Here is a 47,271-nt window from a genome sequence, read left to right as displayed (position 1 = left end):
GCAGCGGGGGCCGCCCCGTCACCGCCGCGGCCCCCGCTGCCGCCGAACAACCCGCCCGGCCCGCCGTCGCCGCCATCGCCGCCCGGGGGGAGCGCAACGCCGCCGTCGCCCCCGTCACCGAACAATCCGGCCGACCCGCCGCGGCCGCCGTTGTACCCGTTGCCGCCGTTACCGAAGAGTCCGGCGTTACCGCCCACGCACGGTCCGGCCGGGCAGGTCTCGGGGGTCCACGAGTAGCCGTCGCCCCAGATCAGTCCGCCGTTGGGCCTGTCGGCGCTGCCGTTCCCGAAAAACCCGCGCAGCGGGTCGACGGGGCCGGCGGGAGTCTGCGCGGGCCGGATCGCCGGCCTGGTCGCGGGCTTGGGCGCGGGCTTGGGCGAGTCGCGTCGCTGGCTGTGCCGGGGCGCCGACGATTCACCGGTCCGGTCGGCGCGCCCAATCCGGTCAGCACCGGCCCCGGGGGAATCAGCATCGGCGACGGCCGACGAACCGGCCCAGCACAGACCGGCAAGCACCGCCGCCGCGCCCCACCGGAAACCTGACATCACCCGCTCCACACCGCTTTCTCAGCGAAGCTTACACCTGATCGATCTAGAAGGGCGGGGGATCGTCGCCGGGGTCCGGCGGGGGTCCGGCGTAGCTGTCGCATCGGTCGCGGGCACGGTGATTGCGGGCACGTTCGGTGGCGATGCGGTGGGCCCGGTTCTGCGCCCGGGTGGTGCGCCGCAGGGGCATCATCGCGGTGCGGTGCCCGCAGGGCGCTTCGCCGGCGCCCGGTCGCGGACTAACCGGTTCTCGGGCCGGCGGCGTGGAGATGGGCAGGGCGGGAAACAGCGTCGCACTGCCCGGGGTGGTGATGTAGATCTGGTCGCCGGGCAGCGTCCAGATGACGGTGCCATCGGGCAGCTGCTGATCCTGCCAGCCCCAAAAAGTCTTCAGCAAGTGGTGAAAACGACACAGGAACTTGATGTTTGACGCATGTGTGCACCCGCCCCGGGCGTGCGGCACGGTGTGGTCGAGATCGCACTCGGTGGCCGGGTGGTCACACCCGGGAGCGCGGCAGGTCATGTCCCGGGCGCGCACGAAGTCGGCCAGCGCGCGGGAGGGCCGGTAGCGCGGTTCGGCGACGGCCGGGTCGGCCAGGGTCCGTAGCCGGACGGTGGCCGCCAGGTCGCGAAGCTGTTCGGCGCTGATCCAGGCCCCCGAGCCCAGCAGGTAGGCGGGCCGGTCGCCGCGTCCCTCGACGGTCGCCTGCTCGGCGACGACCTGCACCACCACCGGCGAGGCGACCTTGGCCGTCGCGGGGCAGGTGGAGTTGCCGCACTGGCAGCACAGCCGATCGGCACCGCCGGCCAGAGCGCCGAGAGCATCGGCGCGGCGCTGGGCCCTGGTGCGCGGATCGTCGGCGCACACCGTGGCCGCCAGCGCGTCCAGCCGCTTGTCGAGCACTTCGGCATCGGTGGCGAACAACCGCGCCGCGACGTCGGCCGATCCGTCCTGTGCGGCCCAGATGGTCACGTCGCGGTCGCGCGCCCGCTCGCGCTCGCGGCGGACGGCGTCGGGGTCGACGTGGGCGATGATGCGGTCGATCTCACGGGCCAGCCGGCCCTGCATCATCGACGGCCAGCACGCCGCGCGGGCGGCCAACTGCCGGTCGACCGCCGCGCGCGCACCCTCGTCGGTGATCAGCGTGGTGCGGTAGACGATGGTGCGATAGGTCGCCAGGTCGATGTCGCCGGCCTCGAACACCGCCGCCACGGCGGGCAGCCCGAGCATCGCCAGGCCGTAGTTCATCGCGCTGCCCGCCCGCCCCAGGCTGATCCCCAGCGCCGCGGCGATCTCCGCGCCCACCGCCGCCCAGGTGTCCACCGCCCACTCGGCCCGCTCGCCGCGCTCAGCCCGGCGCATCTCGAACAACTCCGCAACCTTGCGCAGCCTCAGCGCCGCGGCCCGGTTCTCCGCGCGCTGCGCGTCGACGATGCCGGCGATCACCGACCGGGAGGCCGCTGTGCGCGGGGGCTCCCAATAGTCGTGAACCGGTCCACCGAACATGTGTTCGATTTTAGGACGGGGGTCCGACAACAATCGGAAATCAGGTGCCGGTCCAGTTCGGGGCGCGCTTCTCGGCGAACGCCACCGCGCCCTCGCGGGCGTCCTTGGAGGCGAACACCGGCCCGATGATCGCGGCCTGCTCGCGCCACTGGTCTGCGGGACTCCAGCCGCGCGACTCGACGATGACCCGCTTGGTGGCGGCCACCGCCAGCGGCCCGTTGACGGTGATCCGCTCGGCCAGCGCGATCGCCGCGGCCAGCGCCTGCCCGGGCTCGCAGAGCGCATTGACCAGGCCCAGCTGGTGCGCCCGCTCGGCAGAGAGCGTGTCGCCGGTCAGCGCCAGCTCCATGGCGATCTGGAACGGGATGCGCTGCGGCAGCCGCAGCAGCCCGCCACCGGCGGCGACCAGCCCGCGCTTGACCTCCGGGATACCGAAGGCGGCGTTGGTGGCGGCGACGATCAGGTCGGTCGCCAGCGCCAGTTCGGTCCCGCCGGCCAGCGCGTAGCCCTCGACGGCGGCGATAACCGGCTTGACCGGCGGCCGTTCGGTGAAGCCCAGACCGCGACCCTTGACCGCGACGTTCTCCCCGCGGGCGAACGCCTTGAGGTCCATGCCGGCGCAGAACGAACCGCCCGCGCCGGTGACGATGCCGACCGACAGTCCGGGATCGTCGTCGAGCCGGTCGGTGGCGGCGGCCAGCCCGTGGCTGACCGCGGCGTTGACCGCGTTCTTGGCCTCGGGCCGGTTGATGGTGATGACCAGGATGCGGTCACGCTGCTCGGTCAGGACGGCGGTTTCATCGCTCACCCGGGGATCGTAACGACGGCGGCGACGGAAGTGTCCGCATAGTGACCGCATAATGTCCGCATGGCCGCGGATATCCATCCGGAATTGCGCCGGATCGCGCGTTTCGTGCCGCGCCGGATGGTCTATCCCTGGTCGGTGCCGCTGCTGCGGCGGCTGCCGGATCTGCCCCGACCGTCGAATGACGGTGTGGAGGTGCTCACCCTTGCCGGCGGAGCCGGGACGCGGCTGTACCGGCCGGCCGGCGCGTCGAGTCCGGCCCCTGCCCTGGTGTGGATCCACGGCGGCGGCTATGTGATCGGCAGCGCCGCGCAGGACGACCGGCTCTGCCGTGACTGGGCACACCGGCTGGGCATGGTGGTGGCGTCCGTGGAGTACCGCCTGGCCCCGGAGGACCCCTACCCGACTCCTCTGGAGGACTGCTATCAGGTGCTGACCTGGCTGGCCGGGTTGCCCGGGGTGGACCGCGACCGGATCGCGATCGGCGGGGCCAGCGCGGGCGGCGGGCTGGCCGCAGCACTGGCGCTGCTGGCCCGCGACCGCGGCGAGATCCGGCCGGTGCTGCAGCTGCTGTCCTACCCGATGCTCGACGACCGGACCCTCGATCCCGCTCTCGATGATCCCGGTTTCCGGCTGTGGGACACCGCCAGCAACCGGTTCGGGTGGGGGTCCTATCTCGGCGACGCCGATCCGGACAGCGCGGTACCGGCCCGCCGCGAGGACCTCGCCGATCTGCCGCCGGCCTGGATCGGGGTGGGAACGCTGGATCTCTTCCACGGCGAGGACCTCACCTACGCGGCCCGCCTCGCCGCCGCGGGCGTGCCGTGCGAGTTCCACGAGGTTCCCGGGGCGTTCCACGGATTCGACCGCATCGCACCCAAAGCCGCTGTCTCCCAAGTGTATTTTGACGACTCCTGCGCGAATCTGCGGAAGGCCTGCGCGTGACGGCACTGACGCAGCAGCAGGGCGATCTGCGCGACGTGGTCGGCGAGGTGATGGCGGCCCGCTCCGGCGAGGCCGAGGTGCGCCGGCAGATGGCCGGGGACGCCGGATACGACCCGGACCTGTGGGCCGAACTGGCCGGGATGGGACTGCTCGGCCTGATCATCCCGGAGGAGTACGGCGGGTCGGGCGCGGGCGCGACCGAACTCAGCGTGGTGGCCGAGCAGATGGGCCGGGCGCTGCTGTGCGCGCCGTACCTGTCCACCGCGGTGCTGACGCCGTACCTGCTCGCCGCACTCGACGACGCGGCCGAGAGCCGGGCGGTGCTGCCCCGCATCGCCTCCGGCGAACTGATCGCCACCGTGGCGTTCGCCGAGGCCGGCTCGACGCGTCCGCCGGCCGAGCCCGCCACCGTCGCGAGTCACGACGCCGGCGGCTGGCGGCTGACCGGCGAGAAGACCTACGTGCTGGACGCCGCCATCGCCGACCTGGTGTACGTGGCGGCCCAATCCGGTTCGGGCACCGCGGTTTTCGCCGTGGAGCGCGTGGCACCCGGGCTGACGGTCACCCCGCTGGAGACCCTCGACCAGACCCGCCGGCAAGGGCGGCTGACCCTGGCCGACACCCCGGCCCGGCTGATCGGGGCGGCGGACGGCGGTGCGGATGCCCTGGCGGTGGCGCTGGACCGGGCGGCGGTGGCGTTGGTCGCCGAGCAGGCCGGCGGTGCGCTGCACGCCACCCAGATGGCCGTCGACTATGCGCGCACCCGCCACCAGTTCGGCCGCGCAATCGGCAGCTTCCAGGCGGTCAAGCACATGTGCGTGGACATGCTGCTGGAGGCGCAGTCCGCACTGTCGGCCGCGCGTCACGTCGCCGCCGCGTTCGACGCCGCGGAGCCCGATCGGCTGGCCGATCTGGCGCTGGCCCAGTCCTACTGCTCGGACGCGTTCGTCTTCGTGGCCGCCACCACCATCCAGGCGCACGGCGGCATCGGCTTCACCTGGGAGCACCCCGCGCACCTGTATCTGCGGCGCGCCCGCACCAACGCCCAGATCTTCGGCAGCCCGGCCTGGCACCGGGAGCGCTACATTCGATTGCAGGAGGAACGCTGATGACCGATCCCGACGAGGACGTGCGCGCCGAGGTCCGCGGTTGGCTGGCTGAGAACTGGGATCCGGTCACCGACCGCGCCGAGTGGGGCCGCCGCGTCGTCGATGCCGGCTGGGCGGTGCCCAGTTGGGAGCCGCAGTGGTGGGGCCGCGGACTCACCGATGCCCAATCCCGCATCGTGGCAGCCGAATTCGCCGCCGTCGGCGCGCCCGGAAGCGGGCACGATCGCGCCGACATGATGGCCTGCACCCTGCACGATCTGGGCACCGACGAGCAGAAGCACCGGTTGATCCCGCCGTCGATCCGCGGCGAGACGCGGTGGTGCCTGCTCTACAGCGAACCCGGTGCCGGGTCGGACCTGGCCGGGCTGCGCACTCGCGCCGAGCGCGACGGGGACGACTGGGTGGTCACCGGCCAGAAGGTGTGGACCTCGTTCGCCACCGCCGCCGACTACGGCCTGCTGGTCGCGCGCACCGACTGGGACGTGCCCAAGCACCGGGGGATCAGCTTCTTCATCTTCCCGATGCGCCAGCCGGGCGTGGAGGTCCGCCCGATCCACCAGATCACCGGCGAGTCGGAGTTCAACGAGGTGTTCATCACCGACGCCCGGGTGCCGCACGCCAACCTGGTCGGCGAACCCGGCGGCGGCTGGGCGGTGCTGCAGTTGGCGCTGGCCTACGAGCGGCGACTGATGGGTGATCTGGCCCGGACCTCACGGGTCGCCCGCGACCTCAAGCCCGACGCCGACAGTCTGATCGGGATGGCGCGTTCGGCAGGGGCGCTCTCCGATGCGCACATCCGTCAGCAGATCGCCCGGATGGACGGCTACGCGGCGGTCAACCGGTGGAACACCCAGCGCGCCAAGGCAACCGGCGACCGGGTCGAGGCGGCCACCCTAATGGCGCTGGGCAAGATCGCGATGTCGCGGATCCTGCACGGCACCGCGCAGGTGCAGACCGAGATCACCGGCGCCGAGTCGATGCTCACCGGATCGGACAATCCGGTCGGCGACGCGGTGAACTTCCGGACGCTCAACGCCTACTTCACCTCGATCGGCGGCGGCACCGACCAGATTCAGCGCAACATCGTCGGCGAACGGGTACTGGGGCTGCCCAAGGAGCCCGAGCCCTACCGCGACACTCCCTTCCGGGATCTGCCGCACTGAGAACCGTGCCTCACCCGAAGTGCACGACGTCGCCGCCCCAGACCGCGCGGATCTCGGCGTCGGCGTCGTAGACGATGCGATCGGCGCGGTCGATGACCAGACACGCCCGGTCCGCTTCCTGATACGGCGTCCACTCCGGCTCGCCGGGCGGGCCGTTCGGCTTGGAGTTGGCGGCGAAGTTGACCCAGCGGGTCCGGATCCGGCGGGACACCCCCTTGGCCGCCTTCGCCCCGCCCAGTTTGAGCGTGACGTCGCGGGGTGCGCCCAAAGTGCCCCAGACATAGGGCAATTCGGTGGCGTGAGCGGCGCGCACCAGCAGCAGCTTCATGATCGGGGTGGAGAAGTCGAAGCGGTACAGGTAGACCGGAGCGACCCTGCTGTGCCCCTCGGCCAGCCACACCGTGGGCATCCGGAATCCCACGTCGCTGGCGATGTTCAGGCCGCGGGCGCGCCCCGGGTAGCTCGCCCCGAGTTGCTGCTCGGTGGGCAACTGCAGGTCAGGCTGCTCGGCGGCGATCTCGGTGAACATCGAGGTGATCGCGCGCGGGGTGATCGGCATCAGCGGGGAGCGCATCAGGCGGAACAGCGCGGCCTCGTTGCGGTTGGTTCCGATGATCAGCGGGACCGGGTGCGTGCGGCCGTCGCGGGCCGCGCACACCGGATAGTCCGGCAGCAGGTCGCCGTCGACGATCGGCACGAAGGCCAGGGTTCCGGGATTGCGCACCGGCACCTCGTCGAACACCTTCTTGGTCGCCGAGATCAGCGCAGGGACGTCCACCTCGCGCAACCGTTTCGCGTCGGCGTGGTCAATGCCGAGGTGGTCGAGCACCTCATGGGTGACGCGCTCGGCGCGGTCGGGGTCGTAGACGGAGGTCGCCGGTGAGCTCTGCGCGATCGCGTTGGCGAACAGCCCGGCGGCCTGCGGGACGGCCAGCAGGGTGGTGACGATTCCCGCGCCGGCGGACTCGCCGAACAGCGTCACCCGGTCGGGGTCACCGCCGAACGCGGCGATGTTCGCGGCGACCCAGCGCAGCGCGGCGAGCACGTCCCGCAGGCCGACGTTGGTGTCGAACTGGCCGCCCGGGCCGGTGGGGGTCAGGAACCCGAAGACGCCCAGCCGGTAGTTGAGCGTGACCACGACGACGTCGCCGGTGCTCGACAGCCGTCGTCCGTGGTAGAGCGCCTGGCTGCCGGACCCGAGCACGTAGGCGCCGCCGTGCAGCCAGACCAGCACCGGCTTGGCGTCGCCGGCCCGGGTGCCCGAGGGCGCCCAGACGTTGAGCCGCAGACAGTCCTCGTCCTGCGGGCCGCCGAGGTCCAGCGGGAAGTTCGGGATGGGTGGCTGCGGGCACACGTTGCCGTAGCGCCTCGCCTCGAATACCTCGGTCCAGCGCGGGGGCGGCTGGGGGGCGCGGAAGCGCAGTTCGCCGACCGGGGCCGCCGCGTACGGGATGCCCTTCCAGCTGGCCGTCTGTCCGTCGTCGACACCCCGCACCGGGCCGTGGGTCGTGTCGACCACGGGCGTATCGGTTTTCACCTGTCGATCCCTTCCGTGAATCTCCCAGATTACCGGGGTGTGTAGTGCTCGATGAGGCCCTGCTTGTAGAGCTTGCCGGTGTCGGTGCGGGGTAGCTGTTCGGTGAAGTGGATCTTCCGCGGGCATTTGAAGTGCGCCAGCCGTTCGCGCAGCCAGTCCAGCAGCTCCTCGGCGAAATGCTCGCTGGCCTCGCCGTGGTCGACCAGTTGGACCACGCCCGTCACCGACTGCCCCATCTCGGCGTCGGGGATGCCGAACACCGCCGCGTCGAGCACCCGGGGATGGGCGACCAGTGCGTTCTCCGCCTCCTGCGGATAGATGTTGACCCCGCCGGAGATGATCATGTGGTGGCGCCGGTCGGTCAGGAAGAGGTAGCCCTCCTCGTCGAGGTGGCCGACGTCGCCGACGGTGACCCAGCCCTCCCGGTGGCGTGAGGCCGCGGTCTTCTCCGGGTCGTTGAGGTACTCGAAGGCCCGGCCGCCCTCGAAGTAGACCTCGCCGGGTTCGCCGGACGGAAGTTCAGCACCGTCCTCGCCGACGATGTGCAGCGCGCCCGAGATCACCCGGCCGACCGATCCGGGGCGCTCCAGCCACTCCGCGGCGGTGATCAACGTGAAGCCGACCGCCTCGGAGGAGGCGTAGTACTCGTCGACGATCGGACCCCACCAGTCGATCATCTGGCTCTTGATCTCCACCGGACAGGGCGCGGCCGCGTGGATCACCCGCCGCAGGCTGGAGACGTCGTAGCCATCGCGGATCTCCGGCGGAAGCCGAAGCATCCGGGTGAACATCGCTGGCACGAACTGGCCATGGGTGACGCCGTGCTCTTCGATCGCCGCCAGTGCCCCGGCCGCGTCGAACTTCTCCATCACCACCACCGGGATGCCGGCGGCCTGCATCGTCATCGACCAGACCGACGGCGCGGTGTGGTAGAGCGGAGCGGGGCTGAGGTAGACCGCTTCCGGATCGGCCCACACCGACACCAGATTGGTCAGCACGCCCGGTGCCGTGGCGGGCGACTCGTGGCTGAGCTCGCGCTTGATGCCCTTGGGCCGCCCGGTGGTGCCCGAGGAGTACTGCAGCAGGTCACCCTCGATCTCGTCGTCGATCGGCGTAACCGGTTGGTCGGCAGCGCATTCCGGGTACCTGCGCCATCCGTCCAGATCGTCGTCGGCCATCAGGAGCACATCGGGCAGGCCCTGAGGCAGATGGTCGCCGAGACGCTCGCACAGCGGGCGCAGGGCCGCCGAGGCGATCACCGCCTTGGCGGCGCTGTTGTCGATGATGTAGGCCGCCTCCGCGGCGGTGAGGTGGGTGTTGATGGGCACGTAGTACAGCCCGGAGCGCCGCGCCGCCCACATCGCGGCGTGGAAGTGTTCGTTGTTCTCCATCAGGATGGCCACCACGTCGCCCTCGCGCAGGCCGGCTGCGCGCAGCAGGTGGGCCAACTGGTTGGCGCGGGACTCCAGGGCGGCGAAGGTGACGACCGTGCCGGACGGGGAAAGCACGACGGCGGGTTTGTCCGGGGTCGCCTCGGCGTGTTCGCGAATCTGCATGGTCAGTCGCCGCGCCGATACCAGGCGACCATGAAGGTGACCATCGCCGCTGTCAGCGCGATGAGCACCCAGACGATGATCGCCTCGTCGATCCAGGAGCCCGCGGGCGGACTGCCCGGCAGCACGCTGCGGATCGGCACCACCGCGAACAGCATCGCCGCGAACCAGGTCCCGAACGCGGGCTGGAAGACCTTCTTGCCGCGCAGGGTTTCGATCGCCACGAACAGCGCCAGCGCCGGGAGCGCCACCAGCACCAGGCAGAAGCCGGCGATCAGCAGCAGTGGGCCGCGCGAGCGGTCGAAGGTGATCGTCGCGTTCTGGTCGGCCTGCCCCGGGCTGGTCGGCGGTCCGAGCCGGTCGCTGCGGATGTCCCATCCGTTGAGCGAACCGGCGACTTCCACCCGGGCCGGCACGAAGCGGCGCGTGTCGCCGGATCCGACGAACACCTCGGCGCTGATCGTGCCGGTGGCGAAGGAGTCGAACGGCCAGCGGTCGGCGTCGCCGAAGGCGAACAGCGTGGTGTCCTCCCGCGCCGGTGTGCGGCCCTGCGGGTAGTTGAGTTCGCCGAAGTCGGTGGACGGGTAGAGGCGCACCGTCATGTCGGTGTTGAGCACCCCGAACTGCGGATCCATCAGGCTCTGCTCGGGGATCACCAGCACCCGCGCATCGACCGCGTTGTCGGTCGGGCGGATTCCGGTGACCTCGAGCAGGACGATCGTTTCGGTGGCGTTCCGCAGATCCCTGGGCTCGAGCACCTGGGCCTTGCTGTCCAGCCAGAAGTAGCCGATCAGCGACAGCAGGTAGACGGCGGCGATCACAATGCCGGTGCCCACGCCGGCCCAGCGCCGGGCCGGCCGCCGGGGCTTCGGTGCGGGCGGCGCCGCCGGAGCGGGGCCGGTCAACGTGTCTGGGTCAGTCGGCATCAGCAAGGCGCTGCTTGAGCGCGTCGAACTCGTCGCGGACACCGGTCGGCAGCCTGTCGCCGACGAACTCGAACCACTGCTCGATCAGCGGCAGCTCGGCGCGCCACTCCGACGGGTCGACCCGCAGTGCCTCGGCGACGTCTGCGCCGTCCACCGTCAGCCCGCCGAGGTCCAGGTCGGCCACGTCGGGGACGATCCCGATCGGGGTGTCCGTGCCGGTGGCCCGGCCCTCCACCCGCTCCACGATCCACTTGAGCACCCGGCTGTTCTCGCCGAAGCCCGGCCACAGGAAGCGGCCGTCGTCGCCGCGGCGGAACCAGTTCACGAAGAAGATCTTCGGCAGCTTGGACTCGTCGGAGTTCTTGCCCAGGTCGATCCAGTGCTGGAAGTAGTCGCCGACGTTGTAGCCGAGGAAGGGCAGCATCGCCATCGGGTCGCGGCGGATCGCGCCGACGGTCCCCTCGGCGGCGGCGGTCTGCTCGCTGCCCAGGGTTGCCCCGATGAACACCCCGTGCAGCCAGTCGCGGGCCTGGGTCACCAGCGGGACGGTGGTCTTGCGGCGACCCCCGAAGAGGATCGCGGTCAGCGGCACCCCCTGCGGGTCGTCCCACTCCGGCGCCAGCGTCGGGCACTGCGACATCGGGGTGCAGTAGCGCGAATTCGGATGTGCCGCAGGCTCTCCGGAGTCAGGCGACCAGTCGTTGCCCTTCCAGTCCACGAGGTGCTGCGGGTCGCCCTCCAGGCCCTCCCACCAGACCCCGCCGTCGTCGGTCAGCGCGACGTTGGTGAAGACGGTGTTGCCGGCGGCGACGGTTTTCATCGCGTTGGGGTTGGACTTCCAGTTGGTGCCCGGTGCGACGCCGAAGAAGCCGTACTCGGGGTTGACCGCATAGAGCCGACCGTCCTCGCCGAACCGCATCCAGGCGATGTCGTCGCCCAGGGTCTCGGCGCGCCAGCCCGGTACGGTCGGCTGCAGCATCGCCAGGTTGGTCTTGCCGCACGCCGACGGGAATGCCGCCGCGATGTAGTACGCCTTGTTCTCCGGCGAGATCAGTTTGAGGATCAGCATGTGCTCGGCCAGCCAGCCCTCGTCGCGGGCCATCGCCGAGGCGATCCGCAGCGAGTAGCACTTCTTGCCGAGCAGGGCGTTGCCGCCGTAGCCCGACCCGTAGCTCCAGATCTCCCGGGTCTCCGGGAAGTGGGTGATGTATTTGGTGTCGCTGCACGGCCACGACACGTCGGGCTGGCCGGGCTCCAGCGGGGCGCCGACCGAGTGCAGTGCCTTGACGAAGAACCCGTCCTCGCCCAGCTTGGCCAGCGCCGCCGTACCCATCCGCGTCATGGTGCGCATCGAGACCACCACGTACTCCGAGTCGGTGATCTCCACGCCCAGCTTGGGTTCGGCGGCGCTCAGCGGCCCCATGCAGAACGGCACCACGTACATCGTCCGGCCGCGCATGCAGCCGCGGTAGAGGTCGGTCATGGTGGCCCGCATCTCGGCGGGGTCCATCCAGTTGTTGGTCGGGCCGGCGTCGCTTTCGCGCTGCGAGCAGATGAACGTGCGGGACTCCACCCGCGCGACGTCCGAGGGAGTCGAGCGGGCCAGGTAGGAGCTGGGCTCCTCGGTGTCGCTGAGCGGAATGAACGTGCCTGCCGCGACGAGGCGCTCACACAGCCGCCGGTACTCCTGCTCCGAACCGTCGGCGAACACGACCCGGTCGGGTCCGGTGAGCTCGGCGACTTCGCGCACCCAGGCCAACAGCTCCGCGTGGGCGGTCGGAGCCGAATCCAGACCGGGGATTGTCGCTGACGTCATCGGTGTCTCCCGCTTGCTCTTCTGACACATGCTTCAGGTGTTCAGGTTAACGTGGGCCGCGCAGGCGCCGGAAACCGGCGGTGTCTGCGGTGTCCGTGGTCTCGGCGGCCAGCAGCCGCCCCGCCACCTCCTGCTGCGTTGCCGTACGCAGGGCGGCGGTCACCTCGACAACCCACCGGTCCAGGGCGGCGCGTTCGGCGAGCAGCCGCCGGGTGCGCACCACCCAGCAGGCCAGGGCGAGGCCGGCGGCCGAGCAGGCCAGCACGGCGGCCGGCGCCCAGCGCGGCGCCAGGTCGGCCACGACCCGGCCCGCGGTCAGCGCGACGCCCAACCCGAAGCCGCCGCCCAGCAGCGTCGTCAGGCGGTTCTCCAGCTCGGGCCGGGTGGGCGGCGGCGGGTACTCCTCGGGTGGGCCGGCCCCGGCCGGGCAGCCGAGCCACCGGTCGGCTTCCCGGTCCAGATCCGCGCGCACCGCCGCCACCCGCTGCCGCACGTGGTCGACGAACTCCTCCCGGCGGCGGGCGGGCAGTTCGGCGGCCCGGCTCTGCAACTCGGCGCGCAGCGCGGCGCACCGCGCCCGGATCTGCCCGGCCAGTTCCAGGCGGGCGCGGCGCAGCTGGGGGAGCCGGGTCGGCGGTGTCCGTCGCGGCCCGGTCACGGCTCGCACGGCCCGGACCAACGCGTCGGTCCGCTCCGGCCCGACGTCGGGCCGGGCCGCGACGCCGACCCAGATCGCGTCGGCGTAGTGAGGCGCGCGGCGGATCAGCGCAGCCCGGTTGGCCTCGAGCACCGCCCGCCAGCCGCGGTGGACGTCGATCTTCGACACGGCGGCGACGATCCCGGTCCCGTCACCGGTTGGCGCCGCCGCGTCGAGGACCTCGGCATGCGAACCGGTCATCGGCGCCGCCGCCGACATGACGAACACCACCGCGTCGGCCGGCCCGCCCGGGCCTGCTCGACGGCCCTCGATCACGCGGTGGCCGGGCAGCCGGGCGCGCAGCACCCCGACGACCGCGCTGACCCCCGCCAGCGGCGGCCCGGTGACCAGAATCCATTGCCCGCCAGCAGGATTCATCGCCGGCTCACCGCAGCCGCTCGGGTCGGCCACCGGCCCGCGTCCACAGCCGCAGCAGCCCGCGGACGAGGTCGCGCGCGCAGTCGCGGTGCAGCGCCGGGCCGGGCGCACCGGCGACGCGCTGCCAGTGCACCGCCTCGCGAAGCAGATCGGCGCGATCCCGGCCGATCTCGACGCGCAGGCCCGCGGCCCGCAGCGCGGCCGCGGCGGCATCCATCCGGGCCAGCACCACGTCGTCGGCGGCCGGGGACTGCGCCGCCGCGGCGACCGCGCGCTCGATCTCGGTCCGCACGGCCTGCACCCCGCTGACCCGGAGCAGTTCGGCGCGGAGCCCGGCGCGGTCGGCGCCGCGGCGCACCGCCGCCAGGGCGACGGCGACTCCGAACAGGTCGAGCTCCGCGCGCAACCGGCTGCCGACCCCGGCGGGCGGGCGCACCGCGCCGTCGGCCAGTGCCCGCAGCGCGGTGAACATCTCCTCGTCCAGGCCCTCGGGGTCCGACCCGGCGACCGCCAGCAGGGCGGCCAGCGGCCGGGTCGGCACGCCGGTGCGGCGCTCCAACTGCCGGCAGTGGGCGGCGGCGGCGGCGAGCGGACCGGAACCACCGAACCCGCACAGGTCGGCCTTGGTCATCACGGCCATCACCGCCCCGCCGGCCGCAGACAGGGCGGCCCGGTCCTCGCGGGTGAGGGTCTCCACGAAGACCCGGACCTGGAGGTCGGGCCGTCCGGCCTGCCCGACCTCCACCCCGATGCCGCGCAGCGCCCGGCACACCGTGTCGAGACCCGCACCCGCACGCCCGGACACCGCGACCCGCACCGGCGCGATGATGGCAGCCGGTGTCGGCCGGCGCGAGTCACCTGGGTGTTTAGCGGGCCTTTCGGGGGCCTTTCCGGGAAGGCAACTGTTGGGTATCAATCCGTCCCGCGGTGGCGGCAGACCGCGGTCTGTGCGCCACCATGTATCAATGCACGCGCAGCGCCAGGGTGGCTCGAGCACGCCCCCAGCACCGGCGCAGCGGCTCCGGCGGGTGACCGGTTTCCGGTCGCGGCGCTCAGCGCTGACCCCGTCCCAGCAGCAGACCTGGGACCGCCTCTGGCCGCTGATCGGCACCGAGGCGCGCCGGCCGGACACCCGTCCGGCCGGACGGCTGGACACCGCGGCGTGGTTCGGCCGGCGGGCCCCGCTGGTCTGCGAGATCGGCTGCGGGACCGGCATCTCGACACTGGCGATGGCGCAGGCCGAACCGGACATCGACGTGATCGCCGTCGAGGTCTACCGGCGCGGGCTGGCGCAGCTGCTGTGCGCGGCCGACCGGGCCGGAGTCTCCAACCTGCGCCTGATCCGCGGCGACGGGGTGGACGTGCTGGAGCACATGCTGGGCAGCGCGGCGCTGACCGGGGTGCGCATCTTCTTCCCCGACCCGTGGCCGAAGGCCCGCCACCACAAGCGCCGGCTGCTGCAACCCGACACCGTCGCGCTGATCGCCGACCGGCTGCGCCCCGGCGGGGTGCTGCACGCGGCGACCGACCATCCCGACTACGCGGCGCAGATCGCCGAGGCCGGCGACGGCGAACCGCGGCTGCGCCGGGTGCGGGCCGGCGAGGAGCTGCCGATCTCCGTCGACCGGCCGGCCACCAAGTACGAAACCAAGGCGCGCGACGCCGGCAGCGCGGTGACCGAACTTCTGTGGATCCGATCCGACGGGTGAGAAAACGATGACTGTTATCGACGAGAAAATCGACGCGACCCCGCAGCCGCCGGAGGCTCCCCCGGCCCCGGCTCCCAAGCGGGTCCTGCTGGTGTGGGACGCACCGAACCTGGACATGGGCCTGGGGGCGATTCTGGGCGGGCGCCCGACGGCCGCGCACCGGCCGCGCTTCGACGCCCTGGGCCGCTGGTTGCTCGGGCGTACCGCCGAACTCGCCGCCGGGCTGGCGGAGGTGTCGCTGGAACCCGAGGCCACCGTGTTCACCAACATCGCCGCCGGCAACGGTGACATCGTGCGGCCCTGGGTGGAGGCGCTGCGCAATGTCGGCTTCGCGGTCTTCGCCAAACCCAAGATCCACGAGGACAGCGACGTCGATGCCGACATGCTCGACCACATCGCCCGGCGCCACGACGAGGGCCTGGCCCTGCTGCTGGTGGCCTCGGCGGACGGCCAGGCGTTCCGGCTGCCGCTGGAGGCCATCGCCGGCACCGGCACCAGGGTGTGTGTGCTGGGATTTCGCGAACACGCCAGCTGGGCGTTAGCGTCGGATACCTTGGAATTCGTCGATTTGGAGGATATTCCCGGTGTTTTCCGCGAGCCTCTGCCGCGAATCGGCCTGGATTCGCTGCCCGCGCAGGGTGCGTGGCTGCAGCCGTTCCGGCCGCTGTCATCCTTGTTGACCTCGCGACTGTGAGCCACTGACGGTCTAGTTAGGAGTCCGCTTGTTCGCCTGGTGGGGTCGAACCGTGTACCGGCACCGGTACATCGTGATCGCGATCATGGTCGCGCTGTGCATCGCGGGCGGCATCTTCGGCATGAGCCTGGGAAGTCACGTCACCCAGAGCGGCTTCTACGACGAGGGCAGCCAGTCGGTCAAGGCGTCGCTGCTAGCCGACGGCGCCTACGGCCGCGACACCTCCGGGCACATCGTGGCGATCTACACCGCCCCCGACGGCAAGACCGTCGACGACCCCGAGTTCGACAAGAAGATCCTCGACAACCTGGCTCAGGTGGAAAAGGACCACCCCGACGAGATCCTGCGTTCGATCGGCTACTTCAAGAGTCCCGAACTGCTCAGCAACATGGCCGACGCCGAGAAGAAGCACGCGTTCATGTCGATCCAACTCAAGGGCGACAACGACGACACCATCCTCAACAACTACAAGAAGGTCGCCGACAGCTTCTTCATCGACGGCGTCGACGTGAAACTGGCCGGCCTGCAACCGCTGGCCAGCGAGCTGACCGGGACGATCGGCGAGGACCAGCGACGCGCCGAGGTGGCGGCCATCCCACTGGTCGCGGTTCTGCTGTTCTTCGTCTTCGGTGGCGTGGTGGCGGCGAGCCTGCCGGCCATCATCGGCGGGTTGTCCATCCTCGGCGCGCTGGGCATCATGCGACTGGTGGCCGAGGTCGCCCCGGTGCACTTCTTCGCCCAGCCGGTGGTCACCCTGATCGGCCTGGGCATCGCCGTCGACTACGGGTTGTTCATCGTCAGCAGGTTCCGGGAGGAAATCGCCGAGGGGTACGACACCGAGACTGCGGTGCGCCGCACCATGATGACCGCCGGGCGAACGGTGGTCTTCTCGGCGGTCATCATCGTGGCCTCGTCGCTTCCGCTGCTGCTCTTCCCGCAGGGCTTCCTCAAGTCGATCACCTACGCCATCATCGCCTCGGTCATGCTCTCGGCGGTGCTGTCGATCACCGTGCTGGCGGCGATCCTGGGGATCCTCGGCCCCAACGTCGACGCGCTCGGCGTGCGCACCCTGCTGCGGGTGCCGTTCCTGCGCAACTGGTCGTTCTCGCGCAGGATCATCGAGTGGGTCGCCGACAAGACCCAGAAGACCAAGACCCGCGAGGAAGTCGAGAGCGGTTTCTGGGGCAAGCTCGTCAACCGCGTGATGAAGCGGCCGGTGCTCTTCGCCGCCCCCATCGTGGTGATCATGATCCTGCTGATCATTCCGCTCGGGAAGCTCTCACTCGGCGGCATCAGCGAGAAGTACCTGCCGCCGACCAACTCGGTGCGCGTCGCGCAGGAGGAATTCGACCGCATCTTCCCGGGCTTCCGGACCGAACCGCTGACACTGGTGATCACGAACGACAGCGGTCAACCGGTGACCGATCAGCAGGTCGCCGAGATCCGCAGCAAGGCGATGGCCATCAACGGGTTCACCGACCCGGACAACAATCCCGACGCCCTGTGGAAGGAGCGGCCCTACCTCGACGGTGCCTCCAAGGACCCGTCGGTCCGGGTGATCCAGAACGGGTTGGTCAACCGCAACGACGCCGCGAAGAAGATCGGCGAACTGCGCTCGATCACCCCGCCGCTGGGGCTGTCGATCTACGTCGGCGGCACCCCGGCGCTGGAGCAGGACAGCATCCACAGCCTGTTCACGAAGCTGCCGCTGATGGTGCTGCTGTTGATCACCACGACGACGGTTCTGATGTTCCTGGCATTCGGCTCACTGGTGCTGCCGATCAAGGCCGCGCTGATGAGCGCGCTCACGCTGGGTTCGACCATGGGCGTGCTCACCTGGATGTTCGTCGACGGTCACGGTGCAGGGTTGATGAACTACACCCCGCAGCCGCTGATGGCGCCGATGATCGGGCTCATCATCGCGGTCATCTACGGGCTTTCCACCGACTACGAGGTGTTCCTGGTGTCGCGGATGGTGGAAGCCCGCGAGCGCGGTATGTCCACCGCCGAGGCGATCCGGATCGGCACCGCCGCCACCGGACGGTTGATCACCGCGGCCGCCCTGGTGCTGGCCGTCGTCGCCGGGGCGTTCGTGTTCTCGGATCTGGTGATGATGAAGTATCTGGCGTTCGGGCTGCTGATCGCGCTGCTGCTGGACGCGACCATCGTGCGGATGTTCCTGGTGCCGGCGATCATGAAGTTGCTCGGCGACGACTGCTGGTGGGCGCCGCGCTGGATGAAGCGACTGCAGGTCCGGCTCGGCCTGGGCGAGACCCATCTTCCCGACGAGCGCAAGCTTCCCGGCGTGGCCGAACCGGCGATGGCCCCCGCCGGCCCGGTCCCGCCTGCCGGCGCCCGGCGTCCGGTTCCGGTGCCCGCCGGGGGACCGCCGCCGGGGGACGAGCCAACCACCAAGTTCGCCGCCGCCCGGGGTGCGCAGAGCGACGACCGCAACATCCAGTCCTGGCTGGGCGAACTGCGCGCCGGCACACCCCCGCCGCGTCGGAGGACACCGAGACGGCCACCGAGCAACTCAACGCCCGCGGCAAGCCCGGCCAGGCGGTCAGTGCGCAGGATCTGCTGCGCCGCGAGGGTCGGCTCTAACCGCCGCCTGCTCTCCGGTCGCCAGCTCGGCGGCCTCCGCGGCCGGGTCGGCGGCGACCAGCACCCGGATCGCGCTGTTGAGGAACGCCAGCGCGGGCACCGCCAGCAGCGCCCCGATGATGCCGGCCAGTACCGCACCGGTCGCGATGGCGAGCACGATCGCCAGCGGGTGGATCGACACCGCCCGGCCCATCACCAGCGGCTGCAGCACGTGGGACTCCAGTTGCTGGACCGCGACGACCACCCCCAGCACGATCAGCGCGGCGACGAAGCCCTTGGCCAGCAGCGCCACCACGACCGCCAAGAGCCCGCTGATCACCGCACCGATCACCGGGACGAACGCGCCGAGGAACACCAGCGATGCCAGCGGCAGCGCCAGTGGCACGCCCATGATCGCCAGGCCCGCCCCGATGCCGATCGCGTCGACGAGTGCCACCAGGAAGGTCGCCCGGACGAACCCGATCAGCGAGCGGAAGCCGGCCCGTCCCGCGTCACGCACCCGCTCGCGCGTGTGCGAGGGCACGATCTGGGTGAGGTAGGCGTAGATGGTGCGGCCGCCGTAGAGCAGGAAGATCAGCGTGAACAGCATCAGCAGCGCGCCGGTGACGATCTCGGTCAGGGTGGCCGCGGTGGACAGCGCCCCGCTGGTCAGCCTCTCCTGGTTGTCGCGCAGCGCCTTGATGGCGGTGTCCCCCGCCCGGTCGATCTGTTCGCGGCTCAGATGAGCCGGACCCTCGATCAGCCAGTTGGTCGCGTTATCGATGCTTCGGGTGACCTGTTCGACCAGGCTGGGCAGCCCCGAAATGAATTGACTGACAACGAAAGTGATCAGCGCACCGAACACGGTCAGGCTGCCGAGCAGGATCACGGCGACCGCGCCGCCGCGTGGCAGCCGATGCCGGTCGAGCCAGTCGACGGCGGGCAGCAGCAGCGCGGTCAGGATGACCGCCAGCGCCACCGGCACCACGATCACCCGCAGGTGCCATAGCAGCAGCAACAACCCCACCAGGGCGGCCATGATGACCAGCAGTCGCCACGCCCACGCGGCCATCTTGCGGACGAAGGGGTCCACCGCGTCGTCGTCGCGGGCGCCACCGGCCGACATGCGGCTCAGCCTAACCGGACACCACCGGTCTACCGCGGCGAACGCGCTCGTCGGGGGTGGCCACGACTACCCTGAACAACGTGGCTCAGCCGCCGGCCTCCCCGGGAAAGTACTGGTGGGTCCGCTGGGCGGTGATCGGCGTCGCGGTGGTCGTCCTGGCGGTGGAGATCACGCTGGTGTGGGACCAGCTGGCCACGGCGTGGGCGAGCCTGGTGTCGGCGAACCTGTGGTGGGTGCTGGCGGCGATCGCGGCCGCGCTGCTGTCCATGCACAGCTTCGCCCAGGTGCAGCGCACCCTGTTGCGCTCGGCCGGAGTCGTGGTCAAGCAATGGCGCTCGGAGGCGGTGTTCTACGCGGGCAACGCGCTGAGCACGACACTGCCGGGCGGACCGGTGATCTCGGCGACCTTCCTCTACCGCCAGCAGCGCTCCTGGGGGGCCTCGCCGCTGGTGGCGTCCTGGCAGCTGGTGATGGCCGGCGCCCTGCAGGTGGCCGGGCTGGCGCTGCTCGGTCTGGGCGGTGCATTCCTGTTGGGCGCCAAGAACAATCCGTTCTCGCTGCTGTTCTCCCTCGGGGGTTTCGTGGCGCTGCTGCTGCTGGCGCAGGCGGTGGCGACCCGACCGGAGCTGATCGACGGCATCGGCGCGAAGGTGCTGTCGTGGGTCAACTCCGCACGCGGCAAGCCCACCGACACCGGCCTGCGCAAGTGGCGCGAGACGCTCGCCCAGCTGGAGTCGGTGAACCTGAGCCGGCGCCAACTCGGGGAAGCCTTCGGCTGGTCGCTGTTCAACTGGGTCACCGACGTGGCCTGCCTGGCGTTCGCCGCCTACGCCGCCGGCGGGCACCCGTCGCTGGCCGGTCTGGCGGTGGCCTACGCCGCCGCCCGCGCGGTGGGTTCGATCCCGCTGATGCCGGGCGGGCTGCTGGTTGTGGAGGCGGTCCTGGTGCCCGGACTGGTGTCCAGCGGGATGGCCCTGCCGGACGCGATCTCGGCGATGCTGATCTACCGGCTGGTCAGCTGGATCTTCATCTCGGCGATCGGCTGGGTGGTGTTCTTCTTCATGTTCCGCACCGAGGGTGCGCTTCACCCGCAGGTCGGGATCGACGAACTCGCGGCCCGCGAGTTGGCCGACCTCGACCGCACCCCCGAGGACAGCGAGCGCCGTGTCGACGACGGTTGATCGGCCACGGGTGCTCGCCGCGCTGTTGATCGATCTGGGTTGCGTGATCGGGTTCGCCGCACTCGGGCGGCGCAATCACGACGAGGCGCTGACCCTCGGCGGCGTCATCGAGACGGCGTGGCCGTTTCTGCTCGGCGTTGTCGTCGGCTGGCTGCTGTGCCGCGGCTGGCGGCGGCCAAACGCCGTGAGACCGACGGGTGTGACGATCTGGGTCTGCACGGTCGGCGTCGGCATGCTGATGCGCCGGGCGAGCGGTGAGGGCACCCCGCTCAGTTTCGTGATCGTGGCCACACTGGTCACCGGCCTGCTGCTGATCGGCTGGCGGCTGACCCTGACCGCGCTGCGGGGTCGGGTCCGCTAAGGCATATCGTCAGCGATGTCGTCATCCCCGCCGCAGCGGTTCGCCACGTCCACCAGCGGCTGTCGAATGGCCGTGAGCTGATCCCGCACGACCGGGTTGGCGTCGAGGTACTTCTGCACCTCGGTCCGGACGACGTCGCGCGGTTGACCCTCAAGACCGGTGAAGAAATCGTTCACGTCCGGATGGGTGAACAGGTAGGCCGACGTGGCCGCCGAGACGCCCGAGGCGATGCCGGCCATGTCGGCGGCGGTGCAGTTCGGGGGCAGCGCGGAGGCCATCGGGGCGGTGGCGGCCAGAGCGGCAGCGAGCGCGGCCGCGCCGACCGCCAAGCGCGCGGCACGGCGCCCAACCGGGGTCTTGAACGTCATTGATCCACTCCTTCAGGTCAGCGCCGCAGGGCGGTCTCTCATCTTACGGGGCATCCCCGCTGCGGTAGGCTCGCAGCCACGCAATCAGGCAGATTCGGGGAGTCACCATCCAGCAGTTCATGATGCGCCTGAGCGGCACCCTGCGAAGACACCGCTGGCTGGTGTTCACCTTCTGGCTGCTCGCGCTGCTGCCGGCGGTGTACCTGTCCCTCGCCGGATCCAAGAACCTGACCGGCGGCGGATTCGACGTCGCGGGCTCACAGTCGCTGTACGTCCAGCGCCAGATCGAGGCGCACTTCCCCGAGCAGGGGTCCTCCCCGCTCGCGCTGGTCGCCGCGCCCCGCGCCGATGCCTCCTACGCCGACATGGCCGAGGCGGTGATCACCCTCGAGCAAGCCGCCGCGCAGGTTCCCAACCTCTCCGTGGTGCCCAACCCCACCCAGCCCGCGCCGGCACCAGACCGGCCCTACGTGCTGGCCCTTCGGCTGGGGTTCGACAACACCGGCGCGGTCGATGTGGCCCGGCAGCTGCGGGCGAAGATCGGCGTCGAGGGCGACCAGCCCGGCGCGATCGACAACGGCCGGGTCAAGCTCTACGTCATCGGTCAGGGAGCGCTCGGCGCAGCCGCCCAGGCCAGCACCAGGAGCGACATCGCCGCGGCCGAACGCTGGAATCTGCCGATCGTGCTGGTGGTTCTGCTCGCGGTCTTCGGCTCGCTGGCCGCGGCCGCGGTGCCGTTGGCGCTGGCGATCTGCACGGTGGCGGTGACCATGGGCGTCATCTACGCGCTGTCGACCGTGACGACCATGTCGGTGTTCGTCACCTCGACGGTGTCGATGTTCGGTATCGCCCTGGCGATCGACTACTCACTGTTCATCCTGATGCGTTTCCGCGAGGAGTTGCGTTCCGGTCGCGATCCCGATCAGGCCGCGGACGCCGCGATGGCGACCTCGGGGCTGGCGGTGGTGCTGTCCGGCCTGACCGTGGTCGCCTCGCTCACCGGCATCTATCTCATCAACACTCCGGTGCTGCGATCGATGGCGACCGGCGCGATCGTGGCGGTCGCGTTCTCGGTGCTGACCTCGATCACCCTGACCCCGGCGGTGCTGAAGACCTTCGGCCGGGCCGTGGCCCGACGATCGGCGCTACTGCAGTGGTCGCGACGGTCGGAGTCGACGCTGTCGCGGTTCTGGACCCGCTGGGTCGGGACCGTGATGCGCCGCCCGTGGGCCTCGGCGCTGGCGGCTGCGGCGTTCCTGCTGCTGCTCGCCGCGCCCACCTTCTCGATGATGCTGGGCAACAGCATGCAGCGGCAGTTCCCGTCCTCGCACGAGATCCGCGGCGGCGTGGCCGCGGCCGGCGAGGCTCTCGGGCCGGGCGCACTGGGGCCGGTCCGGATCCTGCTGACGTTCCCCGAGGGCGGCGCGAACGACCCGGCCAACGCCTCCGCGATCGAGGCGGTCAGCCGGATCACCGGGCAGGCGGTGAACATCGTGTCGGTCTCCCCGCCCGCCTTCTCCGCGGACAACCGCGGCGCGCTGCTCTCGGCGGTACTGGCCGTGGACCCCGAGGACATGCGCGCCCGGGACACCGTCGGCTGGCTGCGCACCACCCTGCCCGGTCTGCAGGAGACTTCCGGGGTCCGCATCGACGTCGGCGGCCCCACCGCGCTGATCAAGGATTTCGACGACCGGGTCTCGCAGACCAAGTTCCTGGTGTTCGGTTTCGTCTCGCTGATCGCCTTCGTGATGCTGCTGATCTCGGTCCGCTCGGTGGTCCTCGCGCTCAAGGGTGTGATGATGACCGTGCTGTCCGTCGCCGCGGCCTACGGCAGCCTGGTCGTGGTGTTCCAGTGGGGTTGGTTGCGCAACTTAGGATTTGAACCGATCGCCTCCATTGACAGCACCATCCCGCCGCTGGTGCTCGCGATGACCTTCGGATTGTCGATGGACTACGAGATCTTCCTGCTGGCCAGGATCAGGGAGCGTTACCTGCAGTCCGGTGACACCCGGGATGCGGTCGCCTATGGCGTGGCCACCAGCGCGCGCACCATCACCAGCGCGGCGCTGATCATGATCGCGGTGTTCACCGGCTTCGCGTTCGCCGGTATGCCACTGGTCGCTCAGCTCGGCGTGGCGTGTGCGGTGGCGATCGCCGTCGACGCCACGGTCGTGCGTCTGGTGCTGGTGCCCGCCCTGATGGCGATGTTCGACCGGTGGAACTGGTGGCTGCCGGGCTGGCTGGCGCGGATACTGCCGTCGGTCGACTTCGAAAAGCCGCTGCCCAAAATGGATCTCGGCGATGTCGTGGTGATCCCCGACGACATCTCCGCGCTTGTTCCGCCCAGTGCCGATCTGCGGATGGTGGTCAAGGACGCCGCCCGGCTCAAGGAGATCGCACCGGATGCGGTGTGTGTCGCCGACCCGCTGGCACTTCGGGGCTGCGGCACCCTGACCGCACAGAGTCTGGGCAGCGACGGTGCGTCGGATCAGCCCGGGCCGGCGCCCGCGCGCCTACTCGCCTCGCTCAGTCACGCCGTCGACCGGCGTCGCGCCGCGACGCGGGTCGTGCACCCGGTGACGATGTGGCGAGGCCGGCTCGCGGTGGCCATCGATGCGCTGGAGACCGACGCGGCGGTGGAGCGGCTGAGCCCGGTCGAGACCACCAATGTCCAGCTGCCCACCGGCGACCGTCTGCAGATTCCCACCGGCGCGGAAACCCTGCGGATGAAGAGTTATCTGGTGCTGTGCCGCAACAGCCGCACCGACTACGCGGAACTGGCCGAACTCGTCGACGTGATGGGCATCGAGAACGCCGCGGTGGTGCTCGCCGAGATCGACGGCTACTACACCTCCGGGCGCCCCGACCGGCGGATGATCGCCACCCAGCTGGTGCGCCTGCTGTCCGACCCGACGCCGAGCGCCGCGCCGGACGACGACCGATGGTCGGGCGAGGACGCCGAGGCCCGCTGGCAGGGTGTTCGCTCCGGCTGCCTGGCACTCGCGGTGGCGATCCTGGAGGAGGGCGGATGACCCGCCACTTCGAGCGGCCCACCGACGACCGTTCGGTCGAGTTCTGGCCCACGTCCTCGATCCGCTCCGCACTGGAGACCGGGGACATCACCGTCTGGCAGCGGATCGTGCTGGCCATCAAGCGCGACCCGTACGGACGCACCGCACGTCAGGTCGAGGAGGTCCTGGCCGACGCCACCCCCTACGGAATATCCAAGGCGCTCAACGAGGTTCTGGCGCGCGCCCGCAACCACCTGGAGGCCAACGAGCGTGCCGAGGCCGCCCGGCACGTGCGGCTGCTGCTCGAGCGGTCCGGGCTGGGAGAGACGGAGTTCGCGTCCCGGATCGGGGTGGCCCCCGCCGATCTTGCGAGCTACCTCGACTCGTCGGTCAGTCCCCCGGCGTCGCTGATGATCCGGATGCGTCGGCTCTCGGACCGGTTCGCCAAGATTCGCGCGCAGCAGAGCGCGGCCGACATCGACGAGTAGCGGCGACGAGTAGCGGTCCCTCAGCGCGAGTTGACCGGGGTCACATCGGTCACCTTCCAGCTGCCGTCCTCGTTGGTCAGCGCCACCCGCACCGCGAGCACCGCGGTGGCGGGCTGTTGGCCCGGCACGCTCTGGGTTCCGCGCATCAGGACGGCCACGCTGGCCGCCGAAGGCCCCAGAGCCTCCAGGCCGGCGGAGATCGTCTGCGCGGTGGCGGTGACCTTGCGCTTGGCCATGTCCGCACTGACGCCGGCGAACTGCGAACTGAACGCCTCGGCGCGAGGGGCCGACATCAACGCCAGTGCGCGATCGAGCCCCGCGTTCGGCTCCTCGGGGTTGAAGGTCGCGGTGGCCTCGGACACCACGGTGGCGATGCGCACGACCTCCCCGGAGTCGCGGGCGAACGCGCGGTCCGGCAGCGTCCAGCGGTTGTAGCCCACGAACGTCGCGACGGCCAGCGCCACCGTCGCGACGCCGACGGTCAGCATGCGCAGCAGCGGAGCGTCGTCATCGGTCCCGATGGTGACCGAATCCCGCCGGAAGAGAACGATATTGGCGATGACACCCTGCACGACCAGTAGGCAGAGCATCGAGCAGATCGACACCCACCACAGCGGCCAGTGCAGCATCACGCCGATCATCAGCAGTGCGGCGATGGTGGCCAGTGGAACGAGCAGGTCGAAGACGAGCAGCCTGACGAAGTTCCTCACCGCAGCGACTCCAGCCGGGAGATCATCAGCCGGCCGTCGACCTGCGAGACGCCCAGGCGCAGGTTCCAGCGCACCGTGGTCGGTTGGGCGCCGGCGTTCTCGCTGACCGAGGTCGCGACGACGAGCACGGTGTCGGTGCGCTCGACCAGTCCCGGCTGCAGCTCGGACGGCGCGACAGGGCGCTGGCCGGGCAGTGGCGGCAGTTTGTTGTGCACCGCCTCGAGGGAGACCGATTCGATCTGACCCTCGGTGCGGGAACGCAACGTCTTGACGACGTCGCGGTAGGGGGCGATCGACCCCTCGAAGCCGGAGTTGAGGTCGCCGACCGTCTGGTCGCGCAGCGTCACCATCGCCGCTTCGACGTTGTCGGCGTTCATGTTGATCAGCACGCTGGTCCACGCGGCGGCGGCCTGGATCACCTCGCTCTGGTGGCTGCGTTCAGCCGCGGCGGCGCGGTGGTCCACCCCCATCACCGCGATCAGCGCGACCGCCGCCACCGCGACCAGGCCCAGGACCGCGGAGCCGATGCCGTAGCCGGTCCACACGCCCGAACGACGCGGTGCGACGTCGGTCCCCTCTACCTCGGCCACGGTCGCGAGGGTACCGCGCATGGTAAGCATGGTTGCGTGACGGTAGACGCTCAGCGCAGCGGGACGCGCTCCGGAATCGACCTCTCGCACGTCGATCCCGCGGTCCGCCCCCAAGATGACCTCTTCGGCCACGTCAACGGGCGCTGGCTGGCCCAGCACGTGATTCCCGCCGACCGGGCCGTCGACGGCGCCTTCCGCACGCTGCACGACCGGGCCGAGGAGCAGGTGCGCGAACTGATCCAGGAGGCCGGGCGGGCCGGCTTTCCGCCCGGCACCGACGAGCAGCGCATCGGCGACCTCTACGCGAGCTTCCTCGACGAGAGCGCGGTCGAGGCACGCGGTGTTCACCCGCTGCTGGCGGAGATCGCGCTCATCGACGACGCGGCGGATCCGGCCGCGCTGGCGGTGGTGCTCGGGCGGCTTGCGCGCACCGGCGTCGGCGGCGGCGTCGGGTTCTACATCGACACCGACTCCAAGGACTCCTCGCGGTATCTGGTGCATTTCCATCAGGCGGGGCTGGGCCTGCCCGACGAGTCCTACTACCGCGACGAGAAGCACGCCTCGATCCTGGGCGCCTACCCCCGCCACATCGCGAAGATGTTCGCGCTGGTGTTCGGCGGATTTCCCGAGCAGTACACCGAACGCGCGGGACGGATCGTGGCGCTGGAGTCGGCGCTGGCCGCCGCGCACTGGGACGTGGTGCGCCGACGGGATGCCGACCTGACCTACAACCTGCGCGCCTTCGCCGATCTGGACGCCGAGGCACCGGGATTCCTCTGGGGTCGCTGGATCGAGGCGCTGGGCGGCTCACCCGAGGTGATGGCCGAGGTCGTGGTGCGCCAGCCCGACTACCTCACCGCGTTCGCCGAGTTGTGGTCGGGCGCCGAAGTCGCCGACTGGAAGGACTGGGCCCGGTGGCGGCTGGTGCATGCGCGCGCCGGCGCGCTGACCGCCGAGGTGGTCGAGGAGGACTTCGACTTCTACGGCCGCACACTCTCGGGCACCGAGGAACTCCGCGAGCGCTGGAAGCGCGGGGTGTCGCTGGTCGAGAGCCTGGTCGGTGATGCGGTGGGCCGCCTTTACGTGGAGCGTCACTTCCCGCCGGACGCCAAGGCGCGGATGGACACCCTGGTCGCGAACCTGCTCGCGGCCTATCGGGAGAGCATCACCGAGCTGGAATGGATGACCCCGCAGACCCGGAAGCGGGCGCTGGCGAAGCTGGAGAAGTTCACCGCCAAGATCGGCTATCCAAAGAAGTGGCGTGACTACTCCGGGATGGTGATCCACCGAGACGACCTGTACGGCAACGTGATTCGCGGGGCCGAGGCGAGGTTCGACCGGGAGACGGCAAAACTCGGCGGCCCGGTTGATCGCGACGAATGGTTCATGACGCCACAGACCGTGAACGCCTACTACAACCCGGGCATGAACGAGATCGTGTTCCCGGCAGGGATCCTGCAGCCCCCGTTCTTCGACGCCGAGGCCGACGACGCCGCCAACTACGGCGGGATCGGCGCGGTCATCGGTCACGAGATCGGACACGGCTTCGATGACCAGGGCTCCAAGTACGACGGCGACGGTCACCTGATCGACTGGTGGACCGAGGCCGACCGCACCGAGTTCTCCGCCCGCACTGCCAAGCTCATCGATCAGTACGACTCCTTCGTCCCGCGTGATCTCGCCGATCAGCCCGAACCGCCGCACGTGCACGGTGCGTTCACCATCGGAGAGAACATCGGGGATCTGGGCGGCCTGTCCATCGCCCTGCTGGCCTACCGACTCTCGCTGGGTGGGCGGGAGGCGCCGGTGATCGACGGGCTGACCGGTGTGCAGCGGGTGTTCTTCGGCTGGGCACAGGTCTGGCGCGCGAAAACCCGCGCCGCCGAGGCGATCCGGAGACTGTCGGTCGACCCGCACTCACCCCCGGAGTTCCGTTGCAACGGAGTGGTGCGCAACATCGACGACTTCTACGACGCGTTCAGCGTCGACACCGAGGACACCCTCTATCTCGACCGCGCGCAGCGGGTTCGGATCTGGAACTAGCCGCTAGCACCCGTCAAGGCTGCAGGCGCCGGTGGCCAGCAGGACCACATAAGCCTGGGACACCACAGCGGCGGCACCGGCGATCCCGGCGATCACCACCGCGGCCGTAGCCAGGCCTGAACCCTGCGGCGCCGTCTGCCTCGATGCTGCGCGCGCCTTGGTGGCGGTGATGATGGCAATGACTGGCACGGCCGACGCGAAAAGCCCGACCACGACGACAAACGCCACCGAGAGGACCTTGGCCGCCGGCGGGTTGGTCGGCTCGTAGATGACCATCGCGGCGAAGAGCAGGGCAGTGATCTCGATGAAGACCAAGACCGGGGAAAGGATCAGGCTCGCAACCGCCAGCACAAAGGCGGTGACCGGCCGCTTCACGACACTCGCCTCCCGCACGCTGGGGGGTCAGTACAGCTGCCACTGCCAATCGTCGGCGCCGTCGGGCTTGGTGTAGAGGCCCACGGAGTTCTTGACCACGATCGGGTCGCCGCTGCCGAAGTTGTCGAAGAACCACTTGGCGTTGGCCGGGCTGAGGTTGATGCAGCCGTGGCTGACGTTGCGCTTGCCCTGATCGGCCACCGACCACGGCGCGCTGTGCACGAACCCGCCGCTGTTGTCGATGCGCACGGCCCACTGCACCTTGATCTTGTACCCGTCCGGCGAGTTCACCGGAACGCCGTAGGTCGAGGAGTCCATGACGATGTCGGGGAACTTCTCCAGGACGTAGTAGGTGCCGTTCTTGGTGTCGTACTTGCCGTCCAGACCCATCGACACCGGGAAGGTCTTCTCCACCTTGCCGTTTCGGGTGACCGTCATCTGGTGCGTCGCGTCATCGACGGTGGCGACCAGTGAGTCGCCCACCCGGAAGCCCGACCGCGCACCGCTGGCGTCGATCGTGACGACCGTCCCGGCCGGCCAGAACTTGTAAGGCCGCCAGCGCACCTGAGTGTCGGTCGTCCAGTAGAAGGCGCCGGGAACCGGCGGATTCGACGAGATGTGGATGGCCTGCTCGGCCATGGCCCGGTTGGCGATGGGCCGCTGGAAATTGATGATGATCGGCTTGGCCACACCCACCAGCGCCCCGTTGACCGGATTGAAACTCGGCGGAGCGAACATCGGCTCGCCGGTGTACGGCTCCGGATTCTGGCCCTTGACCGGACCGGTGTTGGTCGCCGGAGTGGCCGGCGGCGGAGGAGGCGGAGGCAACAGGTCGCCCGGAAGCGGCGGGGGCGGCGGAGGCAACTCGACCGGCGGCGCCTCGACGGGCACCGGCGGCGGCGGCGGCGGAACGTCCGGGTCGGCCGCAGCCGGGCCGCTGACCAGGACTGAACCGCTCATTCCGGCCACGCACAGAACAGCCGCGAGGGCGCTTTTCACGCGCTTCACCACGAACCCCTCCAGAAACATCGAGTGCGACCAGTCTGACACAGCCCGTCGGACGGGAGGCCGGGCGGCGTTACTTTGCGCTGGTCAGCAGCTCCCGGCCGGAGGCTGCGCCCACCAGGGCAATCGCGACCAACAGCGACGACGCCACCAGCAGTGCCGCCACGCCGGCGAGGTTGACGAGCAGCCCGCCGGTCAGCGACCCGGCCATGATGCCGACCTGGAAGGCCGCCACATAGAGCCCCGAGGCGCCGTCGGGGTCATCCGGGGAGTGGCGCATCGCCGCGGACTGCAGCATCGGCGGCATCGCGGTGGCCGTCGCACCCCAGGCGAGGATGGCGACGACTCCGGTCAGCACCGTCGCGGTGCCCGCAGCACCGCTGAGCGCGAGGGCGGCCAGCACCGCGAACACCGCGGACAAGCCGGCCAGGCAGCCGAGCACGGTCGCGCGGGGACGGCGGTCCCCCGGCCGGGCCAGCAGGCCCATCGCGGCCAGCCCGGCGACGCCGTAGCCCGCGAGCAGCCAGGCCAGCGTGGACCCGCCGACACCGACGACGTCGCGGATGATGACGACGATGAAGGTGTAGGAGATGAAGTGCCCGGTCACCCCGACCAGGGTCAGCGCCGTCATCCCCACCAGCAGCCGGTTGCGGTGGTGTCGCGCGCGCCGCGACCCGGCGGCCACCGGGTCGGACATCGGCATCGGCGGCAGCACACACCGGGCGGCCACCAGGACCGCTGCGGCGGCGGCGCCGATCGCCGCGACCGCCAGCCGCCAGCCCCAGACCTGGCTCATCGCCGCGGTCAGCGGACTGCCCACCACCAGCGCCAGCCCCGTCCCGACGTAGACCGACGTGGTCGCCCGGGTGACGTGGCTGGCCGGGACCAGGCGGGCTCCGATCGGGGCGATCACCGACCACATCAGCCCGTGGGTGAGCGCGCACAGCACCCGGCCCAGCGCCAGCACCGCGAACGACGGCGCCAGCGCCGAGAGCACCTGCGAGAGCACCAGAACGGTCAGGGTGATCAGGAAGACCCGCCGCCGCGGCCAGGTCGCGGTCCAGCGCACCAGTGGCACCGTGGCCACCGCGGCCACCAGCGCGTAGCCACCCAGCAGGGTGCCGACCACGGCCTCGCTGACCCCGAGGTCGGCGGCGATGGACGGCAGCGCACCCACCGGCATGATCTCGGCGGTGACATAGACGAACGCCGCGGCGGCCAGCACGACCAGCGCGAGCACGACCCGTGGTGTCCACGGGCCCGATCGCGGCGTGGCCGAGAGGCCGGCGCCGTGAGTCAGGAACGCACCAGCCGGGCGATCGCCGCGGAGGCCTCGGCCAGCTTGAGGTCGGCCTGCTGGCCGCCCTCGGCGACGGCGTGGCTGACGCAGTGGCTGAGGTGTTCCTCCAGCAGGCCCAGCGCCACCGACTGCAGCGCACTGGTGACGGCGCTGATCTGGGTCAGCACGTCGATGCAGTACTTGTCCTCGTCGATCATCTTGGAGATGCCCCGGACCTGACCCTCGATGCGGCGCAGCCGCTTGGCGTAGTTCTCCTTGTTGTCTGAATAGCCTTGCGCGCCCGTCATTTACCCTCCGAGTCCGGCGAGCATCTTCTGCATCTGGGCGACCTCCGCCTGCTGCGCGGTCACGATGCCCTTGGCCAGGGTAACCATCTCGGGGTTGGTTCCGTCGGCAACCTCGGTCTCGGCCATGTCGATCGCACCCTGATGGTGGGCGATCATCGACTGCAGCCACAGCACGTCGAACGGCTGGCCGGACAGGCCCGCCAACTTGGTCATGGTGGCGGCGTCGACCATGCCGGGCATGCCCATGCCGCCCATGCCGCCGTGTCCGCCGTGGCCCGGCATCTCGGGCATCCCGGGCATCCCGGGGCTGCCCGGCATCCCGGGCATGGCGTTCCACTGCGCGAGCATCACGCGCATCTGATCGATCTCCGGCTGCTGCTCGGCGGAGATGGTCGAGGCCAGCGCGATCAGCTCGGTGTTCGTGGAGCGGTCGGGCACCAGTGCGGCCAGTTCCAGCGCCTGCTGGTGATGCGGAATCATCATGTGCGCGAACATCACGTCCGCGTTGTTGTGCGCGGCGGCGTCGGCGGAACCGGTCGCCGGGGAGGCCGGCGCGCTCTGCTGGGTGGCCGTGCTGCACGAGGTGACGGTGAGCAGTGTTGCCGCGGCGGCGACGGCGAGGGCCGCCACTCTGACGGGTTTCGTGGTCATGACGCTAGGCTACCAGATACCCCATAGGGGTATAGCGCCGTCGTGTCGGCCCTGCGTGGCCGGTCATACTGGTCGGGTGAGCGACTCCCCTGACATCAAGCCCCGCAGCCGCGACGTCACCGACGGCCTGGAGAAGGCCGCGGCCCGCGGGATGCTGCGGGCGGTCGGCATGGGCGACGAGGACTTCGCCAAGCCGCAGATCGGGGTGGCCTCGTCGTGGAACGAGATCACCCCCTGCAACCTCTCCCTGGACCGGCTCTCCAACGCGGTCAAGGAGGGGGTCTTCGAGGCCGGCGGCTTCCCGATGAAGTTCGGCACCATCTCGGTCTCCGACGGCATCGCGATGGGCCACGAGGGCATGCACTTCTCGCTGGTGTCCCGTGAGGTGATCGCCGACAGCGTCGAGACGGTCATGCAGGCCGAGCGGATGGACGCCATGGTGATGCTGGCCGGCTGCGACAAGTCGCTGCCCGGGATGATGATGGCGGCCGCACGGCTGGATCTGGCGGCGGTGTTCCTCTACGCGGGCTCGATCCTGCCGGGCTGGGCCAAGATGCCCGACGGCACCGAGCGCGAGGTCACCATCATCGACGCCTTCGAGGCGGTCGGCGCGTGCGCGCGCGGCCTGATCACCCGCGAGGACGTCGACGCCATCGAGCGTGCGATCTGTCCGGGCGAGGGCGCCTGCGGCGGCATGTACACCGCCAACACGATGGCCAGTGCCGGTGAGGCACTGGGACTTTCGCTGCCCGGCAGCGCTGCGCCGCCGGCCACCGACCGCCGCCGCGACGGGTACGCCCGCCGCAGCGGCATCGCGGTGGTGGAGTTGCTGCGCCGGGGCATCACCGCGCGCGACATCCTGGTCAAGGAGGCCTTCGAGAACGCCATCGCGGTGGTGATGGCGTTCGGCGGGTCCACCAACGCGGTGCTGCACCTGCTGGCCATCGCGCACGAGGCCGGGGTGAAGTTGTCCCTGGCCGACTTCGACCGGGTCGGCGCCAAAGTGCCGCACCTGGCCAACGTCAAGCCCTTCGGCAGCCACGTGATGAACGACGTGGACCGCATCGGCGGGGTGCCGGTGGTGATGAAGGCACTGCTGGACGCCGGACTGCTGCACGGCGACGTACTGACCGTGACCGGCAAGACCATGGCCGAGAACCTCGCCCACATCAATCCCCCCGACCCGGACGGCAAGGTGCTGCGCGCGCTGTCCGACCCCATCCACCCCACCGGGGGCATCACGATCCTGCGCGGGTCGCTGGCGCCCGACGGGGCGGTGGTCAAGTCGGCGGGCTTCGACGAGACCGTGATCGAAGGCACCGCAAGGGTTTTCGACGGCGAGCGGGCGGCCATGGACGCCCTCGAGGACGGCACCATCACCAAGGGCGACGCGGTGGTGATCCGCTACGAGGGCCCCAAGGGCGGGCCGGGCATGCGCGAGATGCTGGCGATCACCGGGGCGATCAAGGGCGCGGGCCTGGGCAAGGACGTGCTGCTGCTCACCGACGGCCGGTTCTCCGGGGGCACCACCGGGCTGTGCGTGGGCCACATCGCGCCCGAGGCCGTCGACGCCGGGCCGATCGCCTTCGTGCGCGACGGCGACCGGATCCGCCTCGACGTGTCCAACCAGACCCTCGACGTGGTGGTCGACGCCGCCGAATTCGAGGCCCGCAAGGCCGGCTTCACCCCGCCGCCGCCGCGCTACACCCGCGGCGTGCTGGCCAAGTACTGCCGGCTGGTCGGCTCGGCCGCGCACGGGGCGGTCTGCGACTAGGGGTCACCCTTGCCACCCGCCTCAGGGAGGCGCAGAGTGAACGGGTGAGCCGCACCGCACTGCGCATCTGCCCCCTCTGCGAAGCCACCTGCGGGTTGGTCCTGACCGTCGAGGACGGTCCCGAGAAACGGATCACCGCCGCGCGCGGTGATCGCGACGACGTGTTCAGCGCCGGCTACATCTGCCCGAAGGGCGCGAGCTTCGCCGAGTTGGACAACGACCCCGACCGGCTGCGCGCGCCGCTGGTGCGCCGCGACGGCGAACTTGTCGAGACCAGCTGGCAGGAGGCGCTGGGCGCCGCGGTCGCCGGACTGCGCCGGGCCGCCGACGAGAAGGCGGGCATCGGGGTCTATCTGGGAAATCCCAACGCGCACACCGTCGCCGGCGCGCTGTACGCCCCGCAGCTGATCCGCGCGCTGGGCACCCGGCAGGTGTACTCGGCGAGCACGCTGGACCAGATGCCCAAGCAGGTGGCATGCGGCTACCTCTACGGAAACCCGTTCGCGTTCACCGTGCCCGATATCGACCGCACCGACCACCTGGTGATCATCGGCGCCAACCCGCTGGTGTCCAACGGCAGCGTGGCCACCGCCGCGGACTTCGGCGGCAAGCTCAAGGCGCTCCAGCGCCGCGGCGGGCGGCTGACCGTGATCGACCCCTCGCGCACCCGCACCGCCGAACTGGCCGACCGCCACGTCGCCCCGCGCCCGGGCACCGACGCCGCGCTGCTGTTCGCGGTGGTCCACACCCTCTTCGACGAGGACCTGGTGGACCCGCAGCTGGGTGGGCTGGCCGACCACGTCACCGGCGTGCAGCGGGTGCGCGCCGAGGCCGCGGAGTTCCCGCCCGAGGCCGTGGCCGCGCACTGCGGGCTGGAACCCGAGGAGATCCGGGCACTCGCCCGCGAGATCGCCGCCGCCCCCAGCACGGCGGTCTACGGGCGCATCGGCACCTGCACGGTGCGCTTCGGCACCGTCACCAGCTGGCTGGTCGACGTCATCAACGTGCTCACCGGAAACCTCGACCGCCCCGGCGGGGCGATGTTCGCCAGCTCCCCGGTCGGCGCGGCGGCGCGCCCGGCCAAACCCGGCCGGGGTTTCTCGGTCGGCCGCTGGCGCAGCCGGGTGTCCGGGCACCCCGAGGTGTGCTCGGAGTTGCCCGCCGCGCTGCTGCCCGAGGAGATCGAGACCCCCGGGGAGGGCCAGCTGCGGGTGCTGGTCACCATCGCCGGCAACCCGGTGCTCTCGGCACCCGACGGCGAACGGCTCGACGCCGCCCTGGGCACGCTGGACTTCATGGTGTCGGTCGACCCCTATCTCAACGAGACCACCCGGCACGCCGACGTGATCCTGCCCCCGCCCCCGCCCACCTACAGCCCGCACTTCGACGTGGCGCTGTCCAACGTGGCGGTGCGCTCCTCGGCGCGGTACTCCCCGCCGGTGTTCGACCTTCCCGAGGGCCGGCCCGACGAGGCGGAGATCCTGTCCCGGCTGGCCCTCGGTCTGCTGGGCGTGGGCGTCGACGCCGACCCGAAAGTCGTTGACGACCAGGTGATCTCGTTCGTTCTGGGCCGGGAGGTCGCCGACGAGCACTCCCCGGTGTCCGGGCGCGACGTCGCGGAGCTGACCGCGTTGCTGCCCGACGGCCCGGGTTATGAGCGGCGGCTGGACATGATGCTGCGGCTGGGCCCGTTCGGCGACGGCTTCGGGAAAAACCCCGAGGGCCTGACGCTGCAGAAGCTCAAGGACAACCCGCACGGGATCGACCTGGGCCCGCTGACCCCGCGCATCCCGGAGGTGCTGCGCACCCCCTCGGGCAGCGTGGAGCTGGCGCCCACTCCGATCCTCGACGACCTGCCCCGGCTGCACGCCGCCCTGGGCGCGATCGGTGGTGCGGACGTCGCGCCGTTCCTGCTGATCGGGCGGCGCCACCTGCGCTCGAACAACTCCTGGATGCACAACCTGCCCGCGCTGGCCGGCGGGACAAACCGCTGCACGCTGCAGATCCACCCCGACGACGCCGCCCGGCTGGGCCTGGGCGACACCGGCGACACCGCCGTGGTGACCGGCCCGGCCGGCAAGCTGGAGGTTCCGGTGGAGATCACCGACGCCATCCGCCCCGGGGTGGTCTCGCTGCCGCACGGCTGGGGGCACAGCGCCCCCGACACCCGGATGGCGGTGGCCGCCGAGCACCCCGGCGTCAACGTCAACAGCCTGCTGGACAGCTCGCTGCTGGACCCGCTGTCGGGCACCGCGGTGCTCAACGGGGTGCCGGTGGAGGTTGCGGCTGCGGGGTGAGGGCGCCTGAGTCGATCGCCACGTGCTTCTCGGCGCAGGCGTTCGTCACCGCCGCGGCCATGTCAGCCGAGCGCACCGTCGACAGGTCGGTGACGGTGACCGAATCGGGGTCGGTGCGATGCTGGGCGGCCACCCGCGAGTCCCGAAGCCGCTCGGCACGTTCGACGACGTTGCGGGCGAAGCGGCCGTTGTGCATCAGGTCGATACCGTGGGTGCCGTCCGCCGCCCGGTGCGCGGCCAACGCACGGCACGCCGAACCGAGTACCGCCCGCGCTTCGTCGTCGATGGCCGTCGCGCGCGGTTGGCCGTACCGGACCGCGATCTCCACCAGATCCTCAGGTCGATAGGAGGTGAAACGCAGTTTGCGGTTGAACCGGCTGGCCAGTCCGGGATTGACGGTGAGGAATTCATCCACCTCGCACTCGTAGCCCGCACCGATGAAGCAGAAGTCGAAGCGATGCACCTCCAGCGCGACCAGGAGCTGATTGACCGCCTCCATCCCGATCATGTCCGGGCGTCCATCGTGGTGGCGTTCGACCAGCGAATAGAACTCGTCCATGAACAGCACCCGCCCCAGTGAGCGCCTGATCAGCTCGTTGGTCTTGGGACCCGACGAACCGATGTGCTCACCGCAGAAGTCGGCACGCCTGACTTCGATGATCTCCGGATGGCGGACGACTCCCAGTCCGGCGTAGATCTTCCCGAGGGCCTCGGCGGTGGTTGTCTTGCCGGTACCGGGTGGCCCGACCAGCAGCATGTGGTTGGTCTGGTTGGTGACCGGCAGACCATGAGCCCTCCGCAGCGCCCGCACCTCGATCTGGTCCTCCAGCTCCGCCACCGCATGCTTGACCTCGGCGAGGCCGACCTGGTCGGCGAGCAGGGCGTGGCCCTCGGCCAGAAGTTCCGCCCGACGCTCGCGGTTCCGGCTCTCGGCTCGCTGCTCGCTCGACTGCTCGGTGCCGACATCCCACTTGTCGGTCCGGCTGCTGATCGATTCCTCGTCGGTGACGACGAGTTGCACTCCCGGATCGGCCAGGGCCTGCTTGGCCGGGGTGATGAGGACACCGTTCACCGTGGCCTTGGACAGCCAGATCTGTGATCTCTCATCCTCGCCGAGCTGCCGATACGCCATCCCGCGCAGATAGGCGAGATCCGCTGCCAGCAGCGGGAATTCCAGCGGGTCGACGACCTGGGATTCCGACATCGGACGATCGGCCCACTCCAAAGCCACCCGGCCCTGACCCAGGTGCGTCGCCGCGTGACCGGCGAGTGCGGCGATACCCGCGCAGACCGCGGACATGGTGATCGCTTCGGCGGGGAGCGGTTGCGTCGCTTCGGTGAGGACATCGGGCCATCGCTGCGTGGCGAACATCAGATACGCCCGGACGTACTGCCGCCACTGGTGATCTTCGGGGCCGTCGATCAGGCCGGTGTCGTCCAGCACCGCAGCCGCGCGCTCGAAGTGCTCGCTGTCGATCAGTGCACTCGCGAAAGCGATCCCGACGTGCGAGGGGTTGGTCACGCTGATCGACAGATGCGGTCCGGCCTTCACCGGTGCGGCGAACGTGATACCCAGTCGATTGGATTCGCGGTGCAGACGGGTCGCGCAACCGTGCAGCCGCTCCAAGGTGGGCAACGCGTCGTCGCCGCACGCGATACGGCCCAGCCAGGCGTCGGCCATCGCCGGATCGGCGTCGGTGGCCGCGGCGAACAGCTCACGGGCCGAGTTTGGATCGGTGACGACCAGCCTGATGGCCTGATCGAAGCTTCGGCGTGCTGTGGCCGTAGTACTGGTCACCGTGCGGGGGAAGCGCTGAGCGCGTAGCGATTCTCGGCCCGGAACAGCTCCACTTCGACGTCGTAGACCGCGCCGCCGGCGGACACCTGCAGATCGGAGTGCCCCGCCTGGGTGATGACGACATCTGCTGCATCGGATCCCGTCGCTGTCGGTTCGCCCACCGAAATCACGGTGTTCGGCCGCGGCGCGGGCACGACGGTTCCGTCGATGACGCTGATGGTGGTACCTGGATCCGGGCGGGAACGGTCGACCACCGAGATGTTCGGCATCCGCACACTGCTCCAGCGATTCAGGTCGGTGGTGTGGATGGTGATCCGCTCCCCTGTACCGGCTGCTCTGATGACGACCCGCTTGGCGATGGCGTCATCGGCCGCCACGCAGACGTGACTGCTCGCGGCGGGATCACCGAGGGGAAGTGCCAATCGTCCGCCGTCAGGGACCTTGCCCAGCAGCACCCCGGAGGGACCGATCCCGATGAGAACGTTTGGCGGCAGCGGACACACCCGGACACCCGCGACCGGCCGACGGGGACCGCAGAGGTGTGCGGCCAGCGCCTGAGCCTGACGTCCCGGCAGGGTCTGCAGTCGCACGCTCGGACTTGCGGCCGGTGGCTGGGTGCTTCGGACACTGACCGTCGCGCAGACGCTGCCATCGGCGAAAACGGTGACGTTCTGGATGATCCCCTCGCCCCGGAGCGACCACACCCCGGCCAACGTCTCGGAGTTGATGTCGCTGGGCCGATGAGCGTAGGTGGTCAGGAAACCTGAGTCGGTGCGAACGCTGTGCCAGCGGCGGTTTCGCGGCTCGAGGCCAGTGACTCCCAGTCGCTTTTCCAGCTCGATGATGTCGGTGGCGGTTGCGACCCTTGCTCGGATTCCGCTGGACCGCAGGGCGGCGGCGATGCGCTGCGCGGTAGCCAACGCGGCGGTGCCGGCGGTGATGCGGTGTTCGAGTGCCTTCCCGTTTCGCAGGCAGGCGATCCGCGCGATCAGCCATGTTTCTCGCTGCCCCGCGTAGTGGGGCGTACCGATCATGGCGTCATAGACCCTGGGGTAGTCGCCGCTACCGTGGTGCCGCGCGCCGGCGCAGACCACGCTCAGGGACTCGACTCGCAGACCCATGCTCTGGCGCATCAGCGGCAGCAGATCGTCGAGGGGCAGCACGTTGGCGGTTCGCGTCACGACCGGACCGTCGAGAAGGGTCGGCTGGTGAGCTTTCCCCAGGAGTTGCACGGCGGCGATCACAACACCGTCCTGGTAGCGAACGCCACCCCCGGATCGGTCGTTGACGACCGTCTCGGGCGGTGTCAGTGCCACGTTGCGTTTCCGGCGACACCACAGCACGCCCCACGACCACACCGTCAGAGTCCGATACGGAAGGACGAGGAGCAGCACCGCCAGCGCCAATCCGCCACCGGCGCCGGCGTAGCCACCCACGGCCCACCCGATCAGCCCGGTCGTTCCTACCCCGGCGATCTGCGCGAGGTGTCGCGGCTGGGTCACGGTGTTCTCCGGGACCGGGCGCGCAGCGCGGCCGCGACGACGCCGACGCCGACCAGGCCGGTGAAGATCAGCGCGACGACGTGAGCGCGCCGATCCGGACGCGGCGGCGGCCCGGGCGGCGCGAGAACCCGGGTCTGGGCGCCGGGAGCGGAGCTGCCGCCGGGGGCAACGTCGAAGGTCAGCGCCGCCACCGGGTCGACAACCCCGTGACCGACCTGATTGTCGACGCCGCGCGGCGGGTTGTGCGCGGTCGCGAGAATACGGTTGATGACCTGTCGTGCGGTCAGTCCGGGGAACTTCGCGCGGACCAGTGCGGCCAGGCCGCTGACGTAGGCGGCGGCGAAACTGGTTCCGGCAAACGGGACGTGCGGCTCTCCCGGCCGTAGCGGCGGGTAGGCGTTGACCGCCCGGCCGTCCTGGGAGGAGAGCCCGATGACTCCTGTGCCCGGTGCTGCCGCACCCACCCACGGCCCGGCCAGGCTGCGACTCAGCGGGGCACCTGTTGCGTCGACCGCTCCGACGGACAACACATAGTCGGAGAACCACGACGGCGAGGAGATGGTCTTCACGTCGCGCCAGTCCCGCGGATCACCGACAACCAGTGGATCGAATTCCGAGTTCTGTGTGCACCCGGACTCCCCTTCATTTCCCGCGGCCGCGACGATGACGGCATCCTTCACGGTCGCCGCGTACCAGACCGCTGCACCGACCGACCGCTGATCGATGGGGTCGGCCGCCGACACGCACGACGCGACACTGATATTGATGACCTTGGCGCCCAGGTTCGCCGCATGCACGATCGCCTTGGCCAGGGTCGCGACCGTGCCCGCCTTCGCCCGCGCCTCACCGTCGGCCGACCACGGGACGACGGGCTCGTAGGCGCGCGAGGATTGGCGGATCGAGATCACCGTGGCGTGGGGAGCCACGCCGACCACGCCGTCCGGTGGACCTGCCGGCGGCGTGGGCTGCGTCGGACGCACGGCCTGCTGGGGGAAGGCGGGGTCCGGCGGCATGGGCCTGGGCATTGCGCCGCCCTGCGGCGCGGCCGCGATGACCGAGGCGATCAGGGTGCCGTGGGCGTCGCAATCGGTCAGGCCGTCACCACCGTTGACGTAGTCACCGCCCGCGATGACCGGAAGTCTCGGGTGGGGGCTTACTCCGGTGTCGATGATGGCGACCGGCACGCCGTTGCCGGTGGAGTACTGCCATGCCCTGGTGATGTTGAGCATGCTGAGCCCGGCCGCAGGTTTCACAACGTCTGGTTGCGGCACCGCGACGGTCCGCGCGCACGAGTTGCTCTGTCGCATCGCCTGTTCAGGCCCGGGGGTTGTGTCGGGCGGAACCAGCGCCGGGTCGACCGTAGGCGGCGCGATCGCCAGCGCAGCAGGGGTATTGGCTGCGGAGAGGACAGTCAGGACGACCAGGACTGCCGCCACGAGGCGCTGCGAAAGGTGCTGTGTCATCGCATCCGCACCCAGGTGAAAAGCCCGCCGATCCAGGCTGCGAGCGGCAGGGCGGCGACAATGGCGACCAGCTCGACCCATTCGGTCGCCATCCGCACCAGCGGGGTGAATCGGCTTCCCGGAACGACCAGCGCGGCGGCCATCCCCACTGCCGCGAACGCTGCCAGGGTCAGCGCTCCCCACAGCGGGGCCCATTCATCCTGCGCGCCGGCCAGGACGTAGCGCGCGACGCCGACACAGAATGCGGCGCAGCCGCCGAGTACCACGGCCACCGCCTGCTTGCTGTCCGCGAACGCCCTACCGCGACTGATGAAGATCACCACGAACAGGAGGACCAGCACAGCAGCCCAGTTACCGCGCGGCTGTCCGGGCATCAGGGTCATCCAGGCGGCGATCGGCAGAATCGCGGCCACGGCGGCGCACATACCGGTGAGGACGCAATTGGCACGCCGAGCGGTAGCGGCGATCAGTGCGCCGCGCGGGGTGGTGTCCAACCCCGAATCGCCCTCGCCCCCGTCCTCGCCCACGCCGTCACCCGCGTCTCGGAGGGGCGCAACCGTATCGGTGGCCATATCCTCCCCGCGCCGGAAGAGATCCCGGCCGGTGATCGACCCGAAGTGCGGTGGCCGGATACCTGCTGCTCGCAGGGCGATGTTGGGCGCAAGTGTGAGTGCCACCAGAAGCGCGGTCAATAGACACATCCCCAGCCATTGCGCCGGTACCGGGTGCCACATCCGCGCCGCGGCGACGAGGGCGCCGATCGCGCAGATGGTCACCACCGTCGCCGCCATCGTCACCAGCTTGCCGGTGAGCCAGACCGCGACGCACACCGCCGCCGTCAGCGCGACTGCGCCGGCGAAGACATGGGCGCCGCCGAGCCTTCCCGGCGCGGCCGCGGCCACCGCAAAGGACAGCAGCGCCGCGGCCGACCAGGCCAGACCGGCCACCAAACCATCGGGATCCTCGTCACAGCGGCGCTGAGAGCGCAGCGCGATCGCGGCCAGGAGGAACCCGGCGACGGCGGTCGCAGCGGCGGGCGTCCAGGTGTCCTGCCGGAAGCGCGCCACACAGGCCGTCGTCAGCAGTGCCAGCACGTTCATCACCAGGACAGCTGTCGCGGCGCGCACGGCCGTCGCCGCTGTCACGGGCGTGAAGAGGTCCTCGCCCGCGCGGGCCAGCCCGGTAGAGAGCGATTCGTACTGCGGTTCGAAGGACTCACCGCTCTCAGCGGGGTGCAGCACCAGCGTGGCACCGTCCTCGACTCCGAGCTCGTCCAGCGTTCTGGTGACGTCGAGGCACGTACCGTTCACGCGGTGCAGGCGATAGGCGACCGAGGGGTCCAGTCCGTCGGCACCGCGCCGCTTGAGATCCTCGTCGAGCAGTTCGACGGCGTTGTCGAGAAAGACTTCGATCGGTACCGAGGCGGGATAGACCTGGGAGACCAGGTGTTCATCGTGGACGACCGCCACGGCGCACCGGGCGGGGAAAGCGACCTTTGTCACCGGCGTGGCCTATCGGCGTCCGGGACGTACCTGTCTGCCAGACCGGCGGCGATCTCAAACAGTCTGAGCCGTGTCTTCTTCCCCAGCTCATGGGTGGTGTCGATGATTCCGCCTTCGGCCAGGTGCGGATCGTAGGGCATGAATTCGACACCGACGCCGGACCCTCCGAAACGTTCGGTCAGGTAGGCCTTCGCTTCCTCGTCGTAGTGGTCTCGGCTGTCGTTGAGGATGACCGTGCTGCGTGCGACCAGATCGTGGTGCCCCATCGAGCGAAGCAGGTCGATGGAGCGGGTGACCGGCAGCGAGGTGTCCGCGGTCAGGCCGGAGACCAGGACAAGTGAGTCGCATGCATCCAGGACTGCAGCCATCACCGGATGTTCGAGATCATCAGAGGTATCGACGAGAATGATCGTGTGGCTGCGTCTCAGGCGTGACACCACACCGCTGAACATGTCCGGCTCCAGCGGACGGGGCTGATCTGAGGTCCGGTTCCCGGCCAGGACATCGAGACCGATTCGGTTCTGACCCAGGTGCTCGCGGATATCGGCGTAACCCTGCACATCCGTGTCGGCGAGAACCGCGTAGTAGTCACCCGGTGGCGACTCGTCGATGCGGCCGGCCAGGGTGCCGAATCCGGGAGCGGCGTCGATCGCGACGACATTGTCGGGACGCACCTCCCGGAAAACGCCGCCGATCGATGCGGTCATGGTGGTTTTGCCGACGCCGCCCTTGCCGGAGACGACCGCGATGACGTACTGCCGGCGAATGTGTCTGCGGATGCGCTCCTGCAGTTCGCGGAAGTGTCGTTCAGCCGGAGACTCACCGGGGTTCCACATCGTGAATGTTGCGCGGTGCGCGAATCTACGCCAGCCGGACCCTGGGGGAATCCTGCGCTGGGTGACCATGTCTGAGATCCGCAGAGTGCTTGACACTGATTCGGCGGGCCAATGTGGTGGTCTGTCGATCTCATCGAGAGTGGCACCCTGAAGATCGTTGCGGTAATCCATTCAGACAGCCTTCCTGTGCGAGTGCCAGTCTTCGCGCGCCGGTAGGCGGCGCATCATGTTGTTGACGGCCGAGCCGATGCTGGCCGTTGAACCGGGGCCGATGATCAGCCAGGCGGTTCCGTCCCGGCTGACCTGTTCGGAGAGCAACCTTCCCCGGGGGGTGTCGTGAATCGTCACCGCCGCCGGATCGACATACGAACGCCGAGCTGTTGCGCTGGTGCCGGACTGCATTGCGACGATGGAGACTTGGGAGCAGAGCCGGGGATCCGCAGCCGCGCTCACGGCGTCCACCTGGTCGGCATCAAGGTCATGGGCGAACAGGAATGCCCGCAGGCTGCGGCCGCTGCGGGCTGTCGTCAGCAGACTTTGCGCCTGCAGGATCACGGGGCGGATCGCCGCCGGGCGACGCGTGCCGCAGAGCCGGTCGATCTGATCCTCGATGACCTGTGCAGCTGATTTCTCGCTCGTCGCGGTCCCGGCTGCACCGAATCTGACCATGGCGCCGCAACGCTCAAGCGCTACCCACCACCGATCGAATCGGGCTAACAGGATCCGCTCCGCCTCGGCGTGGGCGGGTGACTGCGCATACAGCAGCAGCGCCACGTCCCGCCGGGCGAGAACGGTCAGCCACTCCAGGATCGGTTCGTCCACCTCGAGGCCGTCGGTGATGGCGCCGGCCGCGTGCAGCTCGGCTGCGACCGGGTTTTCCAGCGCGGCGCGTCTGGTCTCGGTGCTGGGCAGGTGCGGCCGCAGGCCGAGTTCCGGAGCGAGTACCTCAATGCCGGAAAGCACCTGGAGCACCCAGAGACCGTCAAGAGTCGTCGTCAGCATGAATTCCCCCCATCCGGCCGGTGGCGCGCATCCCCGCACCCCACCGGCCGACGGACCTCAGAAGAGGTTGCCCATCATCACGTCGGTCTGATGCGCACTCTCATTGACGCTGCTGATCGTCCGTCCGTGCTGGTTCATCGTCTCGATGAGTCCCTGCAGACCGCTGAGCATCTGCATCTGCGCGTCATGGAACGACGTGGCGGCGGTGCCCTGGAAGAAGTCCGCGATCGCGTTGGTGCGCTGGGCGATGTCGTCGTGGATCTCCATCAGCTGCGCGGAGCGGGCCCCGACGTCGGAAGCGAAGTCCGCGACGCCACCGTGGTTGTAAGTGATGCTGTCCATGCTCAATCTCCTTGTCAGATCGTTGATTCAGGCGTTCGGAGCGAAGCTCGTGAGGCTGTGTGCGGAGTCGGCTTCGTGCTGCTCCATCATCGAGGCGGCCTGGCTCAGACCGTGCGCGAGCCGGGTGCCGCCGATGATGGCCTGCTGCAGGTCCTGGTTGATGTGAGCGGCGGTGTTCACCGATGCGAGTTGCGCCTGGCCGCCCCACACTGCCGAGCCCAGTCCCTCATGACTGCTCAAATAGCCGTTGGCGATCGCGGTTGCGTGGTCGAGTGCAGACTCGATGGCCTGCCGGGTGCTGCGCAGCACCTCCGGGGTGACGACGAGAGGCATGGGTCTCCTTGCTGGTGATCGGTGATGACTCGGCCCCGGGTGGGGGACGCGCGGACAAGTATCGGTAGCCCGCGGATACCTGTCACTTCACCCTGTGGCACACCTGGCCGGGAGCGTCGGCGATGTCGACGGCGAGGCGCGTTTCGACGGTTTCCCGCCGTTCGTCGGTGGTTCTGCCGGCCGCGACTGATCCCGCTGTCGGCATCGGACCGACGCCCACCCCGGACCAGCCCGGTCCGCGCAACTCCGCGCTGAGGGGACCGCCGCGGACACCGACGGGCCGCCCGGAGTTCTCGGGCTCGAAACCGGAGAGCGGTTTGGTGTAGCGGGTCAGTCCGCTTCCGGGTAGCGATGCGGTGGGTGCACCCCCCGGACTCACCGCGCCGCCGCCGCCACCGGCGCTCGGCGGTACACCGAGACCGGGCAGGATCGCCGGTGCGATCTGTTCCGGGTAGGGGGACTGCGCGTGACTGCCGAACATCCCGGTCGACGACTTTCCCGCTCCGGCGGCGGCGAACGCCTGCAACGGCTGGGCGCCCGACGTCACGGCCTGACCGGCCGAACCGACGGCGTCGGCTCCCGCGGCGGGAAGACGTGCGGCCTGCTCGGAGAGTTGGCCGGCCTGTTTCATCGCCTCTCCGGCGGCGGCGGTGCCGGCCGCCTGGGCGACGGCCCCCGCCGCCGTCGCGGGGGCGGCGGGCGAGGCGCCGAGGGGTGCGATCGGCGGCGGGACGGCGAGCGCTGCGGCCAGACCGGCCAGCGTGGTCCCGTAGGCCGCGCCGATTCCGGCGTTGTGCGGCCAGTGCTCGCCGAAGTACGCGGCGTCCAGGGCGACGATGACCGGCGTCAACGCGCCCAGGACCATGGGGTTGAGAGCCACGTCAGCGGCTTGCTCGGCCCTGTTGGCCAGCGAGATCTCCGCGGGGATCATCGCCGAGACCGCGGTCTGGTAGGCGGTGGCCGCACTGGCTGCGAGGGGTGGTTTCTCCTGCGCCCACCCGGCCAGCAGGTGCAGTGCCGTGTTCAGCCCGGTGACCGCAGCCGACGAGCTGAGGCCACCCACCCCCTGGAAATCCGGGGCCGTCGCCGCGGTGTTGAGCAGCGAGATCGAGGCGGCCACCTCGCCGCTGACCGCCAGCGTCTGCCACGCGGTTCCGCTGGCGACCGTCGAGGCGACGCCGGCGACGCCCGGCCCGGCCAACCGCAGATAGTTGACCTCCGGCGGCGACGACGGCCAGGCGGGGTCGGGCATGCTGCTAGAGCGCCAGCGTCGCTTTGTTGATGACGTCGGTGGCGGTGTAGGTCGCCGAGGCGACGCCCTGCGCGGCGGCGAACAGCCCGCGGTTGGCCGCGTGCTCGGCGGCGGTTCCCAGGTACGCCGCACCCGCGGCGTTGAGAGCTGCCGCGAACGCAGCGGAGTCGAGATCCATGCCCATCGGCATCACCGACGTCAGCGCGGGAGCGGCGGCGGCAGTCGTGGCGGCGAGTTCGGCACTGATCCCCGATTCCGCACCCGCCGAGGCGGCCACCGACGCGGCATTGACGTTGAACAACATGGGTTCTCCCTCCCAGGACATGGCTCGTGAATGGCTCGCGGCATCGTAGGGAGGACTTCTGCGCGTTGTCGAGTCACCCTATTTCACCCGCGCGACCGCCAGCCCGTCCCAGCCCTTGGCGCCGAGGGTCTGCAGGGCGGCGGCCTCCAGGCGCGGGTGGGCGCCCATCATCGCGAGCATGTCGCGCACCCCGCGGGCCTGGGCGTCCCCGGGTGCGGGGTCGACGATGCGCCCGGCGCGCACCGCGTTGTCGACGACGATGACGCTGCCGGGCCGGCTCAGCTCGACCGCCCAGCCCAGGTAGGCGCTGTTGTTCTCCTTGTCGGCGTCGATGAAGATCAGATCGAAGTCACCGGTCAGCCGCGGCAGGCAGTCCAGTGCGGCGCCCAGCATGATCTGCACCCGGTCGTGCACGCCGGCGCGGCGCAGGTTGGCGGCGGCGATCTCGGCGTTGCGGGGGTTGCGCTCCAGGCTGACCACCGCGCCGTCGGGACCCACCCCGCGGGCCAGGCAGATGGTGCTGTAGCCGCCCAGCGTGCCGATCTCAAGCACCCGGCGCGCCCCGGCGATGCGGGTCAGCAGATACAGCAGCCGGCCGGTCTGCGCCGACACCTCGATCGGCGGCAGCCCGGCGGCCTGCGAGTCGGCCAGGGCGGCGTCCAGTGCGCGGTCCTGCCCCAGCAGCAGCTCGTCGAGCACGGCCTCGGTGGCCAGCCACTGCTGCGGGGACACCGAATCATGAACGGGCTCTTGATAACCCGGGCTCACCTCAGGGCCTGTCCCCCATGACCTCGCCCTCCCGGCGCGGGTCGGCACCGCCCAGCCAGCCCTGCGGGGACTGGCGCACCAGTGCCGAGAGCCCGCTGGACTGATCGGCCAGGTTGACCTCGTGGCCCAGTTCGCGCAGACCCCGCACCAGTGGGTCGTTGGCGCCGTCGTCGGTGGTGTCGATCACCGGGTGCTCGCCGCCGACGTTGGTCTTGGCGGTGTTGGCGGCACCGAAGTCCACCATCGACACCGCCTGCTGGGGATCCAGGCCCCAGTCCACAAGACCGACGATCGTCTTGGCGACGTACTGGATGATGGTGCCCCCTCCCGGGGAGCCCACCACCGCGTACAGCGGGCCGCGGGTGCCGTCGGGCTTCTCGTCGAAGATCAGGGTGGGCGCCATCGAGCTGCGCGGGCGCTTGCCGGGCTGCAGCCGGTTGGCGACCGGGACGCCGTCGGGGCTGGGGTCGGCGGCGAAGTCGGTGAGCTCGTTGTTGAGCAGGAACCCGTCGACCATGTGGTACGCGCCGAACTCGGCCTCGGTGCTGGTGGTGAAGGAGGCCGCGTTGCCCCGGGTGTCCACCACGCTGATGTGGGAGGTGCCGTTTTCCACTTGCCGGGGCCTCGGCGCCACC

At 70.3% G+C, this 47,271-nt stretch carries 40 protein-coding genes and 3 pseudogenes; 13 read left to right on the top strand and 30 right to left on the bottom strand.

The genetic code is table 11. The annotated features are described in order from the left end of the window. The 3 genes and pseudogenes from ACKOB8_RS11500 to ACKOB8_RS11490 all read right to left on the bottom strand — a co-directional run. Positions 1 to 545: pseudogene (locus tag ACKOB8_RS11500) on the bottom strand (hypothetical protein); the annotation flags it as partial. Between the two features lie 46 nt (positions 546 to 591). Then, on the bottom strand, positions 592 to 2,052 hold the full coding sequence (locus ACKOB8_RS11495; protein WP_526377343.1) for an HNH endonuclease signature motif containing protein: 1,461 nt from the start codon (positions 2,050 to 2,052) through the stop codon (positions 592 to 594). Positions 2,053 to 2,092: 40 nt separating this feature from the next. Beyond that, complete coding sequence (locus tag ACKOB8_RS11490; RefSeq protein ID WP_526377342.1) at positions 2,093 to 2,911, bottom strand: enoyl-CoA hydratase/isomerase family protein; 819 nt, start codon at positions 2,909 to 2,911, stop codon at positions 2,093 to 2,095. A gap of 9 nt (positions 2,912 to 2,920) precedes the next feature. On the opposite strand from ACKOB8_RS11490, the gene ACKOB8_RS11485 reads away from it, so the two are divergent. From ACKOB8_RS11485 to ACKOB8_RS11475, 3 genes are read left to right on the top strand one after another with little or no spacing between them, the layout of a single operon-like run. After that, complete coding sequence (locus ACKOB8_RS11485) at positions 2,921 to 3,802, top strand: alpha/beta hydrolase (protein WP_526377341.1); 882 nt, start codon at positions 2,921 to 2,923, stop codon at positions 3,800 to 3,802. After that, a complete protein-coding gene (locus ACKOB8_RS11480) occupies positions 3,799 to 4,911 on the top strand; it encodes an acyl-CoA dehydrogenase family protein (RefSeq protein WP_526377340.1) in 1,113 nt (370 codons plus the stop codon). The genes ACKOB8_RS11485 and ACKOB8_RS11480 overlap by 4 nt, the downstream gene beginning before the upstream one ends. Continuing rightward, positions 4,911 to 6,074, top strand: coding sequence for an acyl-CoA dehydrogenase family protein (locus tag ACKOB8_RS11475; RefSeq protein ID WP_526377339.1), 1,164 nt, complete (start codon positions 4,911 to 4,913; stop codon positions 6,072 to 6,074). Before ACKOB8_RS11480 ends, ACKOB8_RS11475 begins: the two co-directional genes overlap by 1 nt. A gap of 10 nt (positions 6,075 to 6,084) precedes the next feature. Here the strand turns inward: ACKOB8_RS11475 and ACKOB8_RS11470 are convergent, their stop codons facing one another. The 6 genes from ACKOB8_RS11470 to ACKOB8_RS11445 are packed head-to-tail and all read right to left on the bottom strand — an operon-like array spanning position 6,085 to position 13,798. After that, positions 6,085 to 7,611 carry a carboxylesterase/lipase family protein gene (locus ACKOB8_RS11470; protein WP_526377338.1) on the bottom strand — a complete coding sequence of 509 codons (1,527 nt, stop codon included), beginning with the start codon at positions 7,609 to 7,611 and terminating at the stop codon, positions 6,085 to 6,087. Between the two features lie 29 nt (positions 7,612 to 7,640). Beyond that, positions 7,641 to 9,167, bottom strand: coding sequence for a fatty-acid--CoA ligase FadD4 (gene fadD4, locus ACKOB8_RS11465; protein WP_526377337.1), 1,527 nt, complete (start codon positions 9,165 to 9,167; stop codon positions 7,641 to 7,643). A 2-nt stretch (positions 9,168 to 9,169) separates the two neighbouring features. After that, the gene (locus ACKOB8_RS11460) at positions 9,170 to 10,090 is read right to left on the bottom strand and encodes a DUF4436 domain-containing protein (protein WP_526377336.1); all 921 of its coding nucleotides are present in this window, start codon (positions 10,088 to 10,090) and stop codon (positions 9,170 to 9,172) included. After that, a complete protein-coding gene (locus ACKOB8_RS11455; protein WP_526377335.1) occupies positions 10,080 to 11,906 on the bottom strand; it encodes a phosphoenolpyruvate carboxykinase (GTP) in 1,827 nt (608 codons plus the stop codon). Before ACKOB8_RS11455 ends, ACKOB8_RS11460 begins: the two co-directional genes overlap by 11 nt. A gap of 46 nt (positions 11,907 to 11,952) precedes the next feature. After that, positions 11,953 to 13,014, bottom strand: coding sequence for a hypothetical protein (locus ACKOB8_RS11450; RefSeq protein ID WP_526377334.1), 1,062 nt, complete (start codon positions 13,012 to 13,014; stop codon positions 11,953 to 11,955). Next, complete coding sequence (locus ACKOB8_RS11445; protein ID WP_526377333.1) at positions 12,989 to 13,798, bottom strand: hypothetical protein; 810 nt, start codon at positions 13,796 to 13,798, stop codon at positions 12,989 to 12,991. The genes ACKOB8_RS11450 and ACKOB8_RS11445 overlap by 26 nt, the downstream gene beginning before the upstream one ends. Positions 13,799 to 13,946: 148 nt before the next feature. Between ACKOB8_RS11445 and trmB the strand changes: the two genes are divergently transcribed. The 3 genes and pseudogenes from trmB (at position 13,947) to mmpL3 (ending at position 17,988) form a co-directional block, all read left to right on the top strand. Then, positions 13,947 to 14,690 carry a tRNA (guanosine(46)-N7)-methyltransferase TrmB gene (gene trmB, locus ACKOB8_RS11440; protein WP_526377332.1) on the top strand — a complete coding sequence of 248 codons (744 nt, stop codon included), beginning with the start codon at positions 13,947 to 13,949 and terminating at the stop codon, positions 14,688 to 14,690. Between the two features lie 7 nt (positions 14,691 to 14,697). Beyond that, positions 14,698 to 15,384 carry an NYN domain-containing protein gene (locus ACKOB8_RS11435; RefSeq protein ID WP_526377331.1) on the top strand — a complete coding sequence of 229 codons (687 nt, stop codon included), beginning with the start codon at positions 14,698 to 14,700 and terminating at the stop codon, positions 15,382 to 15,384. Positions 15,385 to 15,412: 28 nt separating this feature from the next. Further along, positions 15,413 to 17,988 (top strand): annotated as a pseudogene (mmpL3, locus tag ACKOB8_RS11430) (trehalose monomycolate exporter MmpL3). Here mmpL3 and ACKOB8_RS11425 read toward each other — a convergent pair. After that, positions 17,948 to 19,093 (bottom strand): AI-2E family transporter, encoded by a 1,146-nt coding sequence (locus tag ACKOB8_RS11425; protein ID WP_526377330.1) that lies wholly within the window; start codon positions 19,091 to 19,093, stop codon positions 17,948 to 17,950. The pseudogene mmpL3 and the gene ACKOB8_RS11425 overlap by 41 nt on opposite strands. Positions 19,094 to 19,149: 56 nt before the next feature. Here ACKOB8_RS11425 and ACKOB8_RS11420 point away from each other — a divergent pair, with 56 nt between their 5' ends. Further along, positions 19,150 to 20,274, top strand: coding sequence for a lysylphosphatidylglycerol synthase transmembrane domain-containing protein (locus ACKOB8_RS11420; protein WP_526377329.1), 1,125 nt, complete (start codon positions 19,150 to 19,152; stop codon positions 20,272 to 20,274). Beyond that, positions 20,258 to 20,635 carry a DUF3054 family protein gene (locus tag ACKOB8_RS11415; protein ID WP_526377328.1) on the top strand — a complete coding sequence of 126 codons (378 nt, stop codon included), beginning with the start codon at positions 20,258 to 20,260 and terminating at the stop codon, positions 20,633 to 20,635. Before ACKOB8_RS11420 ends, ACKOB8_RS11415 begins: the two co-directional genes overlap by 17 nt. On the opposite strand, the gene ACKOB8_RS11410 is transcribed toward ACKOB8_RS11415, so the two are convergent. Continuing rightward, complete coding sequence (locus ACKOB8_RS11410) at positions 20,632 to 21,003, bottom strand: hemophore-related protein (protein WP_526377327.1); 372 nt, start codon at positions 21,001 to 21,003, stop codon at positions 20,632 to 20,634. The two genes, ACKOB8_RS11415 and ACKOB8_RS11410, sit on opposite strands and share 4 nt — an antisense overlap. 119 nt (positions 21,004 to 21,122) lie before the next feature. On the opposite strand from ACKOB8_RS11410, the gene ACKOB8_RS11405 reads away from it, so the two are divergent. Both ACKOB8_RS11405 and ACKOB8_RS11400 read left to right on the top strand, forming a co-directional pair. Continuing rightward, positions 21,123 to 24,035: an MMPL family transporter gene (locus ACKOB8_RS11405; protein ID WP_526377326.1), complete on the top strand. Its 2,913-nt coding sequence runs from the start codon at positions 21,123 to 21,125 to the stop codon at positions 24,033 to 24,035. Next, entirely contained in the window at positions 24,032 to 24,502 is a 471-nt protein-coding gene (locus tag ACKOB8_RS11400; RefSeq protein ID WP_526377325.1) for an XRE family transcriptional regulator, read from the top strand. Before ACKOB8_RS11405 ends, ACKOB8_RS11400 begins: the two co-directional genes overlap by 4 nt. 20 nt (positions 24,503 to 24,522) lie before the next feature. Here the strand turns inward: ACKOB8_RS11400 and ACKOB8_RS11395 are convergent, their stop codons facing one another. Beyond that, positions 24,523 to 25,212 (bottom strand): hypothetical protein, encoded by a 690-nt coding sequence (locus ACKOB8_RS11395; protein WP_526377324.1) that lies wholly within the window; start codon positions 25,210 to 25,212, stop codon positions 24,523 to 24,525. Then, entirely contained in the window at positions 25,209 to 25,802 is a 594-nt protein-coding gene (locus ACKOB8_RS11390; RefSeq protein ID WP_526377323.1) for a hypothetical protein, read from the bottom strand. Before ACKOB8_RS11390 ends, ACKOB8_RS11395 begins: the two co-directional genes overlap by 4 nt. Positions 25,803 to 25,838: 36 nt before the next feature. Here ACKOB8_RS11390 and ACKOB8_RS11385 point away from each other — a divergent pair, with 36 nt between their 5' ends. Then, positions 25,839 to 27,845, top strand: coding sequence for a M13 family metallopeptidase (locus ACKOB8_RS11385; protein WP_526377322.1), 2,007 nt, complete (start codon positions 25,839 to 25,841; stop codon positions 27,843 to 27,845). A gap of 3 nt (positions 27,846 to 27,848) precedes the next feature. On the opposite strand, the gene ACKOB8_RS11380 is transcribed toward ACKOB8_RS11385, so the two are convergent. The 5 genes from ACKOB8_RS11380 to ACKOB8_RS11360 are packed head-to-tail and all read right to left on the bottom strand — an operon-like array spanning position 27,849 to position 31,463. After that, complete coding sequence (locus ACKOB8_RS11380; protein ID WP_526377321.1) at positions 27,849 to 28,220, bottom strand: hypothetical protein; 372 nt, start codon at positions 28,218 to 28,220, stop codon at positions 27,849 to 27,851. 27 nt (positions 28,221 to 28,247) lie between these two features. After that, positions 28,248 to 29,249 carry a L,D-transpeptidase gene (locus ACKOB8_RS11375; RefSeq protein WP_526377344.1) on the bottom strand — a complete coding sequence of 334 codons (1,002 nt, stop codon included), beginning with the start codon at positions 29,247 to 29,249 and terminating at the stop codon, positions 28,248 to 28,250. A gap of 49 nt (positions 29,250 to 29,298) precedes the next feature. Continuing rightward, positions 29,299 to 30,465: an MFS transporter gene (locus ACKOB8_RS11370; RefSeq protein ID WP_526377320.1), complete on the bottom strand. Its 1,167-nt coding sequence runs from the start codon at positions 30,463 to 30,465 to the stop codon at positions 29,299 to 29,301. A 56-nt stretch (positions 30,466 to 30,521) separates the two neighbouring features. After that, positions 30,522 to 30,812, bottom strand: a complete 291-nt coding sequence (gene ricR / locus ACKOB8_RS11365; protein WP_526377319.1) for a copper-sensing transcriptional repressor RicR — start codon at positions 30,810 to 30,812, stop codon at positions 30,522 to 30,524. Then, the gene (locus tag ACKOB8_RS11360) at positions 30,813 to 31,463 is read right to left on the bottom strand and encodes a DUF305 domain-containing protein (RefSeq protein WP_526377318.1); all 651 of its coding nucleotides are present in this window, start codon (positions 31,461 to 31,463) and stop codon (positions 30,813 to 30,815) included. A 76-nt stretch (positions 31,464 to 31,539) separates the two neighbouring features. Here ACKOB8_RS11360 and ilvD point away from each other — a divergent pair, with 76 nt between their 5' ends. Together ilvD and ACKOB8_RS11350 are read left to right on the top strand one after the other, a co-directional pair. Continuing rightward, complete coding sequence (gene ilvD, locus ACKOB8_RS11355) at positions 31,540 to 33,237, top strand: dihydroxy-acid dehydratase (RefSeq protein WP_526377317.1); 1,698 nt, start codon at positions 31,540 to 31,542, stop codon at positions 33,235 to 33,237. A 44-nt stretch (positions 33,238 to 33,281) separates the two neighbouring features. Beyond that, positions 33,282 to 35,534: a molybdopterin-dependent oxidoreductase gene (locus ACKOB8_RS11350; protein ID WP_526377316.1), complete on the top strand. Its 2,253-nt coding sequence runs from the start codon at positions 33,282 to 33,284 to the stop codon at positions 35,532 to 35,534. On the opposite strand, the gene eccA is transcribed toward ACKOB8_RS11350, so the two are convergent. The 12 genes and pseudogenes from eccA to ACKOB8_RS11290 form a co-directional block, all read right to left on the bottom strand. Further along, positions 35,497 to 37,332, bottom strand: a complete 1,836-nt coding sequence (gene eccA / locus ACKOB8_RS11345; protein ID WP_526377315.1) for a type VII secretion AAA-ATPase EccA — start codon at positions 37,330 to 37,332, stop codon at positions 35,497 to 35,499. The genes ACKOB8_RS11350 and eccA overlap by 38 nt on opposite strands. Next, entirely contained in the window at positions 37,329 to 38,834 is a 1,506-nt protein-coding gene (gene eccE, locus ACKOB8_RS11340; RefSeq protein ID WP_526377314.1) for a type VII secretion protein EccE, read from the bottom strand. The genes eccA and eccE overlap by 4 nt, the downstream gene beginning before the upstream one ends. Next, a complete protein-coding gene (mycP, locus tag ACKOB8_RS11335; RefSeq protein ID WP_526377313.1) occupies positions 38,831 to 40,297 on the bottom strand; it encodes a type VII secretion-associated serine protease mycosin in 1,467 nt (488 codons plus the stop codon). The genes eccE and mycP overlap by 4 nt, the downstream gene beginning before the upstream one ends. After that, positions 40,294 to 41,799, bottom strand: a complete 1,506-nt coding sequence (eccD, locus tag ACKOB8_RS11330; RefSeq protein ID WP_526377312.1) for a type VII secretion integral membrane protein EccD — start codon at positions 41,797 to 41,799, stop codon at positions 40,294 to 40,296. Before eccD ends, mycP begins: the two co-directional genes overlap by 4 nt. Continuing rightward, positions 41,796 to 42,749, bottom strand: a pseudogene (locus ACKOB8_RS11325) (MinD/ParA family ATP-binding protein); the annotation flags it as partial. The pseudogene ACKOB8_RS11325 and the gene eccD, both read right to left, overlap by 4 nt. Before the next feature lie 57 nt (positions 42,750 to 42,806). Beyond that, the gene (locus ACKOB8_RS11320; protein WP_526377311.1) at positions 42,807 to 43,637 is read right to left on the bottom strand and encodes an ESX secretion-associated protein EspG; all 831 of its coding nucleotides are present in this window, start codon (positions 43,635 to 43,637) and stop codon (positions 42,807 to 42,809) included. Between the two features lie 57 nt (positions 43,638 to 43,694). Further along, positions 43,695 to 43,979 carry a WXG100 family type VII secretion target gene (locus ACKOB8_RS11315; RefSeq protein ID WP_526377310.1) on the bottom strand — a complete coding sequence of 95 codons (285 nt, stop codon included), beginning with the start codon at positions 43,977 to 43,979 and terminating at the stop codon, positions 43,695 to 43,697. Positions 43,980 to 44,006: 27 nt separating this feature from the next. Continuing rightward, entirely contained in the window at positions 44,007 to 44,312 is a 306-nt protein-coding gene (locus tag ACKOB8_RS11310; RefSeq protein WP_526377309.1) for a WXG100 family type VII secretion target, read from the bottom strand. A gap of 82 nt (positions 44,313 to 44,394) precedes the next feature. Further along, positions 44,395 to 45,564 (bottom strand): PPE domain-containing protein, encoded by a 1,170-nt coding sequence (locus tag ACKOB8_RS11305; protein ID WP_526377308.1) that lies wholly within the window; start codon positions 45,562 to 45,564, stop codon positions 44,395 to 44,397. 4 nt (positions 45,565 to 45,568) lie between these two features. After that, positions 45,569 to 45,868 (bottom strand): PE domain-containing protein, encoded by a 300-nt coding sequence (locus ACKOB8_RS11300; RefSeq protein WP_526377307.1) that lies wholly within the window; start codon positions 45,866 to 45,868, stop codon positions 45,569 to 45,571. A 78-nt stretch (positions 45,869 to 45,946) separates the two neighbouring features. Further along, a complete protein-coding gene (locus ACKOB8_RS11295) occupies positions 45,947 to 46,600 on the bottom strand; it encodes an O-methyltransferase (protein WP_526377306.1) in 654 nt (217 codons plus the stop codon). A gap of 37 nt (positions 46,601 to 46,637) precedes the next feature. Continuing rightward, positions 46,638 to 47,271 (bottom strand): gamma-glutamyltransferase (locus ACKOB8_RS11290; protein WP_526377305.1); only part of this gene is annotated, 634 nt, incomplete at its 5' end.

It is taken from the genome of Mycobacterium sp., assembly GCF_046091765.1.
In the GTDB taxonomy this organism is placed as follows: Bacteria; Actinomycetota; Actinomycetes; order Mycobacteriales; family Mycobacteriaceae; genus Mycobacterium.
This window is presented reverse-complemented; position numbering and strand designations above follow the sequence as displayed.

What these genes read in the sequence shown, in the direction of transcription:
- ACKOB8_RS11495 (WP_526377343.1), bottom strand. Translation starts at nt 2,052, where the DNA reads ATGTTCGGTGGACCGGTTCACGACTATTGGGAGCCCCCGCGCACAGCG.
- ACKOB8_RS11490 (WP_526377342.1), bottom strand. Translation starts at nt 2,911, where the DNA reads ATGCGGTCACTATGCGGACACTTCCGTCGCCGCCGTCGTTACGATCCC.
- ACKOB8_RS11485 (WP_526377341.1), top strand. Translation starts at nt 2,921, where the DNA reads ATGGCCGCGGATATCCATCCGGAATTGCGCCGGATCGCGCGTTTCGTG.
- ACKOB8_RS11475 (WP_526377339.1), top strand. Translation starts at nt 4,911, where the DNA reads ATGACCGATCCCGACGAGGACGTGCGCGCCGAGGTCCGCGGTTGGCTG.
- fadD4 (WP_526377337.1), bottom strand. Translation starts at nt 9,167, where the DNA reads ATGCAGATTCGCGAACACGCCGAGGCGACCCCGGACAAACCCGCCGTC.
- ACKOB8_RS11460 (WP_526377336.1), bottom strand. Translation starts at nt 10,090, where the DNA reads ATGCCGACTGACCCAGACACGTTGACCGGCCCCGCTCCGGCGGCGCCG.
- ACKOB8_RS11455 (WP_526377335.1), bottom strand. Translation starts at nt 11,906, where the DNA reads ATGACGTCAGCGACAATCCCCGGTCTGGATTCGGCTCCGACCGCCCAC.
- trmB (WP_526377332.1), top strand. Translation starts at nt 13,947, where the DNA reads ATGCACGCGCAGCGCCAGGGTGGCTCGAGCACGCCCCCAGCACCGGCG.
- ACKOB8_RS11435 (WP_526377331.1), top strand. Translation starts at nt 14,698, where the DNA reads ATGACTGTTATCGACGAGAAAATCGACGCGACCCCGCAGCCGCCGGAG.
- ACKOB8_RS11425 (WP_526377330.1), bottom strand. Translation starts at nt 19,093, where the DNA reads ATGTCGGCCGGTGGCGCCCGCGACGACGACGCGGTGGACCCCTTCGTC.
- ACKOB8_RS11410 (WP_526377327.1), bottom strand. Translation starts at nt 21,003, where the DNA reads ATGACGTTCAAGACCCCGGTTGGGCGCCGTGCCGCGCGCTTGGCGGTC.
- ACKOB8_RS11405 (WP_526377326.1), top strand. Translation starts at nt 21,123, where the DNA reads ATGATGCGCCTGAGCGGCACCCTGCGAAGACACCGCTGGCTGGTGTTC.
- ACKOB8_RS11400 (WP_526377325.1), top strand. Translation starts at nt 24,032, where the DNA reads ATGACCCGCCACTTCGAGCGGCCCACCGACGACCGTTCGGTCGAGTTC.
- ACKOB8_RS11375 (WP_526377344.1), bottom strand. Translation starts at nt 29,249, where the DNA reads ATGTTTCTGGAGGGGTTCGTGGTGAAGCGCGTGAAAAGCGCCCTCGCG.
- ricR (WP_526377319.1), bottom strand. Translation starts at nt 30,812, where the DNA reads ATGACGGGCGCGCAAGGCTATTCAGACAACAAGGAGAACTACGCCAAG.
- ACKOB8_RS11360 (WP_526377318.1), bottom strand. Translation starts at nt 31,463, where the DNA reads ATGACCACGAAACCCGTCAGAGTGGCGGCCCTCGCCGTCGCCGCCGCG.
- mycP (WP_526377313.1), bottom strand. Translation starts at nt 40,297, where the DNA reads ATGACACAGCACCTTTCGCAGCGCCTCGTGGCGGCAGTCCTGGTCGTC.
- ACKOB8_RS11320 (WP_526377311.1), bottom strand. Translation starts at nt 43,637, where the DNA reads ATGCTGACGACGACTCTTGACGGTCTCTGGGTGCTCCAGGTGCTTTCC.
- ACKOB8_RS11315 (WP_526377310.1), bottom strand. Translation starts at nt 43,979, where the DNA reads ATGGACAGCATCACTTACAACCACGGTGGCGTCGCGGACTTCGCTTCC.
- ACKOB8_RS11310 (WP_526377309.1), bottom strand. Translation starts at nt 44,312, where the DNA reads ATGCCTCTCGTCGTCACCCCGGAGGTGCTGCGCAGCACCCGGCAGGCC.
- ACKOB8_RS11305 (WP_526377308.1), bottom strand. Translation starts at nt 45,564, where the DNA reads ATGCCCGACCCCGCCTGGCCGTCGTCGCCGCCGGAGGTCAACTATCTG.
- ACKOB8_RS11300 (WP_526377307.1), bottom strand. Translation starts at nt 45,868, where the DNA reads ATGTTGTTCAACGTCAATGCCGCGTCGGTGGCCGCCTCGGCGGGTGCG.